A 56,288-nucleotide genomic window follows, 5' to 3' on the forward strand; every position below is an offset into this window, starting at 1 on the left:
GTGCTGCCGTCTGCCGAGACCGCTGCGATGTTGTTCTGGGCGCTGCTGGCTTCCGGGCAGATCAGCATGCGCAAAGTCGACGGCTGGCAGACCCTCGCCAGCAAGCCCATTGCTCAGCCGGTTGATCTTGCCGCCTGAGCAGATATCATCCGTTCACCGGAGACTCGCGACGGACAAATTCCAACCAAGTTCGCGACGGCACCGGGTGGGGGTCTCTCCACGATTCGCGCTGTCGCGAGCGGAGAGAGCCCTCACCCGCTGCGCTTCGCGCAGCGACCTCTCCCGCAAGCGGGAGAGGTGAAACAACGCGCGTCGCTCCGTCGCCATGACCGCGCTCCTCCCCGCCTATGATTACATCGTGGTCGGCGGCGGATCCGGCGGCGCGGTGGTGGCGCGGCGGCTGGCCGAGCGCAGCGATGTCAGCGTGCTGCTGCTCGAAGCCGGGCCGTCGGATGCCGGCATTGCCGCGATCGAGGATGCGGCGCACTGGACCGCGCTGCTCGGTGGCCGCTACGATTGGGGCTACCGCTATGCGCCACAGCGCGAGCTGAACGGACGCAGCATCGCGATTCCGCGCGGCCGCGTGCTCGGGGGATCGTCGAGCCTCAACGCGATGCTGTGGTACCGTGGCCATCCGTCCGACTACGACGCCTGGGAGGCGGCGGGCGCGACGGGATGGAATTTCCGTTCCGTGTTGCCGTACTTCAAGCGCAGCGAGGACTGGGAGGGCGGCGCCTCCGACTATCGCGGCGCCGGCGGTCCCTTGCGTATCGAGCGCCCGCGCGATCCTCACCCGATTGCGCGCGCGATGATCGCGGGCGCCGCCGAGCTCGGCATCCCCGTGATCGACGATCCGAACGGCGCGACCAATGAGGGCGCCGGCCTCGCCAATCTCAACGTCAGCGAAGGCAAGCGCTGGAGCGCGGCGCGCGGTTATCTGCGGCCGGTGATGGACCGGAATAATCTCACCATCCACACCAATGCGCTCGCTATCGGCCTTTCCTTCGAGGGCCGCCGCGCCCGCGCGGTACGCTCGATCATCGACGGCGCCGTTGTTGAGACGCGCGCGGACTCCGAGATCATCCTGGCGCTCGGCGCGATCGACACGCCGCGGCTGCTCTTGATGAGCGGCATCGGGCCGGCGGAAGAATTGGCGCGGCTCGGCATATCAGTCACGGCCGATCTCGAAGGCGTCGGTGAGAATCTGCAGGACCATCCGCTGCTGATGGGCATGAACTTTCGCGCCAAGACTCCGCTCGGGCCGGTGCGCGACAATGGCGGCGGCAGCATGATGAACTGGAAGAGCGCTGCCGCGCTCGCCGCGCCCGATCTCCACGCTTTTGTCGTGCAGGGCCGCAACGCCAACGATGAGGTCGCCTCGGCTTACGATCTCTCCGGCGACATCTTCGCGATGTCGCCGGGATTGATGCGCTCGACCAGCGTCGGCCGCATGCGGCTTGAGAGTGCCGAGCCGGGCGCGGCGATCGATCTGCAGCCGAACTTCCTCGCCGAGGCCGCCGACCTCGAAGCGCTGATCGCCGGGATCGATACCATCATGGAACTGTCCGCCACCAGGGCCTTCGCCGACCTCATCGCTGCGCCGGCCGCGCCGGACCGTCTGCTATCCCGTAGCGAGAAGATCGAGTTCATCCGCATGAGCTGCTCGACCTTCTTCCACACCTGCGGCACCTGCGCGATGGGCACAGGCGAGCGCGCCGTGGTCGATCCACAGTTGCGCGTGCGCGGCGTCGAGGGCCTGCGAATCGCGGATGCCTCGGTGATCCCGATCATCCCGTCCTGCAATACCCATGCGCCCGTGGTGATGATCGGCGAGCGCGCCGCCGATTTCATCACCGGCATGAAACCTGCAGAGCGGCTGCCATGAACGCAGAGAAGGACCAGATCATCGCCGCTGATTTCGTCCTGACCATGGACGAAGCCAACCGCGTCATCCCTGACGGCGCGGTGCTGGTGCGCGGCGGCCGCATTGCCTCGGTCGGCAAGAGCGCCGCGCTCTGCGCCGCCGAGCCTGCGGCCGAGGTCACCTACCTCAGGAATTGCCTGGTCATGCCGGGGCTGGTGAACTGCCACATGCATTCCGGTTTCCTGCGCGGAACGGCAGAGCACCTGCCGGTGTGGGACTGGCTGCGGCTGCACATCAACCCGATGCACCGCGTGCTGCGGCCGCACGAAGCGGAGGCCGCATCCTATCTCTGCTATGCAGAAAGCGTGCTCTCCGGCACCACGACGACTGTCGACATGTGGCGCTTCATGGACGGCAGCGCGCGGGCGGCTCGTGCCATCGGCAATCGTCTCGTTGCCGTTCCCTATGTCGGCGAGCATCCCGACTACAATTATTTCGATACGCTCGACGACAACGAACTGTTAATCGAGGCCTGGAACGGCAAGGAGGACGGCCGCATCTCCGTCTGGGTCGGGCTCGAACATCTCTTCTATTCCGACGAAGCCGCGCAACGCCGCGCCGTCGAGATGGCCAAACGCCACCGCACCGGTTTCCACACCCATTGCAGCGAGGCCTCGATCGAGGTCGCCGAGTTCGAGAAGCGTTACGGCAAGCGGCCCATGTTCGTGCTCGACGATCTCGGCTTGTTCGAGACGCCGCGGGCGATGATCGCGCATGCGGTCTGGCTCGACGATGCCGAGATCGCGCTGCTGGCCCGCCGCGGCGTCTCGGTGGCGCACAACCCCGTCAGCAACATGAAGCTCGCCAGCGGCATCGCCCCCGTGGAGGCCATGCTGCGGGCCGGGCTTGCGGTCGGCCTCGGCACCGACGGCGAGAAGGAGAACAACAATCTCGACATGTTCGAGGAGATGAAGGCGGCCTCGCTGCTCGGCAAGCTGAAATCGCTCAATGCGGCTGCACTGGATTCCTGGACCGCGCTGCGGATGGGTACGATCATGGGCGCGCGTGCCATCGGTCTCGACCATGAGATCGGCTCGCTCGAAATCGGCAAGAAGGCCGACCTGATCGCGGTGCGCACCGACACGCCGCGGATGACGCCGCTGTTCGGCGAAGGACCCTATTTCAACCTGCAGCACAATCTGGTGCATGCGGTGCGCGGCGGCGACGTCGCGCTGACCATGGTCGATGGCCGGATCGTCGTCGAGGACGGCCAGTTGACGACGGCCGATCTGCGCGCGTTGATCGATCATGTTCACGAAGTGGCGCCGGGATTGTTCGCGCGCCGCGCCGCCTGGCTCGCCGAGCACGTCCACGGCTCGGTGCAGTGGACCGGCGCGGTTTGACGGGCAGGCAATGGCGAAAACCAGTGATCCCGTCGCGCTGAACGAATGGTACGCGATCGAGACGCTGTCCGAGGTGGCGTCAACGCCGCGCCTCACGCGCCTGCTCGGCCAGGATCTGATCGTCGACCGCGCCGCCGATGGCGCGCCGCGCGTACGGGAGCTCGTCGCGGGCACACCGACCGCGCCGCTCCCGACCCGCGAGCGCTACGGCTGCCTCTGGACCACGCTCGGCGAGCCGCGGCGCGAGATCTTCGACATCGCTGAGGCCGCGGAGGAGGACCGCCGCTTCGTGATTTGCGGCTGGGTCAAGCTGCGCACCTCCGCGCCGCGCGTGATCGAGAATTTCCTCGACATGGCGCATTTCCCTTTCGTCCATCACGACATTCTCGGCGCCGAGCCGCACACGGAGGTGCCGACTTATGAGAGCGAGATCCGCCGCGACGTTGACGAGGTCTGGGCGACCAATTGCCGGTTCTTCCAGCCGCGCATCGCCGTGACGGAATCTGCCGGCGATTTCGTGCAGCTCACCTACCGCGTGCCGTCGCCGTTTACGGTGATGCTCTACCGCGTATGCCCTTCCGCTCCCTCGCGGCTTGATGCGATCGCGCTGTTCATCCAGCCGATCGAGGAGGAACTGTGCCGCGCCCAGCCGGTGATGTTCCTGGTCGACGCGCAGTCGGCCTACAACGACATGCTGAAGTTCGAGCAGGTGATCTTTTCCCAGGACCGCATCATCGTCGAGAACCAGCGTCCCTTGCGGCTGCCGCTCGAACCACGCGCGGAGATCCCGACCCGCGCCGACAGCTCCTCCGTCGCCTATCGCCGCTGGCTCAAGGAAAAGGGCCTCCGCTACGGCACCATCGCCGGCTCGCGATGACCTCTGCCCCGTAGCCCGGGTGAAGCGGAAGCGCAACCCGGGACGGCGGCATCAGCGTTGGCCAGTGGTCCCCGGGTTACGCTGACGCTCCACCCGGGCTACGGCGCTGCGCCACTGATTCGGCGTGCCCCGTCATGCTGTTGCCCTCCGGCGCCGCATGATGGGCCTTTTTTACCTTTTTCCGTGGAATTTCAGTCTCGTTAACGGATGATTAACCATGGCTACCGATCATTAACCATTCGAAAAGGAGCTGAGTCGGCCGCGATGGACGCACCTGTGCAGTCAAACCGTCAACTGGTCCGCATGCGGGGCCGATCCTACGTTGCGTTCGTGTTTACCCCCGTTGTCCCGATCGTGGGCTGGCTCGGGGAAATCGACGCGACACTCGCCCGCTCGCCCGGATTTTTCGTCGGCAAGCCCGTGGTGCTTGACCTCTCGGCGCTGGACCTCAGCCAGAGCGCCATCCAGCATCTCGTCGCCAACCTCGAGCAGCGCAATATCCGCGTGCTCGGCATCGAGGGCGTCAGCCCCGACCATCTCACCAACAGCCTGCCGCCGCTGCTCACGGGCGGCCGGCCCTGCGGGCTCCCGCAGTCTGAGCCGCCAAAGCCGCAAGCCAAGGCAGCGAAGCCGAAACAGACATCGCTGCTGCTCGACCAGCCGGTGCGTTCCGGCCAGTCGATCGTGTTCGCCGACGGCGATGTCACCGTGCTGGGCTCGGTCGGCTCGGGCGCCGAAATCGTCGCCGGCGGTTCCATCCACGTCTATGGAACGCTGCGCGGCCGCGCGATGGCCGGCATCAACGGCAATTCATCGGCGCGGATCTTCTGCCAGAGGATCGAAGCCGAACTACTGGCCATCGATGGCTACTACCAGACCGCAGAGGACATCGGCGAAAGCCTGCGCAGCCGGCCGGCCCAGGCGTGGCTCGAAGACGATGCCCTCAAAATCACAGCGCTGAATTGATCGACCAAAGGAGGAGAGAAAATGGCCAAGGTTTTGGTCGTGACGTCTGGGAAGGGAGGCGTCGGCAAGACGACGTCCACGGCTGCGCTCGGTGCGGCTCTCGCGCAAGCCGGACAAAGCGTTGTCGTGATCGACTTCGATGTCGGCTTGCGCAACCTCGACCTCGTCATGGGTGCGGAACGGCGGGTCGTGTTCGACCTCATCAACGTGGTGCAGGGCGTCGCCAAGCTCTCGCAGGCGCTGATCCGCGACAAGCGCCTGGAGAATCTGTGGCTGATTCCAGCATCGCAGACCCGCGACAAGGACGCGCTCACGGATGAGGGCGTGCGGCGGGTCATCAACGAGCTCAGGACCAAGTTCGACTGGATCCTGTGCGACAGCCCGGCGGGCATCGAACGCGGCGCGACGCTGGCGATGCGCTATGCAGACGAGGCGGTCATCGTCACCAATCCCGAAGTCTCCTCGGTGCGCGATTCCGACCGCATCATCGGCATGCTGGATTCGAAGACCGCGAAAGCGGAGCGGGGCGAGCGGGTCGAGAAGCACTTGCTCGTCACCCGATACGACGCCTCGCGCGCCTCGCGCGGCGAGATGCTCTCGATCGACGACATCCTGGAAATCCTTGCGACGCCGCTGCTCGGGATCATCCCCGAGAGTCAGGACGTGCTGCGCGCATCCAATGTCGGTTGCCCGGTCACGCTGAACAGCACCACCAGCGCGCCCGCCCGCGCCTATATGGATGCGGTGCGCCGCCTGATGGGCGAGACGGTGCCGATGACGGTGCCGGTCGAACGCAAGGGACTGATGAACAGGCTATTACGACGGAGGGCGGCATGATGAATCTCCTGCGGCTTATCGGCGGCCGCTCTGGCTCCGCGCCTGTCGCGCGGGAACGGCTGCAGATCCTGCTCGCGCATGAACGCGGGGTTGGCGGCAGCGGCGCGCCCGAACTGTTGGAAATGCTGCGATCCGAAATCCTCGCCGTGGTTTCCAAGCATGTCGATCTCGATCCGGAGAAAGTCGTGGTCAAGATGGATCGGGGCAAGTTTGTCTCGATGCTCGAGGTCGATATCGAAGTGCCCAATGCTACGCAACGATCCAAGCTGGTGGCTGCGACATGACGGCGGACAGCGATAGCCATATTGCCTGGCAACGGGCGCAGGTCAGGAAGCAGCGCGCTGCGCTCAAGGAATTGGAGATCGCCCGGTTCGGGGGCGCCCCTATCCCGACTTTCAACCGGAAGACCGAGCAGGCGATCAGCGAGCTGAAGCGAAAGATCCTGGAAGCGGAGCGCTGCATCGCCGATTACGAGCGGCGAACCAAGCGGCCGCTGGCCACCGACGGGCGAAGCCTCGCCAGCGTAAGCTGGAGCAACTGGGACGCCAACGTCGGCGGTACCCCGCAGCGCCGCCGCGCCTGATACTTTCGTAGCCCGGGTGAAGCGCAACGCGCAACCCGGGACGTCTGTATCTACGTTTGCGAGCGGTCCCGGGTTACGCGTTCGCTTCACCCGGGCGACGATTGCGTGCGGCGTGATGCCGCGAAAGCGCACACGCGTGTGTGAACTGCCTCCGAACCGCTATGACAGAGCCAGCGCTTTGGCATAGGCTGCCTCCACTCTGACCTGAACGGCAGAGAAGATGCGCATGCGATCGAGGATCGTCATCGCATAGGCTCCGGAGGTCGCATGCGGCTCATCGTCGACGGCAGGACGCATGAGGTTGAGGTCGAAGACGAGATGCCCCTGCTGTGGGTCTTGCGCGACGTGCTCGGCATCACCGGTCCCAAATATGGCTGCGGAATTGCGATGTGCGGGGCCTGCACAGTGCATGTCGGCGGCGAGCCGGTGCGTTCCTGCTCACTGCCGGTCGGCGATGTCAAAGCCGACGTCATCACGATCGAAGGATTGGGCACACCGGCGGCGCTGCATGCGGTCCAAAAGGCGTGGGTCGAGCACCAGGTCGCGCAATGCGGCTACTGCCAGTCCGGCCAGATCATGTCGGCCGCCGCGCTGCTCCGCGCCAACGGCAATCCGAGCGACGACGACATTGATGAGGCGATGTCCGGCAATCTCTGCCGCTGCGGCACCTATCCGCGCATCCGCGCCGCGATCAAGACCGCGGCGCGTGAACTCAAGGGCCGCCCGACATGAGCAGGGCCGGCACCATCGCGCGGCGCACCTTCCTGATCGGCACTGCCGTGATCACGGGTGGCGTCGCGTTCGGCGTCTATGCCTATAAGCGCGAGCCGATCAATCCGCTGCTGAAGGAGCTTGGCGATGGGCAGGCGGCGCTGACGCCTTATGTGCGCATCGACCAGACCGGCGTCACCATCATCACGCCGCGCGCCGATCTCGGACAGGGTGTCGCGTCAGTGCTTGCGGCCTTGGTCGCCGAGGAGCTCGATATTGCCTGGAACGACATCAGGATCGATTTCGGGCCGCCGAGCAATGCTTATTATAATGGCATCGCCGCCGCCGAGGGCCTTCCCGTTCCGGCAACCGACACCAGCATCAAGGCGCGCTCTGCGCGCGTCGTGGGCGATGCGGTGAGCAAGTTCCTGGGACTGCAGATCACCGGCGGGTCGTCGTCGGTCGCCGATGCCTATGAGAAGATGCGCATTGCGGGGGCGGCCGCCCGCGAAGTCCTGTTGCATGCGGCGGCGATGCGGACCGGAATTCCAAAGCACCAATTGAAGACCAGGGACGGCAGCGTGATCACGCCGCGCGGCGAGATGCTGAGTTACGCGTCGCTGGCAGCGGAAGCCGCCAAGATCGAGCCGCCGCGCAAGGTCCGGCTCAAGCCGGAGTCGGAGTGGCGCTATCTCGGCAAGCCGATGCAGCGCATCGACATCGTCGCGAAGTCGACCGGCACTGCGACCTTCGGCATCGATATCAGGATGCCCGGCATGGTCTATGCGACGGTTCGCGCCAATCCCGGCATCGGCGGCGGCATCAGGGGATATGACGCGAGTGCGGCGGAGAAGGCGAGGGGAGTTATTGCGGTCGTGCCGATCACCGGCGGGGTCGGCGTGATCGCCGACAACACCTGGCGCGCCTTCAAGGCGGCGGAACTGATCAAATGCGATTGGGGACCGGCGCCCTATCCTCCATCCAGTGCGGCGATGTTCGAGACCGTCGCGGCCTCCTTCACCGGCGAGCGCCAGGACAGCCGGCTCAAGGATGAGGGCGATATCGAGGCGGCGCTGCAGGGCGATGGCGTGATCGAGGCCGAATACAAGGTGCCATATCTCGCGCATGCGCCGCTCGAGCCGATGAACGCCGTGGTCCAGCTCAAGGACGGACGGCTCGATATCTGGACGGCCACGCAGATGCCGCTGTTCTTGGTGGCGGCGGCGGCCGAAGTCAGCGGGCTTGCGCCTGACAAGATCCACCTTCATTCATTGATGTCAGGCGGCAGCTTTGGCCGGCGCCTCGAGGATGACTATGTCCGCCAGGCGGTCGAGCTCGCAAAGGCGCATCCCGGGTCTCCGATCAAGATGACCTGGAGGCGCGAAGAGGACATGACCCACGACTTCCCGCGCCCGCTCGGCATGGCGCGCATGCGTGGCGCGGTCAGGGATGGCAAGCTTGAAGCCTACGACCTCAAGGTCGCCTGTCCGTCGGTGACAGCCTCTCAGATCGGCCGGCTGCACATGCCGACCTTCGGGCCGGATATCGCGATCGTGGCGGGCGCCTGGGACCAGCCGTTGCGGATTCCGCATTATCGCGTCACCGGCTATCGCGTGCCGGAGCTGGTGCCGGTGAGCTCCTGGCGCTCGGTTGGCGCGTCGGCAAACGGTTTCCTGCACAATGGCTTCCTCGATGAGTTGATCCACACGGCGGGCGCCGATCCGCTCCAGGAACTGATCCGGCTGTGCTGGCACGAGCCGTCGCGCAGGGTGCTTGAAGCGGTGGGCGAGATGTCGAAATGGGGCAGCGATCTCGGCAAGAATCGCGGCCGCGGCATCGCGTTCACGCTGTCATTCGGCGTGCCGGTGGCCGAGGTCGTGGAAGTCTCGAACACGCCGCGCGGCATCCGGATTGACAATGTGTTCGTCGCCGCCGATGTCGGCAAGGTGCTCGATCCCCTGAACTTCGAGAACCAGGTTCAGGGCGCAGTGATCTGGGGATTGGGCCACGCCGTCAATTGCGAACTGACGTTCAAGGACGGCGTCGCCGAGCAGACGAACTTCGACGCCTACCAAGGCTTGCGCCTCAATCAGGCGCCGGCGATCGAAGTACGCGCCGTCGACAACGGCAGCCCGATCCGCGGCATCGGCGAGCCCCCGGTTCCTCCCGCCGCTCCCGCACTCGCCAACGCCATCTTCGCCGCCACCGGCAAGCGCATCCGCGAGTTGCCGTTGAACAAGCACATCGATTTCGTTTGAGCCTCTACATTCGCTGATCCGTTCCCGCGTCAATCGGCCTTGGCCTTCTCTCGCATCGCCGCCTGCAGGGTCTTGATGTCTGCGGGCGAGAGTTGTGGGCGATCGACCCTGATCGTCAGCCTGTTGAGCTTGGCCGTCAGCGGGAACGGCGGCTTGTAGTCGGCATCGTTCACGCCGGTGAGCGTGTCGGAGCCGATGTCAAAGCTCTCGTCCCACTGCAGAATCATCGGCAGCGTCTTCGCCATCCGTTTTGTGGCGACCTCCTTGCCGTCGACCTTCAGCGTGCCGGTGCCGGGCTGTCCGAGACCGCTGAAGCTGTTGTACTCGAGCGTGGCGACGCCAATGCCGTCATACTTGAAGTCGAACTCGACCGCATGCCGGCCCGCCGATAGCGCATCGGGGCCTTCCCACTTGATGCGTTCGAGGTCGACCAGGTTCCACAAGAACACCGGCTTGCCCCGCAGCAAGTAGAAGCCATAGCCGGCGAACCGCCCTCCCGAGGTCAGGATCATGCCCTCCGCGCCGCCCTGCGGCACGTCGATGTCGGCGGCGATCGTGTAGGACGCATTGAGCAGCAGCGGCGAATCTCCCTGCGGCAATCCCGTCATTGGTCGCGTGTACACGAACTCCGTGCGTCCAGCGGTGATGTTTGGTCGCGGCGCGATGATGCGCGCCGCGACCGATGCGTCGAGCGGGAAGACCTGGTGCTTCCTGGCCTCGGCGATGAACATCTCCTTCATCTCCTTGGCCTTCTGCGGGTTCGTGGCCGCGATGTCGTCGGACTGGCTGAAGTCCTTGCTCAGGTCATAGAGCTGCAGCACCTGATTGTTCAGCGGATCGGGGTTGGCCGGGCCGAACGCCTGCCAGGGCGCGCGATTGACCTTGGTGCTGAGCATCCAGCCGTCGTGGTAGAGCGCCCACTGGCCCATCATCTCGAAGTATTGCGTCTGGTGCCGCGATGGCACCTTGGCGTTCGGTCCATCGAACGTGTAGGCAAAGCTCGTGCCCTCGATCGGCGCCTGCTTGATGCCGTCCACATAATCAGGGGCCTGAATGCCGGCGGCCTCGAGGATCGTCGGCACGACGTCGATCACGTGGACGAACTGCTCGCGCAAGGAACCCTTGTCCTTGATGCGCGCCGGCCACGACACGACCATATTCTGGTTGATGCCGCCGAGCCTGGATGCGTTCTGCTTGAACCAGTCGAACGGCGTGTCAAACGCCCACGACCAGCCAGCCGACATGTGGTTGTACGTCTGCTCGGTGCCCCAGACGTCGTAGAACTTCATCTGCACATCGACAGGCAGCTCACTCAGACCATTGAAGAACGCGACCTCGTTAGGCGTGCCGAGCGGTCCGCCCTCAGCGCTGGTGCCGTTGTCGCCGTTGATGTAGATGATAAGCGTGTTATCAAGCTTTCCGAGGTCTTCGAAATGCTTGATCACGCGACCGATCTCGTAGTCGTTGTAGGCAGCGTAGGCCGCAAACACTTCGACCTGACGGATGAAGAGTTTCTTCTCCTCCGCCGTAAGCTGGTCCCACGGCTTTAGGATATCGCTGGGCCATGGCGCGAGTTTGGTGTCACTCGGGATCACGCCGAGCCGCTTCTGGTTCTCGAATATGCGCTCGCGAAGCTTTTCGTAACCGTCGTCGAACAGGTGCATCGCGCCGATCTTGTCCACCCATTCCTTGGTCGGGTGGTGCGGCGCGTGCGTCGCGCCGGGCGCATACTTGATGAAGAGCGGTTTGGACGGATCGGTCTGGTGGACGCGCGTCATCCAATCGATGGCGTCGTCGGCCATTGCGGTGACGAGATTCCAGGTGCCCGGGGCCTTGCCCAGGAATGGGTAGATTTGCGTCGTGTTGCGGAAGAGGTTCGGCTGCCACTGGTTGGCGTCACCGCCCACAAAGCCGTAGAAGTATTCGAAGCCCATGCCGGTTGGCCACTGATTGAACGGGCCGATCTGGCTGGCCTCGAAGGCTGGCGTATTGTGATCCTTGCCGAACCATGACGTCGCGTAGCCGTTGCCGAGCAGGATCCGCCCGATCGTCGCCTTGTCCTTGCCGATGATGCTGTCATAGCCGGGGAAGCCGGTCGACTGTTCCGAGATCACGCCGAAGCCGGCCGAGTGGTGGTTGCGCCCGGTGATCAGCGCCGCGCGGGTCGGCGAACACAGCGCGGTGGAGAAGACGCGATTGTAGCGCAGGCCCTCATTGGCGATGCGATCCATCGTCGGAGTCGGGATGACTCCCCCGAAGGTGCTCGGCACGCCGAAGCCGGCGTCATCAGTGATGATCAGCAGCACGTTCGGCGCGCCCTGCGGCGGGACCATGCGCGGCGCCCACCACGGCTTGGATTGCAGGGCGTCGTCCCGGATTACGCCGCCAAACGTCGGATCTGGCGGCGGGAGTTGCCTGCCGTCGATCGTGGTCGTGGCGCTGGGCGAACCCGCAGCGCCAGTCGTCTGCTGTGCCATCGCGGGCACAATCGTGAGCATGGTCAACGTAGCAGCGCAGGACAACAGCGCGGACATTTTCATGACCGATCCTCCCTACTGGGTCTCTGCCATGGGCCAAAAGTGCACACCAACTGCATGGAAGTAGGGCCGGACACCTTGGTGTTGACGTAGATCAACGGATGGGTCGTGGAGGTTCGGGCAAGCCGCGCGGCATCAGGATCCTAACGTTTATGTGATCGGGCCGTTTGGCAGTCCCTTGCCTTTGCAATCACTGCGCTTTCCGAGATCTGCGCGTCGCCGCTCCAGAATCTCGAAGGCTCGATGGAATAAGACGCGCCCGCACGCGTCACACCCGCACAACGCATCAAATATGGAGGCCAGAATGCGTAGGCCATCGTTTCACGGCGCCGTGACGGCGCTGTCAGGCATGCTTCCGAGACCAGGTCTAGGCACTGTGGTTCTTGGCGCGCGCCTTCTCATCGCGTTTGCTCTTCCGTCGCATGTGCTTGCGCAGGAAGCCCACCCGCCTGTCCCGCCGGCCGTTGCCGCCGACGAGGCTCCGTTCTGGAAAGAGAACGAGGCCGCGATGATCAAGATGATGAACGACATGGAGATCAAGCCGACCGGCGACGTCGACCGCGACTTTGTGGCGATGATGTCCCCTCATCATCAAGGCGCGATCGACATGGCGATCAGCGAACTGCGCTACGGCAAGAACGAACAGTTACGGCGCATCGCGCAAGAGATCATCGTCGATCAGATGCAGGAAATCGCAGCCATGAAGCTTGCGATCGGCCAGCCGGTGACGGATGCCGCGCCTGCCCCCACACAACAGCAACCAGCTTCGACTCCGGTCGAACATCACCACTCAGGCATGTCGATGGACATGTCATCGGGAATGAAGAAGTAGGAGCAAACCATGACGATCTGGAAGAGCCTTCTCCTTGCAGGCACGATGCTTGCAACCAGTTCCGGCGCCTGGGCAGGACAAGCGCCCGGCGCGCTGTCCGCGCCTGACGTGCCGATCAGCCATCACGACCGCGTTTACGCAGCGGAGCAATTCTCGAATACGGTCTCGGTGACGGACCCTGTCGATAACAAGCTCCTCGGCGTCATCAGGTTGGGCGATCCACAACCCGTTAACTTCAGCCCGCTCTACAAGGGGCAGGTTCTCGTCCACGGGATGGGCTATTCGCCCGATCATCGGACCCTGGCGGTGGTCTCGATCGGATCGAACTCGGTGACCTTCATCGACACCGCGACCAATGCCGTCAAGCATGTGACCTATGTCGGCCGATCGCCGCATGAAGCATTCTTCACGCCCGATGGCCGGGAGGTCTGGGTCACCGTGCGGGGCGAGAACTATATCTCTGTGATCGATAGCAAGACGTTCGCAGAGAAGACCCGTATCACCACGCCCAGCGGTCCGGGCATGCAGATCTTCTCGCCCGACGGAAAATATGGCTACATCTGCTCGTCCTTCAACCCGGAGACAGACGTCGTCTCCGTTGCCGATCACAAGATCATCGCGAAGGTCAAGCAGGAGAGTCCGTTCTGCCCGAACATCGCCGCGACGCCAGACGGAAACCAGGTGTGGTTCACGCTCAAGGACACCGGCACGACGCAGGTGTTCAATGCCAGGCCGCCGTTCAATCTGATCAAGACGATCGACAGCGGCCCGATCACCAACCACGTTAACTTCGCCCATACGGCGAAGGGGACTTTCGCCTACGTTACGATCGGCGGCTTGAACCAGGTCAAGGTGTTCCGCACGGATGATTTTTCGGAGGTCGCGACCATCCCTGTCGGGAATCTTCCGCACGGTGTGTGGCCGTCGGGCGATGGCAGCCGGATCTATGTCGGGCTTGAGAATGCCGACGCGCTCGCAGCGATCGACACGGCGACCAATACGGTGATCGCCAACATCCCGATCGGACAAGCGCCTCAGGCCATCGCCTATGTTCCGAACGCCGCCCCGGATCCGGACGACCGCCAGAACCTGCAGGCGCTCGGTGTCGCGGGCCAGGCCGCGCACCTCTCGCTCGGACCGAAGGATGGGTCAAAGGACGAGAAAGCTCCGACGAGCGTTTCGCTGTTCGATCAGGGCCTGATCCAGGTGCTGCAGGCGTCGGTGACCGGTCTGACGCCAAAGCAGAAATACGTGCTTGCGCTGGCAGACCACGCTGACGGAAGCGGTTCTCTGCAACCGCTGGCGGCCTTCATGACCAATCCGGCCGGATCGGCCATCGTCAATGCCGTTGGGCCGATCCGACAGATCGTCCAGGATCCGGCAACTCCGGAACGGCGATATCTGGTCATTGCCCCCGGAGATGCGACGACGTCCGGAGAGGCGGTACAGGTGCAAACGCGGTGATGGTAGAGTGAGGGCAAGCTAGAGCATGATCCGGGAAAAGTGGAAACCGGTTTTCCCTCGCGACAAACGCGAAGCGTTTGCGCGGAGATCATGCTCAAACAAAGAGATGAGATCATGATCCGATTGCGTCCAATCGGATCATGATCGAGGCGGAGTGCGCCATGGAAGACATGCTGAGGCAGGTCGAACCGTTGATACCCGCGCTCCGCCGCTATGCACGCGCACTGGTTCGCAACCGCGCGAATGCCGACGACCTGGTGCAGGATTGCCTGGAGCGTGCCGTCAGCCGCTGGTACCAGCGGCGCGACGGCGATGTCCGCGCCTGGCTCTTCACGATCCTGCATAACCTGGCGATCAATCAGTTTCGCCAGTCAGCGACACGCGGCAGGCATGTCCCGATCGACAACACCAATGAGAATGATTTGGGCGAGGCCGCAGCGCAGGAACAAAAATTGATGTATCAGGACGTTCTGAACAAGCTCGCGAAACTTCCCGAAGACCAGCGTGCCGTACTGCTGCTTGTTGGCGTCGAAGACCTCTCCTATGCGGATGCCGCGAAGGTGCTCGATATTCCCGTGGGCACGGTGATGTCGCGGCTCTCTCGGGCGCGCGAAAGGCTGCGGCAGGAGATCGAAGGCACTGCGATCGATGCGCCAACCAACATTGTGTCAATACGGAGCGTGAAGAATGAGCCATCGACCGATCACGGAGGATGATCTCCACGCCTATGTGGACCGTGTCCTCGAACCGGAGCGGCAGGCAGAAGTCGCCGCTTATCTGGGTGATCATCCGGATGTCGCCAGACGCGTCGCCTCCTTCAGCGATCAGCGCGATCGGTTGCGCGCGGCGTTCGCGCCGATCGCCGAGGAACCCTTGCCGGCAGAGCTCAATCTGTCGCGCATCATCGAGCAGCGTTCGCGACGACCGTCGCCGGTTCGGTGGGCGATGGCGGCGATGCTGCTGTTGAGCATCGGTGGTCTCGGCGGCTGGTTCGTACGCGGCGCGCTGCAGGCGTCGCCGAGCGGACTGGTTGCGCTCGCGCAGGAGGCCGCCATCTCGTATAGCGTCTATGCACCGGATCGTGTCCGACCTGTCGAGGTTCGTGCGTCCGAGAGCGCTCAACTCGTGCAGTGGCTCTCCGACCGGCTGCATCGGCCGGTGAAGGTGCCGGATCTGACCACGTCGGGCTACCGGCTGATGGGAGGGCGCCTTGTCGCCAGTTCGCACGGTCCCGCCGCAATGTTCATGTATGACGATGACCACGGCAGTCGGATCGTCGTGCTGACCCGACCGATGAGCAGCGCGGACCAGAACGCGCCAATGACGCCCCAATCGCAGGGCGGTGTTGGAGGCTTCGCCTGGGCTGACGACGGCGTTGGCTACAGTCTGATCGGCCCCGCCGCTCCGGAGTCCTTGAGGCCGATTGCAAATGAGGTTCGGAGACAGGCTCGTTCGATCTGAACGCGACGGTTGTTCTGCGCCGCAATGACGATGTGGATGCAGAGGGTGCGACATAACAACCCGTCGGGCAAATCAGCAAAAGTCTGTCCAGCCCTCGCGTAAAAAACATTCTGCTTTCACCGTCGGGCAAATCAGTGATTTAACTCCGCGCGTCTCAGCGCGAATGAGGGGCGGGTCGCGATCGTCACGAACGTTGCGGTGAGATGCGGTGGACGCGGCTGTTGCGACAGACGAACGCAACATCAGCGGACGGCGAAGTCGTGTGGTCTTGGCGCCCCGACGCTGGCGCTAAGTTCGCAGAGATGATCTGTGAGTGATGGTGGCAAGAAAGCCCGGTCACCAAGGAGAGCACGAAGTAAGCCGTAAACCATCGCGCAGGGAAAGCCGGAATGCTTCGGTTGAACCTGTGGTCCTACCCCCGTGCTTTTTGTTGCACGGGACCCACGGGTGCAACCAGCACCCGGCTTTCCCTGCGCCCTCTGATATCGAGGAGGGTGGAACGAGACGCAAAGCTCGGACGCAAAGCGTCGCGAGAACGCGGACACATATCCTCACGCTGTTTGAATCAAACGTAGGATGGGTAGAGCGAAGCGAAACCCATCGCGATGAAGCAAGCGGCGTGAATGATGGGTTTCGCTCCCGCTCTACCCATCCTACGATCCTGCGACGGCGTCGTAGGGTGGGCAAAGCGAAGCGTGCCCACCATTACGAGCGGAGTGCTGATGGTGGGCACGCTGCGCTTTGCCCACCCTACGGCTGATTGACAACTGAATCGGAATTTCCCCTCGCGCCGGGCACGAGCGAGGATGTGTTAGCGGGCTATTACAATTGGCGCTGTCATCTGCACGCGCTGCACACTTTGCTTGGCGTGCCGCACAAATTCAGGAACGTCCAAGCTGACGCGCAATTCATCATTGACGCATTGCTGCTCGCGCGTGATGTGATGAGAGCTTGAGCATCGCGGCTGCTGCCAACAACGAGCAGCGAGAGAAAGAATGACTCGCTTCGACGGAGTCGTGGATTGCCTTCTTTTCGGCAGAGTTCCGGCGCTCATTTGCACCGGGTCTGAATTCAAGCTCGGTGTTACACCTCAACCCAAGATGGAACTCGAGATGCACCATCCAGACCAGACACGTCGTTCGCTTCTGAAGGTTCTTGCCACCGGCGCCTGCGTTGCGGCCACCGGGCCTGCTGCGGCGCAAGAGGATCAGCCCGGCAGCAGCGAGCGGCCGAAGAAAGGCGATCTCCTCGTTCTCTCCGAAGGAGACCGCGCCGGCCAAGTCATCAAGTCCGACGATCTCAAGCCAGGCGGCCCGCCGGTACGCGCCTGGCCGAAGGATCCCGCCACCTCGGTGGTCCGCAAAGGTTCGCGTTTGAATGAAGTGCTTGTCATCAGGCTAAATCCCGATGAACTCGATGATGACACGCGCGCGCGTTCGGCCGACGGCATCGTCGCCTATTCAGTGATCTGCGCGCATGCCGGATGTCCGATCACCGGCTGGGTGAAGGCGGCCGAAAGCGACGAGAAGGTCCTCAAGTGTTTTTGCCACAATTCCGAATATGACCCGCGGCACAGCGCGGACGTCGTGTTCGGGCCGGCAACCCGTCGTCTGGCGGCGCTTCCGCTGGCTCTCACTGACGGTTCGCTCACCGTGTCTGCGGTGTTCGTAGGAAAGGTAGGTGTTTGAGGCAAAGGATCAGGCAACGCTGTTGAATTGGAATTTTACAACCGAAGGTTGTGATCGCAAATGAAAAACAGAGCAGGGAGGTAGCATCTAATGACCAGGAAACAATGGCTTCTCACGAGTGCAGCGGCGTTCGCGTGCCTTGTCTCAACCGCCGCAGTGGCCGGCCCGATCGAGAATTACAGCCCGGTGACCTCGGCGCGTCTCGAAAATCCCGAGCCGGGCAACTGGATGCTGTATCGGCGGACCTATGACGGGCAGGGCTATAGCCCGCTCGAGCAGATCAACGCCTCGAACGTCAAGAGCCTGACCCCGGTATGGACCTTCTCCACCGGCGTGATCGAAGGCCACGAGGCGCCGCCGATCGTCAACAACGGCGTAATGTTCGTTGCAACCCCGATGGGGCAGGTGATCGCGCTCAACGCCAAGACCGGCGATGAATATTGGCGCTACAAGCGGCAGCTTCCGGAAGACCTGTTCCAGTTGCATCCGACCAGCCGCGGCGTCGGCCTGTGGCAGGACAAGCTCTATCTCGCCACGACGGATGACCATGTGGTCGCGCTCGATGCCAAGAGCGGCAAGGTGGTCTGGGATACGAAGGTGCAGGACTACAAGAAGGGCCAGTACATGACCCTGATGCCGTTGGTCGTCGACGGTAAGGTTATCGTCGGCGGTTCTGGCGGCGAGTTCGGCGTTCGCGGTTATGTCGTCGCCTACGACGCCAACAACGGCAAGGAACTGTGGCGCACCTTCACCATTCCCGCGCCCGGCGAGCCCGGCAGCGAGACGTGGAGCGGCGACGACTGGAAGACCGGCGGCGGATCGGCCTGGATGACGGGCAATTACGACGCGGATACCAAGACGGTCTATTGGGGCGTCGGCAACGCCGCACCATGGCCCGGCTCGGCGCATGCCGGCGACAATCTCTACACCAGCTCCGTGCTGGCGCTCGATCCGGACACCGGCAAGATCAAGACGCACTTCCAGTATCACCAGAACGATTCCTGGGACTGGGACGAGGTCGAGGCGCCGATCCTGGTCAACCTGGAACGGGAAGGCCGTCCGTTCAAGGCGCTCATCCATCCGGGGCGCGATGCGATCTTCTGGGTTCTGGAAGCGAAGCCCGATCGCATCAACTATGTGACCGGCTGGCCGTTCGTGTACACGAATGTCTGGAAGGGCATCGAGAAGGAGACCGGCAGGCCGATCGTCGATCCCGAGCACAAGCCGGTGCTCGGCAAGCGTGTCGAATTCTGTCCGTCGCTGTGGGGCGGCAAGGATTGGCCGTCGGCGGCCTATAGCCAGAAGACCAAGCTCGTCTACGTTCCCGCCAACGAGAACTTCTGCGGCGGCTTCTCCGGCGAGAAAACACCGCTGGTTCCCGGCCAGCTCTGGCTCGGCACCAAGCCGGAGGACATCGGTCTGACGGTGCGCCCGGGCGCCACTCACATGGGCGAGTTGCAGGCCTGGGATCCGGCCACCGGCAAGAAGGCCTGGTCGCACACCTTCCCGAAATCGCAACTGTTCGGTTCGGTGTTGGCGACCGCGGGCGATCTGGTCTTTGCCGGCGGCACCAACGATCGTAACTTCCGCGCCTTCGATGCCAAGAGCGGCGAACTGCTGTGGGAGCAGAAGACCAATTCCGGCATCATGGGCATGCCGATGTCCTATGAGGTCGACGGCACGCAATATATCGCGATCCAGTCGGGCTGGGGCGTCGATGCGCAGCGCATCCAGGATGCCTTGGCCACCCAGAATGTCGGCGTGGAGAACAACGTGCCCCAGGGCGGCGTCGTCTGGGTGTTTGCGGTCAAGAAATAGCGACGCGCAGGACAGCCAGCAAAAAAGAGCGGCGGACCGAAAGGTCCGCCGCTCTTCTTTAGGGATCAGTTGATCGATGAACTGCTTGCGTTCGGCCTTACGCCTCCAGTTGCTTGCCGATCGGCATCGCGCGGATGCGTTTTCCGGTCGCGGCGAAGATCGCGTTGATCAGCGCCGGCGCGAATGGCGGCACGCCGGGTTCACCGACGCCGCTCGGCGGCGTATCGGGGCTGGCGGGCGGCACGATGTAGACATTGGTCACGGCAGGGGATTCGTCGATCCGGATCACCGGGTAATCGTCGAAATTGCCCTGCTGCACCTTGCCGTCCTTGAAGGTGACCTCGCCGTACTTGGCGAGGCTCAGGCCCATGATCGCCGCGCCCTCGATCTGCGACTGGATGCGCTCGGGGTTGACGTAGGTGCCGCAGTCGATCGCGGTGTCGACCCGCGGCACCGTCAGCTTGCCCTTGTCGTCGACAGCCACCTCGACGATGGTCGCGATGTAGCTGACGAAGCTCCTGTGCACCGCGATGCCGAGGCCATGGCCCTTGGGCACCGAGCGTCCCCAGCCGCCCTTGTCGGCAACCAGTTCGACCACCTTGCGCAGCCGCGCGGTGTCGATCGGGTAGCTGTCATAGGGCTCGCCATAGTTCCAGGGATCCTTCACCGAGGAAAGATTGACGATCCGCGGCGAACCGATCAGCTCCAGCAGCATATCCTTCGGATCGCGGTTGGTGGCTTGGGCAATTTCGGCGACCATGGACTGCACCGCGAAGGCGCGCGGGATGTTCGACACCGACCGGAACCAGCCGATGCGGGTATGCGCGGCCGCTTCCGGGTTCTCGCACTGCAGGTTGGCGATCTCGAACGGGTTGTCGATCAATCCCATGCCGAGCTCGAACGGCGCCTGGTGGACGGTCCCGGCGGCGAACGTGGAGGCGATGGACGGGGCCACGCTGCGATGGCGCCAGGCGATCACCTTGCCACTCTTGTCGAGGCCCGCCTCGATCCGCTCGACGGACACCGTGTGCAGGAAGTCGTGGCGCACGTCGTCTTCGCGCGTCCACTGCACCTTCACGGGCACCCCGAGCTCTTTCGAGAGCAGCGCGGCCTCAAGCGCGAAGTCGCATTTCGACTTCCGCCCGAAACCGCCGCCGAGCAGCGTGACGTTGACGGTCACGTTCTCCTCGGGGATGCCGAGCGTCTTGGCGACGTCCTCGCGCGTTCCGCCCGGGCTCTGCACGGGAGCCCAGACCTCCGCCTTGTCACCTTTGACGTTGGCGACCGCGACCGGCGGCTCCATGCTGGCATGGGCGAAATGCGGCAGGTAGTACTCGCCGACGATGACCTTGTCGGCGCTCTTCAACGCCGCCTCGACATCGCCCTCCTTGCGCACGATGAGGCCTGGCTTGCGCGCGGCCGCCTCGAGCTCGGCGCGATAGGCGACCGAGTCGTATTTGGCATTGGCGCCGTCGTCCCAGGTCACCTTCAGCGCGTTGCAGCCCTTGATCGCCGCGCCGGTGTTGCGTGCGATCACGGCCACGCCGCCGAGCGGCTGGAATTTCGACGGCCACGGCCATCCCTTCACTTCCATCACCTTCTCGACGCCGGAGACCTTCAGCGCGTCGGCGGGATCGAAGGAGACGAGCTTGCCGCCGGTCACCGGCGGACGCGCTATGATCGCATATTTCATGCCGGGCAGCCGTACGTCGCCGCCATAATGAGCGGCACCGGTCGTGATGTCGTGGAGGTCGACGATGCCAATCTCGCCCTTGCCGAGATAGCGGAAGTCCTTCGGGTTCTTCAGCTTCAAGCCTTCAACGCTCGGTACCGACTCCTTTGCGGCATCGGCCGCCAATTCGCCAAAGCCGAGCTTGCGTCCGCTCGCGCTGTGGACGACTTCGTGATTGACGGCCTTTACCTCGGCTGCCGGCACGCCCCAGCGTTTTGCGGCGGCCTGCTCGAGCATGGTGCGAGCCGAGGCGCCGATCTGGCGCATCGGGATCAAATAGTGGCGCGTGCTGCGCGAGCCGTCGGTGTCCTGGTTGCCGAACTTGACCTCATCGCCATGCGCCTGCTGGACGCGGACGCGCGACCAGTCGGCTTCCAGCTCTTCGGCCACGATCAGCGGCAGGCTGGTGCGCACACCGGTTCCCATCTCGGAGCGGTGCGCGATGATCGTGACAATGCCGTCCGGCGCGATCGACACGAAGACGCGCGGGTCGACCACGACGCCGTGCGGCATCTTCCCCGCGCCGGTCTCGTAGGCAAAGCTCGGACGTATCATCACGGGCGCAGCGAGCACGAACCCGCCGGCCAGCCCCAAGGTCTTCAGGATGCTGCGGCGCGAAACGTTCTCGATCTTGATGTGCTTCTCGAAACCGCGAAGCTTGTTGGGATTGGTGAGGATATTCATGTCACACCCCCGTCGATGCGAGATGAACCGCGTTCTCGATCCGCTGGTAGCAGCCGCAGCGGCAGATGTTGCCGGACATGGCCTCGCGGATCTGGTCGTGCGACGGTTTTGGATTGTCCGTCAACAGCGCGGCGGCCTGCATGATCTGGCCGGCCTGGCAATAGCCGCATTGCGGCACGTTGACCTGGCGCCAAGCCTTCTGCACCGGGTGATCACCGGTCGGATGCAGGCCCTCGATGGTGGTGACCTCGCGTCCGGCCGCATCCGAAACCGAGGTGATGCAGGCGCGCACCGCCTGCTTATCGATGATCACGGTGCAGGAGCCGCACAGCGCCTGACCACAACCGAATTTGGTGCCGGTGAGCCCTATTTCGTCACGGATGAACCAGAGTAGCGGAAGATCGGGATCGCCATCCCAATTCTGTTCCTGACCATTAATCTTCAACTTGACCATGATCGTCCCTCGCTCTTCTTAAGCTGTTGATGTTTGCAGGCCACGAGCGAGAACATATTTCTCCCTACGCTCGCGACCACTCCTGGGTCTCGTACGGCGGGCTGGTCCTTTGGAGATGCTTAAGGGGAGCCCGTTGCACGCTCGGTAGTCCGTGTCCGGCTGCTCCTTTGCTATGTTCAAATGAAATGCGCCGCCCGCGCGCATCGGGAAAAACAAATGCTACCAGAAACCGATGCGACAGTGACTTCACAGCCCGGTGTTCTGCATTTGCCGTTTGTCAAAAGCGGGGCCGACAGTCGATGATATGAGATCGTCAGGATATTTTTGCAAACGCGGCCGGCGAAAATGCACCGCCGCCGGGCAGGCGCGGATCGGGAAAAGGCGGAATTGACCTATTCACGGAAGCAATATGAAGGATAGGCGCGTGCGGCTAAATGCTGCGGTGCGGGCGCGAATGGCGCCGCTGGCGGTCGAGCACCGCCAGCGGGAGCGCGGGCAAATCAGGCAGCCTTGTTAAGCGGCCTTGGATTTCGCCACGTGGGTCGCGATCGCATCCATCAATGCCGGCGACAGGCAGTCATAGGGCTCGAGTCCCAATTCCTTTAGCCGGCCGCGGATCGCCGGCATGTCCTCCGGCTTGGCGCCGGACTCGATCACCGACGAGACGAACGCAGCAAATCCCGGCGCCGCCGAGCCGCTTTCCTCGAACAGCTCGGGATGGATGAAGTCGAGGCCATAGAACGGATGCGCCTTGTTTTCGATCCGCCCGTACATATGCGTGCCGCAGTCCTTGCAGGCATAGCGCTGGATCACGGCCGCGGGGTCGACGACCTGCAGCTTGTCGCCATTTTCCAGGACCGTCAGGTTCTGTCTCGGCACCACCGCAACGACCGAGAACATCGCTCCTTCCGGCTTCCAGCATTTGGTGCAGCCACAGGCGTGGTTATGGGCGACGTCGCCCTTGATCGCCACTTTCACCGGTCGGTCCGTGCACTCGCAGACCAGCGTGCCGCCGGCAAAGCTGCCGGAGCCCTTCTGGACGCCGTTGTCAATCGACGGGTGGAGATGAACAGTCATGGGTCAATCCTCCTAGTGTTTGACACGTTGATTCTGGAACGGGACATCGTGATCCCGTTCCACCTTTTGCTGGAGCATAACCCTTCCGGGGAGCCGGGTCCGCTTCCGCCGACGCGGCCCTCCGGATTCGGATCACGCCCTAGTAGACGACGACCGAACGGATCGACTTGCCCTCGTGCATCAAGTCGAATCCCTTGTTGATTTCCTCGAGCTTGAGCACGTGGGTGATCATTGGATCGATCTGGATCTTTCCGTTCATGTACCAGTCGACGACTTTCGGCGTGTCGGTGCGGCCGCGCGCGCCGCCGAAGGCCGTGCCCTTCCACACCCGTCCCGTCACGAGCTGGAACGGCCGGGTGGCGATCTCCTTGCCGGATTCCGCAACGCCGATGATCACGGAGACGCCCCAGCCGCGGTGGCAGGCTTCCAGCGCCTGGCGCATCACATTGGTGTTGCCGGTGCAGTCGAAGGTGTAGTCGGCGCCGCCTTCGGTGAGTCCGACCAGGTGCTGGACGATATCGCCGCCGACTTTCGTCGGATTGACGAAATGCGTCATGCCGAAGCGGCGGCCCCAATCTTCCTTGGAGTCGTTGATGTCGACGCCGATGATCTTGTCCGCGCCGACCATCTTGGCGCCCTGGATCACATTGAGCCCGATGCCGCCGAGGCCGAACACCACGACGTTGGAGCCTGGCGTGACCTTGGCGGTGTTGACCACGGCGCCGACGCCCGTGGTCACGCCGCAGCCGACATAGCAGCTCTTGTCGAACGGGGCGTCCTCGCGGATCTTCGCCACCGCGATCTCCGGCAGCACCGTGTAGTTCGAGAAGGTCGAGCAGCCCATATAGTGGTAGATGGTCTTGCCCTTGTAGCTGAAGCGCGAGGTGCCGTCCGGCATCACGCCCTTGCCTTGGGTGGCGCGGATCGCGGTGCAGAGGTTGGTCTTCTGGCTCAGGCAGCTTTTGCACTGCCGGCACTCGGGCGTGTAGAGCGGGATCACGTGATCGCCCGGCTTCACCGAGGTCACGCCCGCACCGACCTCGCGGACGATGCCGGCGCCCTCATGGCCGAGGATGGAAGGGAAGATTCCCTCACTGTCGAAGCCGTCAAGCGTGTAGGCATCGGTATGACAGATGCCGGTCGCCTTGATCTCGACCAGGACTTCACCGGCCTTCGGGCCTTCCAGGTCGAGCTCGACGATCTCAAGCGGCTTCTTGGCTTCGAATGCGACGGCAGCGCGTGTCTTCATGTTGATCTCTCCGTAAAGCGTGTTGTCGCCCGCGCTCCGCAGCTTCAGTTCTTGCCCATGCAGGACTCTTCCGCCTGCTTATAGGCGGCGGGCTTCTCTTCATGCTTTGCGGGGCGTACGCGCCCCACCGCGTCATTCGCGCGGGCGCGCAGGTAGACATAGAGGTCGTCCATGTAGCAGGCGACGTTTGGATTGTCACCGAACGCCGGCATGACATTTTCCTGTGCGGTACTGATGTTCTTGCGGCCGCTGGCGACGACGCCGAGGAAATCGGCATAACTCATGGTCTTCAGCGAACCCGCCAGTGCCGGTGCATAGGTCGAACCCATGCCGTCCGGGCCATGGCAGACATGGCACTCCGAATGATAGCGCCGGTATCCGGAGTAGGTGTACCAATCTACCGCTCCGTCGGCTGCGACCTTGAAGGTCGGGTTACCTTCCTTGTCCAGATATTTGCCGTTCTCTTCCTTCACGGCGGTCGGATCGACCGCATCGTCGGCAAAGGCGAATCCTCCAGATACGGCGATGATCATCGCCGCAACTACAAACCAGCTTTTACGCAAGAGCATGTCCTCAAGATCAGATACAGGCAAAACCGGCGCGTGGATGGTCCACGCGCCGGAACGACGTTCGGCTCACTGCGGGAGGGAGAACACGGTGAGCGTTCCGCCGAGGGCGGTATAGTTGCTCAGCGCCGCGTAGCCGCCGACTGCGCCCAGACCGGCAGTCGGATCGGTCAGGCCGGCAGCAAGGCCGATGCCCGCCCAGCCGCCAACACCGGACAGCACGGCCACGTACTGCTTGCCACCCTGCTCATAGGTCGTGACGTTGCCGATGATGCCGGAGGGAGTCTTGAACTTGTAGAGCTCCTTTCCGGTCTTGGCGTCGACCGCCTTGAGATAGCCTTCGAGCGTGCCGTAGAACACCACGCCGCCGGCGGTCGCAAGCGCGCCTGACCAGACCGAGAACTGCTCCTTGTTCGACCAGACGATCTTTCCGGTCTTGTTGTCCCAGGCGATGAAGTTGCCCATGTGGGACTCGCCGGGAGGCGGATACATCGAGAGCGTCGCGCCGACATAGGGCTGACCCGCGGTGTAGCTCACCTTGAACGGCTCATAGTCCATGCAGACGTGGTTGGTCGGCACGTAGAACAGTTGCGTCTCCGGCGAGTAGGCTGCCGGCTGCTCGTCCTTGGTGCCGAGCGCGGCCGGGCAGATGCCCTTGACGTTGACATCCTCGCCCTGCTTGTCGGTCGAATATTGGTCGAGGACCTTCGGCCGGCCATAGGTCGGCGAGCTCTTGTTCATATCGACGCCGCTGGTCCAGTTGACCTTCGGGTCGAACTTCTCGGCGACGAGCAATTCGCCGTTGGTGCGATCGAGCGTATAACCAATGCCGTTACGATCGAAATGCGTCAACAGCTTGCGCTCCTGGCCGTTGAAGGGCTGGTCGGTCAGGATCATCTCGTTGACGCCGTCATAGTCCCATTCGTCATGAGGGGTCATCTGATAGACCCATTTGGCCGTGCCGTTATCCGGGTTGCGCGCGAAGATGGTCATTGACCATTTGTTGTCGCCGGGACGCTGCTTCGGGTTCCAGGTCGATGGATTGCCCGAGCCGTAATAAACGAGGTCGAGCGACGGATCGTAGGCTAGCCAGCCCCAGGTGCAGCCGCCGCCGACTTTCCACTGGTCGCCCTGCCAGGTCTTGAGGCTCGAGTCCTTGCCGACCGGCTTGCCGAGAGCGGTGGTCTTCTCGGGATCGACCATGATCTGGTCGTCAGGTCCTTCGGAGAAGGCACGCCAGACTTGCTTGCCGCTCTTGGTGTCGTAGGCGGTGAGGTGGCACTGCACGCCGAACTCGCCGCCGGAGATGCCGACCAGGACCTTGTCCTTCACGACCATTGGGGCGGAGGTGCCCGTCTGACCCTTGCCGGGATCGCCGTTCTTGGCGGTCCAGTCCACCTTGCCGGTCTTGGCGTCGAGCGCCACCAGCGTGGTGTCGGCCTGGTGCAGGAAGATCTTGCCGTCGCCATAGGCCAGGCCGCGATTCACCGTATCGCAGCACATGACCGGGATCACGTTCGGATCCTGCTTCGGCTCGTACCTCCAGACGATCTTGTTGTCCTGCGACAGGTCAAGCGCGTAGACCTTGTTCGGGAAGGGCGTGTGCACGTACATCATGTTGCCGATGATCAGCGGCCCGCCCTCGTGGCCACGCAGCACGCCGGTCGAAAATGTCCAGGCGACCTGCAACTTTCCGACGTTCGAGGCGTTGATTTGATTCAGCTTCGAGTAGCGCGTATTGGCATAGTCGCCCGTCGGCATAACCCAGTCCTTCGGGTTTTGCGCCATCTTGCTGAGTTCTTCATTGGCACTGGCAATACCTCCGCCTAACGCCGCCACGGCGCCGAGAGAGGTCGCGATTAGCACCTTGCGCATAGTGATTTCCTCCCAATGATGACCTTCCGCTTTCCATCGAAACGGCCCATTTTTTTGGTTCCTCCTCCTATCCCCTTCGTTGACGCGCGACTTGCCCAAGAGAGAAGGGCGGCTTGCTCAGAAGTGAAACTCGAAGAACTTTTTTGCTTGCAGTGCAGTGCGGTGGCGCGCCGGCGTGACGCCGGCCGCGGGCGCACGAGACTGATTTTCCTTGACGGCACTTGAAGTAAAGTCGAGGATTAACCCTCTAGGTTGTCAGGAGGAACGCTGCTCAGGGGTCAAAGACCGCATTAAGATTGAGGTAACGGTACTTCACGGTGACCAAAGCCTCTTGCGGCGAGCAGTCACGCTTTCATCTCGAATCGGTGGCTGGATATGCCCGATACCGTCCGTTCGCTCACTACCTCCGGATTGACGCCGAAGAAGCAGGTTCAATGTTGGACAGACGCACTGACCGATCTATGCGGCCGGTTTGATGTCGATCCGATGGACGCCTCGTCGCTCGAGGCACGGGTCAACTACACCACAGTCTCGCGGCTGAAACTCTGCCAGATCGAGGTGAGTCAGCACCGTATCGCACATGTGAACGCGCGCTCGAAACTGAGCGACCATCCCTATATCAAGATCCTGTTCCAGACCCACGGCATCTCCTATTTCGAGCAGGATGGCCGCCATTTCGAGCTCGTTCCCGGCGATTGCCTCGCCTACGACGTTTCCAGCCCACACACCATCATCAGCCCGTCGCTGACGCGGCATGAGGTCGTGATCGTGCCGAAGGCGCTGTTGCAGGAGCGCGGTTTCCGTTCGGCGCGGATGCCGGCCTGCAAGCTCTCGGCCCGCAGCGGCACCGGCCGCATCGCCTACGATTTCGTGCATGCGGCTTTTTCCGAGGCGAGTCGATTGTCGCCCTACAATGCGATGGGCGTCGCCGATTCGTTGATCGATCTGTTGCTGTTGCCGCTGCGTGAAGCCGAGACGACGTTCAATCATGGCGGTGCGGAGGCGACCTATATCCGTGCGCAGTTCTTCATCCGCGAACACCTGCGCGATCCGGATCTCTCCATCGACCAGATCTCGACCGCGCTAGGTTGCACCAAACGCTACCTGCACATGCTGTTCAGCGAGCGCGGCATGACCGTGAGCGACTATATCTGGCGTGCCCGGCTGCAGCATTGCCGCGAGGAACTGGAAGCGCAGCCCGGCAAGACGATCACGGACGTCGCATTCTCCTGGGGCTTTTCCAGCTCCTCGCATTTCAGCCGCGTGTTCCGGAAGTATTTCGGCATCGTGCCATCAGCCGTCCACCGGCAGCAGCAGGTCGGCTCCACCGCGGAATTTTCCGCAACCTCGGACTAGATCGTAAAGCGCGCTGTGGGCGGCCGGCGTGCGCTCCGCTATATATGCAAGCTTCTCTGCCGCCCTTGCCGTGCAGGCTCTGCCAAGGGAGATGAGAGATGAAATTGCGTGGTCTTGTAGTCTTGATGTTGGCCGCTGCAGTGTTTTCGGCGCCGGCCCTGGCCGCGCCGAAACGCGCCGATCCGATCAAGATGTTCGACACCGATAACGATGGCACCCTCGATCTGGCCGAGGTGAAGAAGGCGGCATCGGCGCTGTTTGCCAAACTGGACCGGGATCATGACGGCACGCTCGATGCGCGAGAACTGCGCGGCCGCTTAAGCGCCAAGGAGCTGGCGGCTGCCGATCCTGACCACGACGGAACGCTGACGCTTGATGAATATCTTGCGGTCGTGGAGCAGCGCTTCAACGCGGCGAATCCGGACAAGGATGGAACACTTGACGCCAAGGAATTGCAGTCGCCCGCCGGTCGCGCTCTGCTACAGCTATTGCGATAAGGCTTTACTAGCTGGCAGGCCCGTGCGCGCAGGCTAGAGGCCGCGGCCTGGAGCCACGCTTGTCGGGCGGAACGTTGCAATTATCGATCCGCTGCTCGTCCATCCATTTCCTGCCTAGCCGTTCCTTGCCGGTCAGCGTTGCCGGCACCTGCGTCCGCCCGGACTGAGGCCGTTTTTCGGCGGCGGCTGGCGACGCAACAGCGATCATGATGAATGGAACGAGCAAAACGCGGAACAATGTTCTCATGCGAGGCCTCAAAAAGCGCTTGCAACTAATGCGGCGTGAACGGCGGCATTGAACAGCATCGGATTTCACCTCGCCACCCGGAACCTGGGACGCGTGCTTCGGTTCTTCCGTGATACCGGCGCGCAGGGGCGCGCGCCGATTCGAGAAGGAGATGAGACATGAGCACAAGACGCATCATTTTCGCGGGTTGCTCCGTCCTGGTGTTGAGCGCCGGCGCCGCGCTGGCAGGTCCCTGCAATACCCAAGGCCAAAGCGCCAATAAGGATGCAGGTTCTGGCCCGGCATCGACCAGCAGCCAGACCACAACAGGCATGGCGAGCGACAAGGAGCATCCGCCGACCAGCACGATGAATAGGGCCACCGGAGATGTGGCCACGTCCTCGCAGGACGTGCAACGGCAGATGCAGGGCGAGCCGACGGCAGCACAACAAGCTGAAGGTAAGAAGCCCGAAGGCCAAATGGCGAGCAAGGACAACGATTGCTGAACGCGGGGCCCTTGAAAAGCGTCACGCCTCACGCTTCAACGTGCGATTGAGCGCGGAGGCGTCCGTGTGTGAGTGTGTGCCCAACTGACAGACTTGGCCCAAGAGGGAACTGGTTTGCCCAGGAGGGAACTATCGGCGCTCAACTGCGGCGCAGATGCGCTCGCTGGTCGATCTTGTCCACTTGCGCCACGCGCGAGCTAGCCATAGGTTCGACCTTGGCGTGAAACTCGCGCCAAGCCATTTGGGAGGATCGAATGAGCTGGAAGACTCCGAAGATCGTCGAAGTGCAGGTCGGCATGGAAATCAACATGTACGCCTGCGCATCGCGCAAGTAAGTGTCGAGCGCCTGCCCGGCTCGCGCAGCGATATCTGCGCAAGCCGCGGCAGGCGAATTCGTTGGGCTCACATTCGTTTGGCTCTATGTGAGACGCCCTCAAACTTCCTTCGTATCGAAAATGTAGAGATCGGCGCCGCCATCGGCAAAGTTGGCGAGGTCCGCGCCTGCGGCCTTTCCTTCCGCTGATCCCATGCCTGCCTTCAGCGCGTCGAGCGAGTCGAAATACAGCGTTGCAGCAAGGTGGACGTTGCTCTCGCCCGCTGGCGTCCTGAGCGGAGCCGTGCTGATGTCGTATTTCTTCAGTCCCGGGATATTCTTGGCCAGCGGAATGTGCACCGATGCATAATATTTGTCGAATGCCTCGGCGCTTTTCGGCGTCTTATAAAGTACCAGAACTCGTGCCATTCGGTTTATTCTCCCTGAAGCGATTGTTCTTCCGCGGGCCCTTCCCGGGTCTTGCATTGCAGCCGAAATGGTCCATGCAATCAAGCTTCCAATCGCTGCCGCTCGACTGGACGTTGTGGTAGGGGTTTTCTTGTCAGCGCTGCTGACGCTTTCGATTCGCTCTCGGGACTGGAATGTCTTTTCGCGCAACGATGCTCCGGGCGGCTGCCGTGTGCTTTTTCACACTGCTTGCTGCCGTCGTCGCGCGTGCCGAGGAAATCGATACCGAGCATCTGTTCGGCTTCCTGATCGGCACCGACATCGGGCATGTCGGCGAGCGCGAATTCCAGACCGAGACCACGGGACGCTTTTCCAGGAATGGCGGCGGCTATCGTGCGGTTGCCCAGGAGTTCGAAGTGGAATTCGTGCCGGCCCGCGACATCCGCATCGAGCTCGGCGGTGCCTTTGTGGCGCACCAGATCTACGGCATTCCCGGCCTTGAAGATCGGCGCCAATTGACCTGGCAGGGTCTCTCGTTGGACGTCCGTTACCGATTTCTCGACCGTGAGACGGCGCCGTTCGGCCTGACCTTCGCAGTGGAAAGCCACTCTGACCGGATCGACGAGACCACGGCCGATCGCATCCGCAATTTCGGCACTGAATTGCGGTTGGCCTTCGATCGCGAGTTGGTACCGAACTTCCTGATCGCGGCACTCAATTTCATCTACCAGCCTGAATGGACGCGTTTTCTTGCCTCGCGCGCCGCGGAGCAGGAGGCGACAGTGGGCGCGGCCGTCGGCCTGATGGCGCAGATCAAGCCCGGCGTTTTCGTTGGCGGCGAGGCGCGCTATTTCCGCCGCTATGATGGGATCGGGCTGAACGAGTTCGAGGGGCAGGCCCTGTTCATCGGTCCGGTCGCCTATCTCCAGCTCTCGGAGCGTTCGCGGCTGACCGCGGCCTGGAGCGTGCAGGCCTGGGGCCGTCCGTCCGGATCGGCTGCGGCGCTCGATCTGGTCAATTTCGAGCGTCATCAGGCCCGGCTTGTATTTGGCATGAATTTCTAGGAATCTCCGGCGGTGGTTCTGGCTTTCACCGTGAGGCGAAACCTGGCCTTGCCGCCGACGTAGCTCGTAGTGCTATTGCTTTACCCGAGCACCAGGGATTTGAGGCATGAATCCGATTGATCTCATCGTGACCGTCTGTGCCGTGCTGTCGCCCGCCACCTGCGAGGAGACCCATCTCGTGTTCTCCTTCAACGGTTCGCCGCAGCAATGCGCGATGGCAGCGCCGCCCTATATTGCGCAATGGGTCGGCGAGCATCCGAAATGGACTGCCGTCAAATGGCGCTGCGAATATCCGCACAGCCATGATCGAGCGGAGAAGGGGGCGGCCCCGATCGCGGGCTGACCCTATTTGTTGCAGTCCTTCAGATCCTTGTCAGAGATCGAGAACACCGCGTCGGCCTTGATCTCGATGTCGCGGACGAAGCACTGCCTGGCGCCGGCATAACTCACCTTGGCGTCGTAACGTCCGGGCTCGACGCCGACGATGCGCAGCCGTTCGTCGTGGTCGACCTCCTTGTCCTTGTCATTCAAGGTCTGGTTGGGACCCCAATCGTTCTTGCCGGCCGGCGAAAGCTGGAAGCCGGAGATGGTCGACGTCGTGAGATTCCAGAACCTGATGCCTTTACCTTTGCCCTGCGCGCTGAGTTCGCTGGGCAGTGCGACCAGCAGAATGGCGACAGCAATCAATCGGCGCGGCATCGTGACCTCCCAAGTTTTTCTCAATATGAAGACCACGTCTCATATCTTTGCAAGCCGCCGCCGCACCAGGTCGGCCTTGATGTGGTTGATCTCGGCAGCGCTCCGTCCCGCGCGCGGTGTCGGGATCGGCACTTCCTGCAGAATCCTGGCCGGCCGTGCCGACAGCAGGAACAGCCGGTCGCCAAGGTAAACGGCATCGTCGAGATTATGCGTCACCAGCAGCGTTATCATCACACGGCTTTCCACCAGCGTTGCGATCTGCTCGCGCAGGTGGGCGGCGAGGGCGTCGTCGAGCGAAGCCAGGGGCTCGTCGAGAACGAGGAAATCCGGCTCGATCGCGAAGGCCCGCGCGAGCGCGACGCGGCGCGCAAGGCCAAGCGAGAGCTCGCCGGGGAAATGGCTGCGATGCTCTGTCAATTCCAGGACGGAGAAGAGTTCTGAGAGCCGCTTCTCGTCAATGTGTGGCGCGGCAAGCCGGATATTGTCCTCGACCGATCGCCACGGCAGAAGCCGCGGCTCCTGGAATACCATCCCGAGCCTTGCTGTGGCCGGCCGCGAGACCTTTCCCTGATAATCGTGGTCGAGGCCAGTCAGGATCTTGAGCATAGTGCTCTTGCCGCATCCGGAAGGGCCGACGAACACGCCGACTTCGCCGGCCGGAAGCGAGAACTTGATGCCGGCGAGCACGTGGTGCCGCTCGCCCGCCGCATTCTCGAAATGCTTACCGGTGATATCGACCTCAAGCTGCACGGGGCCGCCACCGGGATGAGCGTACTTCGAATGGTTGCACCAGCACCGTCTCGATCACCAGCACGACCGCGGCAAAGGTCAGCGAATAGGCGAGCAGGAGCGGAATGTCGAACAATTGGAAGGCGACGCCGATCTCGAAGCCGACGCCGTTCGGACGTCCGAGATATTCCGCAACCAGCACGATCTTCCATACCAGCGAGAGCCCCGATCGCGCGGCGGCTGCGATATAGGGGCTAAGCTGCGGCAGGATCACATGCCGGAACGCTCTCCCGCGCGGGATCGCGAACACGCTTGCCATCTCGTCCAGCGAGCGGTCCAGCGCCCGCGCGCCCTCGCGCAGCGTGACGACCGCGGTCGGCAGCTTGTTGACGGCGATGGCCGCGATCGCGGCGACCTCGGTGAGCCCCGCCCAGATATAGGCGAGCACGATGACGACGAGCGCGGGCAGATTGAGCAGCAGGATCAGCCAAGGATCGCCGATCCGGTCGGCGAGCTTGACCCGGCCCATCAGGTAGCCGATGGCGGCGCCCAGCGCCATCGCGAGCGTGAAGGACAGTGCCACCCGCGCCAGGGTCACGCCGAGATTGATGAACAGCGCGCCGGATGCTGCTTCTCTCAGCATCACCGCCAGCACTGCCGGCGGCGCCGGCAGCTTCACGTCACCGATCAGGAGCGCCGCAATCCACCACGTCGCAAGGAACAGGAGGAAGGACAGAAGGCGCACCACGGCTCAATCTCCTGATATCGCGTGATAGAACGTGCCGGGATCAAGCTCCGTTGCCGATCCCACCAGTTCGCGGCCGCCGATCTTGGCGAGCACCCGGTGGAGCACCTGTGCGTCGGCCTCTTCGTCCGCGATCGGGCGGCGTGGAATTCCTTCACGATAGCGGTCGCGATAGGCATGCAGCGTTGCAGCGTCCGCCGCGCCGGTCAACGGCGCGATCCTCTCCCATTCGTCGTCGGACTTCGTAAGGATCTCCTTGGCCGCGCGGGTCATCGTGATGAAGCGCTCGACCGCGTCGCGGTTCGCATTGGCCCAGCCTTCGTCGAAGACATAGCCGACCATCGCGATGCGGCCCTTGGCGCCGAGTTTCGGCAGGATATCCTCGATGCCGGCAAGGCGGCGAAAGCCCTTGGCTTCCAGCGCGGCGCAGAAATTCCAGTAATTGACGACGGCGTCGACCTCACCGCCTACGGCCTTGGCCGCGAGCAGCGGCGGCGCGCCATAGACGATGGTCGCCGCCGACTTCAGGTCGAGGCCTTCCTGCTTCAAGGATGCCTGCAGCAGGAGCCAGCTCTTGTCGATCGGCCCGCCGGCAACGGCGAGCTTGCGACCCCGGAGATCGGTGAGCGAACGGATCGGCGATGAGGTCGGCACCATCACCGCGCCGAGCGCACTCGAATAGGGATAGAAAGCGAGCTTGGCGCCGAGCATGCGCTCGCGCGACACCCACAGCCAGTCGGAGACCATGACGTCGGCATTGCCGGCGCGGAGCGCGATCTTGCCCGCCTCGGGGCTTGCGAGCTCGGTGGCCTCGATCGTGAGATTGGCCTTCTTGTCGAGGCCGTGCGCGCGGATGACCGCCAGTTCCCAGGCAAAGGTGCCGGTTTTCTGCACTGCAACGCGGATCGTGTCTGCGCCGAAGCAGGCGGCGAGCGGCGTCACCGCAAGAACCGCGGCAACCAGCAGCGTGCGAATGATGGCACTCATTTTGTTGAGCCGTTTCCTCGAACGTGTTCTTTTCTATCGCGTAGTCATAGCATAGCTTGCGCCATTGAAAGCGGGAGGATGGCTATGACGCGTGCGGGACCGGTACGACCTATTGTCGCCGCTTTGATCGTATTCGCGGCAACCGCGGCGATCGCGCGCGGCGAGGAGGTCAACGATTATCCGACGGCCGCCCGCGCGGAATACGTGTTCGGCTGCCTGAAGGCGAATGGTGAGACACGGCACGCCATCGAGCAATGCTCGTGCTCGATCGACGTGGTCGCGTCGCTGATACCCTATGACCGCTATGTCACCGCCGAGACGGTGCTGAGCCTGTCCCAGGTGAGGGGCGACATGGGTTCGCCGTTCCGCACGTCCGAACAGGCGACCAATGCCCTCAACGATCTCCGCCGCGCCCAGGCCGAAGCAGAAGTCAGGTGCTTCTGAGAAGAGCGTTTTCGAGCGAAGCATGCCCTCGGACTTGATCCGTGGGTGGGTACCGGTTCGCGTAAAGAAGACGCGTCAAAACAAAAATCCAGGCGCCGGCCGTTCAACTATCCGAATCGATCTTCCATTCGTGCTCGAACACGTGGCCGTCGGTGTCCTTGGCCTCGGCGCGGAAACGCTTGGCGCCATTCGAGACATAGGTGAAGCGGATATTGGGATCCTCGGAGATCGAGATTCCGCCTTCCATCTTCAGCACCAGGCTGTCGTCCTGCCAGAGCTGCAGCCGGTCGACATAGAAGGCGGGAATATAGAGCTGGGTCACCTGGTCCATCTGCAGGCCGGAATTGTTGGGATGGCCGATCATGACCTGCGCCTCCCGAGCTCCGCTCGTGGAACCTTCACCAGGTTTCGAAAGCTGCCGGTATCGTATCTGGCCGAGCCTGGCCTTGGCCTCCTCGGCGTTCTTCAGTGCAGGCGCAGCGCAGCCACCCGACGCCTTCACGTAAGTCTTCACCATATAAAGCTTGCCGTCGGTGAGTTCGGCCACGGCATGGACGTCGGTGTAGTTGTTGATGCGCACGCGGGTCGAGATTTCCGTGACGTTGGCGTCCGGCCCAAGCTCGAACTTGGCCGCCATTGGCGCCGGATTCTGGTCGATGACGAGGGTGATCGCCCGCACGCGGCGGGTGTCGTCGGGCGCGAGCTTGCTGCGCAGCGTCACCGGCACGATTGCGGCATCTTCCGCACGGGCCGGCATCTCGATCGCGATCACGTTGCTGCCGTCGCTCATCGGGCGATTGTAGAAGATGTCCTGGACCAGGCCCGGCCAGGGATCATAGGCCTCGGCGCTCACCGCGGGCGCAAGGCGTGCGCCAAACGCGATGCTGCTGAGCAGGCCGGCGACGCAGAGCAGACGGAAAGGTGCTCCGAACATGGTCGTTCTCCCCGCGGCGACGATGGAAGCAACGCCTCCACTATACGGCCTCGCCAAACCTATTCCCACTCCAATTGCGAAAATGCTGCAGTTGCGTTGCGGGCGTTGTAGTCGTCGAACAGTTTCCAGCGCGGCCGCTCCGATGCCGCGGCGGTTTCGGCGGCAGCGGTGATCGGCTTGCCCTTGGCGATCAGCGCGCGCACGTCGGCTGCCAGCGTCTCGAGGTAGCGACGTTCATCGGCCAGCCCCGCGGGCCATTCGCTCACAGGCCCGTGACCGGGAACCACGCGCTGCGCGGGCAGGGCGGCAAGCTCGCCGAGGATGGCGAGCCAGCCCTTGATGCTGCCGTCCACGACCGGGATGTGCGTGACGAATACGACGTCGCCGGCGAACAAGGTCCGGGTCTTCTCATCGAACACGGTGAGATCGTTATCGCTATGCGCAGTCGGCCATGCTCGCAGCGTGAGCGATCGTCCACCGAGATCGAGGGCGAGGCTGCCGTCGACCAGTATCGTTGGCGGCACGATGCGCACGTCATCCATCAGTTCCGCGCCCATCGTCCGGCGGAAGGCGTCGAGATAGAACTGGCCTCGTGCGGTCAGCGCGTCGGGAAGCTTCTTGTGGCCTACGAAAACTGTTCCATCACCCGCAAACGCGGCGTCGCCGAAGGCATGATCGGGATGGGCGTGGGTGTTGATGACATAGCGGATCGGCTTGTCGCTGCGGGCGCGGATGGCGGCCAATAGGCGCCGTCCCTCGCGGACGCTGCCGCCGGTATCGATCACGGCAACGGCGCTGTCGCCGACGACAAATCCGATGTTGGCAATGGCGCCATCATTCTCGCCGGTCATCAGGGCGATCTCGCCGATATGCACGAATATTCCGGGCGCGACTTCGCTCACAGGCAATTCTTGTTCCTGCGCCCGCGCTAGGGTCGATAGGCAGACTGCAGCGATGAGCGTGATCAGCGAGACGATACGAGCCATGTTTCCGCCCAAGTCCATGCGCGAAGCGGCATCGGCCGTTTCGCATTCACATCGCGCCTGTTTGCGCTGCAGCACGCCGGGCGAGATCATCACGAAGCTGTTGCACGCCGTGACGTGCCGGGCAATCTATGGCTACAGCATGATCCGGAAAAGTGGACACCGGTTTTCCGAAAAAGATCATGCTCAAACAAAGAGCTAGAGCGGGATGACGATTCGAAGAAAAGTCATCACGCTCTAGCCCCAAGCAAGAAAGAGGAGGAAACGCGATGGCGGGTGCCGGACGATATCGCCGCTGGTTGCCGGCGCTGCTTGCGATTGCCGCGATGGCGATCGGGCATGGTGCCGCTCGCGCGCAGACCAACGAAAGCGGCGATCTCTCGATCGAATTGATCGATCCCAAGGTCCTGCGCGTCTGTGCCGACCCGCGGAATCTGCCGTTCTCCAACGACAAGGGCGAAGGCTTTGAGAACAAGCTCGCCGAACTCTTTGCCCAGAAGCTGCAAAAGAAGCTTGAGTTCACCTATTTTCCGCAGGCGACCGGCTTCGTGCGCATGACGCTCGGCTCGCACCGCTGCGACGTCATCATGGGCTTTCCCCAGGGCGACGAGCTGGCCCAGGGCACCAATCCTTATTATCGCACGGCCTACGCATTGATCGCGAAGCAAGGCAGCGGCCTCGACGATGTGACTACGCTCGAGGACGAGCGGCTGAAGGGCAAGCATATCGGCGTGGTCGCCGGTACACCGCCCGGCACCAATATGGCCGCGGCCGGCCTGATGGCGAGTGCAAAACCCTATCCATTGATGATCGACACGCGCATCGATTCCTCGGCGGAGGCGATGATCAGTGATCTTGCCAAGGGCGAGATCGATGCCGGCGTGCTGTGGGGGCCCATGGCCGGCTTCTATGCCAAAAAAGCCAATCCGCCGCTGCACGTCACGCCGCTGGTGAAGGAAACGACGGGCCCGAAGCTCGTCTATCGCATCGGCATGGGCGTGCGCCCGGCGGACCAGAACTGGAAACGGCAGCTCAATCGCCTGATCCAGGAGAATCAGGGCGAGATCAACAAGATCCTGCTCGACTTCGGCGTGCCGCTTCTGGACGAGAACGACCGACCAATCGGCCCGGACACGGCGGCGAAATCGCCATGAGGCGCTGGCTCACGAGCCTGGTCGTTGTCGCAGCGTCGCTCGCCGTAGCGGCCCATGCGCAGCAGGAGGTCCCCGAGCCGCAAGAATACCGCACCGAGAATTACCGCGCGCTGGTGCCGGCAACGCTTGCCGGCGCCCGCGTGCTCTCGACCGCGGAAGCCGAGGCGATCTGGCGCGACAAGACCGGCGCCTTCGTCGACGTGCTGCCGCGTCCACCTAAGCCCGCCAACCTGCCGGAAGGCACGGTGTGGCGCGACAAGCCGCGACACAACATCCCCGGCAGCATCTGGCTGCCCGACACCGGCTATGGAAAAATCGCCGATGTCACTGAAGACTATCTTCGCCGCGGCCTTGAGCGTGCCTCTGATGGCAACAAGGCGGCGCTGCTCGTGATCTATTGTCAGGAAAATTGCTGGATGTCGTGGAACGCAGCCAAGCGCGCGCTGACCTACGGCTATTCCAACATCGCCTGGTATCCCCTGGGGTCCGATGGATGGGAGCACGCAGGCTTACCACTCGTCGAAGCCAAGCCGGAGCCGCGGACGGGTGAAGAGAAATAAGCCCTGCGACTACTTCACTCAGACGAAGCTGAACCTCGGCCGCGGGGGCCGAGGTTCAGTGTGATCACATTATTGCTTCTTCAGATCGGTGATGGTCTTGGTGCTGCCGCCTTCGGAGGCGGAGAAGTTCACCTTGTCGCCGGCGTGGAAGGGTTCAAGCTTGTTGGTGTCAGTCACCTTGAACTCCTGGATTGCGCCGCTGCCTGCGCCGACCGTGCCACTCTGCGTTTGCTGGATCGAGATGGTGCCATTCAGCCGGTCGATCTTGGTGATGGTTCCCGTCATGTTTTGTTGAGCCGAAGCCGCGGTTGCAAAGATTCCGAGGGCCGTCGCGCCCACCAAGATGATCGTCGTTGTTCTCATCAAAACTCTCCGGATTTCGAGATGGCTTGAGCGACAAGACGCTGGAATCACGTTTGGTTCCGGAATCAAGTCGGCGGAACCGGACATAAAGGTGAGCTATACTGACCTTTTTGCGCCGGAACCGGCGGCGCTACTCCATCTCTTGCTGGATCGTGCGGCCAAGCGCGAACAGGCGCTGGTCGATCGTTGTCGGTACTTCGCAGACAAATCTGACCACACGTTGGCGGTCCTCGAAGATCCGAGTTTCCCACAGGAGGGTGTTGCTGAGTTCGTCGACCTTGGCCTGATCGGGCGAGGACGCGTTCTGCAGCGCTTGCAGCGCGAGCGTGTCGGCGCGAATCTTCTCGGCGGCCTCGCGTTGCTTGCGCGTCACTCGCTCGATGCCGCTCATGACCGAGGAACGCTGAGCATTAAGCGAATCGAACAAGCCGGCGAACAGCAGCTTTCCGGCGGTGGTCTTGTCGGCCGCGGAAGCCGCGAGGAAATCCGTGATCGCTTTTTGGGCGTCATCAAGCGGCGTGCGCCGCGCCGCTAATTTCTCCACCAGTGCGCTGATCTTGGGGTCTTCCTTCCATTTGTCCTGGATGTCGTCGAGCGGCGGTCCCGCCCACACCGCCGCGAGCGAAATCTCCGGCACCTTGGCCTGCGCGCAGGGCCAGTTCGGATAGCGCGGATCGGCGGCGCGACCGACCCCGGTCGATGCCGCGATGACAAGCAATGCTCCGATCGCAATCCGCCCGATCATGTCTCCCCTCCGGCAGGCCCACGCCGCGCCAATCCGCGCGAGGGATCGTAGGCCAGGATCGCGCCGATCATGAAGACCGCCGTGCAGCCGACGACGACGAAAAACGAAATCCAGTTGATCTGGCCATACAGCGCGAAGCGGATCAATTCGACCGCGTGGGTGAATGGATTGAACTGGCAGACATAGTAAAGCATCGGGCTGCCCTCCTGCACCCGCCACAGCGGATAGAGCGCGGATGAGGCAAAGAACATCGGAAAGATCACGAAGTTCATGACGCCGGCAAAATTCTCGAGCTGCTTGATCCCTGAGGAGATCAGCATGCCGAGCGACCCCAACATCAGCCCTGACAGCACCAGCGCCGGCAGCGCGGTGAGATAGCCGATCGGCGGCGGCGTGATGTCCCAGAGCCATGCGATGACGAGGAAGGCATAGACCTGCAACAGCGAGACCGCGGTGCCCGCCAGCAGTTTGCAAAACAGCAGGTAGCCGCGCGGCAGCGGGCTCACCAACAGCGTGCGCATATTGCCCATCTCGCGGTCATAGACCATCGAGAGCGAGGATTGCATGCCGTTGAAAAGCTGGATCATCGCCATCAGTCCCGGCGCGATATAGACCTCGTAGAGGATGTAGGTCTCGTAGGGTGGGATGATCGAGATGCCGAGCACCTGGCGGAAGCCGGCAGCGAAGATGAACAGCCACACCAGCGGCCTGACCAGTGCCGAGACGAAGCGTTCGCGCTGATGCAGGAAGCGCAGCGCCTCGCGCCATACGATGCCGTTGAGGCAGGTGATGTATTCGCCGAAGGAAAAGCCGCGTCGCGACGGCGTGACGGTGGTGGAGCTCATGATGCCTCGCTCCCGGCTTTGCCCACGGCCCCGGTCAGGCGCATGAAGGCGGTGTTGATGTCCTGCGCGCCGGTGTCCGCGATTACGCGCGAGACCTGGCCGCGCGCCAGCACCTTGCCCTGATGCAGCACCACGAGGTCATCGCTTGCCGTGATCTCGTCGAACAAATGCGTGGCCCAGAGCACGCCGATGCCTTGTTCGGCGACGAGCTGCCGGACGTGGTTAAGGATATCTGAACGCGCCTTGACGTCGAGGCCGACCGTCGCCTCGTCCAGCAGCAACAGGCGCGGCCGGTGCAGCAGCGCACGCGCGATCTCCAGCCGGCGCATCTGGCCGCCGGAGAGGTCGCGCACCTTGCTGCCGGCGCGGTCGGAAAGCGCGATGCGCGCCAGCACCTCGCCGCTGCGCAGCCGCGCCTCGCGCCGGCCGATGCCGTGCAGGGCGGCGTGATAGAGCAGGTTCTGCGTCACCGAGAGATCGAGGTCGAGCGTGCGCGGCTGGAACACGACACCGAGCAGCCGCAGCGCCTCGCCCGGCGCGCGGGTGATATCGTGGCCGAAAATGCCGATGCGACCAGCCTGGATGCCGAACAATCGCGTGATCAGCGAGAATAGCGTGCTCTTGCCGGCGCCGTTCAGGCCGAGCAGCGCCGTAAAGCTCGCCGGCGCGACGTCAAAACTCACATCGATCAACGCACGGCGTGCGCCATAGGAATGGCTGACGCTTTCGATCGACAAGGCGGCCACGCCGGCGGGATCATGGCGCATCAAGATGTCAGGCGATGGTTTGTCAGCGATGGGTTTTTGGGTTGCTGTCATTGCGGTGCAATCGTAACGCCCCAGGGAAGTTCGCCAACCTGGATGGTCTTGATCACTTTTTGCGCGGCGACGTCGATGACGGAGACATCGTTGGACACGCCATTGGTCACCAGCAGGTATTTCTCGTCCGGCGTGAACGCCATGTGCCAGACGCGCTGCCCGACCAGGAGATATTTGGTCACCTTGTGATTGACGGCGTCGACTACCGCGACGCGGTTGGCGGGGCCGAGTGCGACGAAGGCGGTCTTGTCATCCTTGGTCATGCCGATGCCGACCGGCTGGATCGCCTCGCTGCGCAGGCCGGGAATGCTGAAGGTGACCTTGCCGGTCACGACGTGCTTGACGGGATCGATGATCGACACCGTGCCGCCGATCTCGGAGGATACCCACAACTCGGAGCCGTCATGCTTGAACTCGGCGAAGCGCGGCCGGGCGTCGACCAGCACGTTGGCCACGATCTGGCGCGTCGACGTGTCGATGAAATGCGCCATGTTGGTGGTCTCGGAGGTGTTGATCAGGGTCTTGCCGTCCGGGCTGATCGTCATGCCCTCCGGCTCGACGCCGACCTGGACGTCGCCGATGCGGGCGCGTTTTTCGAGATCGATCACGGTCACCGTGTTGTCGTTCTCGTTGGCAACGTACATGATCTTGCCCGCGGCATCCTGGGTGAACAGTTCCGGATCGGGCCCGGAGGGCATGGTGTCCACCACCTCCTGCTTCTTGGCATCGATCACCTGGATGGTGTCGTCGTCGCCGACCGCGACCATCACGAACTTGCCGTCGCGGCTGAACTCGATGCCGCGCGGCCGCTGGCCGACCTTGATGGTTTTTGTCACCGTCCAACTATCGGTGTCGATCACGGAGACTGTGTTGCCCTTCTCGTTCGAGACATAAGCCATGAAGGCGGAAGCGGGGGCGGCGGCCGCGAGCCAAAGGACCGTTCCGGAAAACAGACAGCGGCGCCACATGCGCGATCTCTCCCTCATTGCAGCTTGCATTTTGTCTCGGGGCGGTCGACGCCGAGCGTGTCGAGCTCGGAGACCTGGTGCAGGAAGCCTTCCTGCGGCGACACCGAGACGACCATGCGCCCGTCGACCAGAAGAATCGGCTGGCGAAGCTGCAGGTTCCAGTCTCGCAGCGTCAGCCGCGTGCCCTTGAACGCCGCCACCGAGAAATCCGGTCCCTTGAGGAAAGCAAAGAGCTTCTTCGGGTCACCGGAGTTCGTGCGCGAGGCGGCTTCGCCGATCATGCGCGCGGCGGTCCAGGCCTGCATGTCGAGTGCGGTCATCCGCCGCGAATTCAGCTTCATGAAGCGGTTCTGGATCTGGACCGCGCCCCATTGATCCTGCGCTGCGTCCCAGCTCGTCGGTACGAGCCCGGCCGAGCCCGCAACCGGCCGCGGGTCCCAGGTGCGGTAAGGCAGATAGGACGCGAAGACCTCGCTTTCATCAGCGGCAACCAGCACGTCATAGGCCGGGATCTGCTGAGTGAAGACCGGCATTTGCCGCTGGATGAGCGTCACGCCGCTGTCGGTGCGGCGGGCGCCGCCGGTGTCTTCGAAAGTCTTCTCCTGCACGACCTTGGCGCCGAATCGCGTCGCGGCGCGTCGCAGGGCATCGGCATAGAGCTTGTCCTTGTCATGTGAGCCGACCACCAGGAACCAGCGCTTCCATTGCTTCCACACCAGATATTGCGCCAGCGCATCCGCCAGCATCGAACGCGTCGGCGCGACGTGGATCACGTTGGCGCGGCAGTCCTGCTCGCGCAACCGGTCGTCGATCGCGCCGGCGTTCAACAGCACCGTACCGCGATCGCGCAACGCATCCGCCGCCTGCAGCAGCACATCCGGTGGAAGATCGGCGATGATGAAGCCATTGCGATCGGCAAGCGCAGTCGCGGCCTTCGCCACGTCCTCGCCTTCCTTGAGACGGACCTCTTCCAGGTTAAAGCGCTGGTTGAGGAATTTTCCCGTGGTGTTGTTGTCCTCGACCGCAAGCCGTACACCGGCGATGCCGTCATTCTCGGCGGGCTGCTCGACCAGCGACAGCCTCTGCTGAACGCCGGCGCGGCCGAGATAGCCGATGCCGATCTCGATCGGCTCGGCGGCACGCACGGGCGTCGCCATCGCGATCAGACCGATTGCGGCGACCAGCCATCGGACCATGTTTCCTCCCGACGCCTCCTCGCCTTGACCGGCGATGGAGCTGCTCTTGGATTGCAAGATGACTGAATTGTCCTGGCTTGCAACCCCGCATTTTGTCGTTGCGACGCTCTCGATTCCGCCCGATCACGATCATGAGAGCGCGGTTTTCCGTCGCGGCAATGATGTCGAATGCCGGCGTACCCGCAAGCGCAATGGAAATGGTTCAGGCCGTCAGCCGTGCGGCGTGCCAGCGCAAGTGATCGCCCATGAAGGTAGAGATGAAATAATAACTATGGTCGTAGCCTTCCTGGCGTCGGAGCAGGAGTGGGATCTGCGCCTGCGCGCAGGCCTGTTGCAGTAGTTCCGGGCGAAGCTGTTCAGCCAGGAACGAGTCGGCATCGCCAACGTCCACCAGCAGGTCGGAAAACCGCGCGCCGTCCTCGATCAGCGCCACTGTATCGTGCTTGCGCCATGCGTTTCTGTCGTCGCCGAGATAGCCGCCGAGGGCCTTGATGCCCCAGGGCACCTGTGACGGCGCCACGATCGGCGCAAAAGCGCTCGCGGCGCGATAGCGGTTGGGATGGCGCAGCGCCACCGTCAGCGCACCGTGACCGCCCATGGAATGGCCCATGATCGACTGCCGCACGGGATCGATCGGGAAATTCGCGGCGACGAGCTGCGGCAATTCCTGGGTCACATAGCTCCACATCCGGTAGTTCTCGGCAAACGGCTCCTGCGTGGCGTCGACATAGAAGCCGGCGCCAAGCCCGAAGTCGTAGGCGCCGGCAGGATCGCCGGGCACGCCCTCGCCGCGCGGGCTGGTGTCGGGCGCGACGAAGATCAGGCCGAGATCGGCGCAGGTGTCGCGGTATTCGCCTTTCTCGGTAACATTGGCATGGGTGCAAGTCAGGCCGGAGAGATAGTACACGACCGGCAGCTTCGCGCCCGCCGGATGCGGGGGAACATAGACCGAAAAGGTCATGTCGGTCTTGGTTTCGCGGCTGGCATGCTTGTACACGCCCTGGATGCCGCCATGGGATTTGTTGGTTGAAACGGTTTGAATCGTCATCTCTTGAACTCCGGCGCTGTGCTTTGTTGGCGCATGATCTTTTCGGAAAACCGCTGCCTACATGTCCGGATCATGCGTGCGCGATCTTCAGGCGACGCCGCTCTCGATCGCCAACCGCACCAGTTCGGCCGAGGTGCGCACACCAAGTTTCTGGCGCATGATCGAGGAGGTGTTGGCGACGGTCTTGTAGGAAGAATGAACCAGCCAGGCGATCTCGGAGAGCGTCTTGCCGGCGCTGAGCAGGCGCAGGATCTCCATCTCGCGCGGATTGAGCTTCGACAGCGGGTTCTGGGCCGCAGCGGGGCCGGCAAAGGCGACACGGCGCGCGATCGCGGGCGGCAGATAGACGCCGCCATTGCCGACTTCGCGGATCGCCTCGACGAGATCGTTGGGATCACCGGTCTTCGCCACATAACCCTTGGCGCCGATCTCGATAGCGCGGGCGGCGAACACGGGATCGTCGTTCATGCTGAACATGATGATGCGTGCCGAATCGTCCCGCGCCAGCATCCGCCGTGCCAGTTCGAAGCCGGAAACGGTCGGCAAGTTGATGTCGACCACGGAGATATCGGGACGTTCGGCGACAAAGACGCGTTCGCCGCTTTCGGCGTCGCATGCTTCAAGCAATTCGATCTCCGGTTCGTCGGCGAACACGGTGCGGCAGCCGGAAGCGACGATCGGATGGTCGTCAACGATCAGCACGCGCATACTTGAAGTCCCGGATAGCTGCGTCAGTCCGTTGCTGCACCGCATCAGAATACACGAGCGCGGCTCGCCCGCGGGCTCGCTCATGCATCTCCAGCGCGATTGCTGCACCCTTCGATTAGACAGACGCGGTATTTGTCTGTCAACGCTCCTCTTGATTGAGGAACCGAACGCGGATGATCGTGGGCAAAGGCGATGTGGCAGAAACTTTCCTTGCGCGGCCGGATCAACCTGCTGCTGGCGCTCGTTCTCGCGCTCGGTCTCGCCATCAACATCGCCCGACTTGTCGTCGAGGCCGGGCCCCGGGTCCGGGCCGAAGACCAGAGCGTCATTCGCCTGGCGCAGGAATTCGTCACCACGATCGTTGCCGGGCTGAACGAGGCGCCGGATCCTGACGCCCGCCTCGACCAGATCGTTCGAGATCTGAGCCGGCTGCGTCACGTCAGCATCGCGCGGCAGGATGGCGCGACCGTAAAGTCCGGGCAGGACGCGGCGATCGACAGCCGCGAGGAAGCGCGATCGCCGCCGGCCTGGTTCGTCGCGCTCGTCCATCCGGAGACAACTTCCGTTAGTGTGCCGATCTCGATCCGCGGCAAATCGGAATCGCTCGTGATCACCTCGCATCCGAATGACGAGATGGCGGAAATCTGGGACGGCATCATCACCCAGCTCGCGGTCGGTTCCGCGATTGTCGTCGCGCTCTTCCTGATCATCAGGAGCGTTGTCGGCCGCGCGCTGGCGCCGCTCGAGTCGCTCTCGCAAGCCATGGCGAAGATCGAGGCCGGACAATACGATGTTCGGGTGACGGCGGGCGGCGCGCCGGAGCTGGCTGCGATCTGTGGCCAGCTCAACCACCTCGCGGCCACGCTCGGCGAGGCGATCGAGGACAAGCGGCAGCTCGCCGAACGCGCGTTTTCGCTGCAGGACCGGGAGCGCAAGGAGATCGCGCGCGAACTGCACGACGAGCTCGGCCCGCATTTGTTCGCATTACGGGCTCATGCGAGTGCGTTGATGCGGCTACCTGATGCACGCGAGGCAAGTCCGGACCAGGTGCGGAAGCACGGCGGGGCGATGCTGGAGCAGGTCAATGCACTGCAGCAGTTCACCCGCCGGTTACTGGAGAAGCTACGGCCGGTCGGACTCGCCGAGCTCGGACTTCATGAGGCGCTTTCTGCCCTGTTCCGCCTGTGGAAGGAATCGGATCCGGAGGTGGTGATCGAAACCAGCATTTCGCCTGCACTTGGCGAGACCGGGGAGACCGCCGATCTCACGATCTACCGGGTCGTCCAGGAGGCGCTGACCAATGCCTTCCGCCATGCCGGCGCGACCGCGGTCAAGGTTAGCGTCGAGCCGGCGGAGCAGCCGGACAGCGTGCGAGGAGATCGCGGCTGCGCGCGGGTGCGGGTCCGCGACAACGGACGCGGCTTGAGCGCCGATCACCAGTTCGGCTTCGGCCTCACCGGCATGCGCGAACGCCTGTTGGCACTGGGCGGCTCGCTGACGGTTTCGTCCGCCGACGGCGTGACGGTGGAGGCGCTGGTTCCTACGGGCGCGCGCTCCTAGCTCTTGCGCTCGAATTTGCGCCGCCTACACGACGTGAAAGTTGGACACTGAATCGTTTTCGAGCTGGGCAACAAGGTGCAGCTCCCAATCGATATAGGCTTGCATTGCGGGCGCCGCATTGTCCGTTCCCTCGTACGGGCGCTTGTAGACATCATCAGGGTGCGAGATCCAGGAATGCCGGTCCCGCTCCAGCGGCTGATTGCTGCCGGTCCAGGCGCGCGTTCCGCCTTTCAGCACGGCCACGTTGCGCTGTGTCGCGGCGGTCGCATCCGCAAGTGCGAACAGGGCTTCGTCGCCGTCGGCGCCGGTGAGAACGATCGCTCCCTCGCCGGGCAGCCGCGGCAAATCCTCGGTGAAGCGCGAGGCTAGTACGAAATGTGCGCCAGGGATATGGCCCGTGGCATAGGCGGGGCTGCGCGCCAGATCAATGACGGTCCAGTTGTCGCGGTTTGCGATCAGCTCCGCCACGTCGATCGCGCCGCCGGAGGCTGGCGGCACTGGACGGCGCGGTGGCCGAGTGCCGGCCTCGGTCGCCTCAATCACTTCCGGCCCGACGACGTGAGCCTCCCAGCCCATCTGGATCAACCAGGATGCGGCCATGCGGGCGCGAACGCCGTCGTCATCGAACAGCACCAGCCGCGATCCGCGTACGGCAATCCATTCATCCGTGGCCTGTACGAGCTGCCCTCCAGGTGCCGAGGCGAAGCCGGGCGGATGTCCGCGCTCGTATTCCTCCGGTGTCCGCACATCGAGCAGGTAGAGCGTGCGTTCGTTCGCTTGCGCGACAAAGCGATCGAATGTGCTGCGGTCAAGCGCTGGAACGCCGACGCGCTCGGCCCATTGCGCCGCGCTGGCCAGTGCCGCGGAATAAGTCGCTTCGGGGCGCCGCAGGAACCGGTCAGTCCGGCCCCGATCGACCTGATGTCCGGCCAAGGTCCAGCCGATCGTGCCGTTTCGCAGCGCGAAAATCCTGTTCGGAAGCCCGGCATTGATCAGCGACTGCGTGCCGATGATGCTGCGCGTCCGGCCGGCGCAATTGACGATGATGGTGGTGCCCGGCGCGGGCGCGATTTCCCTTGCGCGAAACGCGAGCTCACCGCCGGGAACGCTGACGCCGCGCGGAATGCTCATGGTTCGGTATTCCTCGAACCGGCGGGCGTCGAGCACGACCAGATCGGGCTCCGTCTCGATCAGGGCCTTGACCTCGTTCGCCGACAGGGAAGGTGTGTGGCGGATCGCCTCGACCAGCTCGCCGAACGCCTTGCTCGGCACATTGACGTCGCGAAAGACCTCGCCGACCGCCCGGTAGGCTCCGAGGCCACCGTCGAGGATCGAGACATCCGTATAGCCGAGGGCTGAAATACGTTTCGCCGCTCGTTCGGCATATCGTTCGCCGTCGTCGTACACGACAATGGGGGCGCTAAGCCGTGGGATCAGATCGAGAACGCGCAGTTCGATCTGCGAAAGCGGCAGCGAGACGGCGAAGAAGGGATGCGCCAGCGAGTAGGGGCCTTCCTCGCGCACATCGAGCAGCGCCACCTCCTCGCCGGCCCGCCAGCGGCGGCGCAATTCCGTGGGCGTAATGAGTGGCGCGGCATCGGACGGCTTCGGCTGGGTGCCGGGGATTGGCTTCATTGGTGCATCCAGAGAGGACTTCGAGAGGATCGGCATATAGCAGATATTGCCGATGGCCGATGGCGCCGGCCGAAGCGGGTCGGGAATTTTCCCGGAACTTTCGGGAACACTTGCAGGTAGCGGACTGCTCGTCCTGCACTCTAGTATCGCTCGAACCGGCGACAACGGCCGGACGGTGGGTGGAACGGGTGGACAAATGGGCGTGCGGGTGCTGCTTGTCGCATCGATTGCGGCAGGTGTTGTCGTTGTCGTCGGGAACGAAACGGGATTCGCCCAGAGCGGGGGGCAGCAAGTCGAGACATTGCCGCCGGTGGAGGTGACGCCTGCGGACCGCGCCAGGCGCGGCCGTCCCACGGCGGCTCCTGTACGCGCGCGGGCAAGATCGCCAAGAGTTGTGTATGTCCCGACCGCGCCGACGCCGACCTCGGATTCGGCCGCTGCGGTCGAAGCGGACAAGATTCCTGCGGCGGTCAATGTCGTCGACACTAAGGAAATCCAGCGAACCGATTCGCTCAATATCACAACTGCGCTCGACCAGCGCGTGCCGGGCATCATCGTCAACGAGGTCGCCGGCAATCCCTTCCAGCCGGACGTCCAGTTCCGCGGCTTCGTGGCGTCTCCGGTGGCAGGCACGCCGCAGGGTCTTGCGGTCTACCAGAACGGGGTACGGGTCAATGAAGCCTTCGGTGACACGGTCAACTGGGACCTGATCCCGACCAGCGCGGTCAGGTCCATCGATGTCGTGACCAACAATCCGGCCTTCGGTCTCAACGCGCTGGGCGGCGCGGTCGTCGTCCAGATGAAGGACGGTTTTTCCTATCAGGGCGCCGAGATCAACACCATGGGTGGCTCGTTCGGCCGTATCCAGGGGGCGGCGCAATGGGGCAAGCAGATCGACAATTTTGCCGTCTATGGCGCGCTGGAAGGTCTGCACGACAACGGCTTTCGCAACTTCTCCCCTTCCGACGTCCGCCGCTTCTACGGCGATGTCGCCCACAAGAACGACGTCAGCGAATTCCATCTCAATATCGGCCTCGCTGACAACAAGTTCGGCGCGGCGGCGACGGTGCCGGTCGAACTGCTGCAGCGATATTGGGGCGCGACCTACACGACACCGCAAACGTCCACCAACAAGGTCGGCTATTTCAACCTAACCGGAAAGGTGGAGGCCACGCCGACGTGGACCATCGAAGGCGCCGCGCATCTGCGGTTCTACAAACAGAAGACGCAAGACGGCAACCCCACAGCGACAGAGCCCTGCGAGGCCGATGCCGGGCTACTGTGCTTCAACAGCGATGATGTCCCCGCGAACGGCCTGAATGGCGTCCAGCTCGCCAATCCATTTCCGGCGGGTGCGGTGCTTGGCGAGAACGACCGCACCACGACGAAATCGACCACCGCCGGCATGCAACTGGCGGCGACGAATACGGATCAGCTCTTCGGCCATGACAACCGCTTCACGATCGGCGCCAGCTTCGACACCAGTGTCACGAACTTCACCGCGAGTGCGGAGCTCGGCACCATCGGCCCGAACTACGTCGTCAGCGGCAGCGGCATCTTTCTCGGCCAGTCCGGCGATCCCGTCTCGATCGGCCCGGTCTCGCTGCGCACCACCAATCAATATACCGGCATCTATGCGCTCGACACCTTCGACGTGACGAAAGCATTCTCGATCACGGCGGGCGGCCGCTTCAACGATGCGCGCATCAGGCTTGAGGACCAGATCGGCACCGCGCTGAACGGCTACAGCACCTATGACCGCTTCAATCCGCTCATCGGCGGCACCTACAAGATCACGCCGGAGCTGACCGCCTATGCCGGCTATTCCGAAGCCAACCGCGCACCGACGCCGCTGGAGCTGGGCTGCGCCGATCCCGCGCGCCCCTGCATCGTTGGCGCCTTCCTGGTCTCCGATCCGCCACTGCAGCAGGTGGTGTCGCGCACCGTCGAGGCCGGCCTGCGCGGCACCAAGGAATTGAACATTGGCACGCTGTCCTGGAAGGTCGGCGGCTTCCGCACCACCAACAACAACGACATTCTCGCCATCCCGAGTCCCGTGCTGCAGGGCTTCGGCTATTTCCAGAATGTCGGCTCGACGCGGCGACAGGGCGTCGAAGCAGAGATCCAGGTGAAATCATCCGCGCTGCAGATGTACGCGAGCTATGCCTTTGTCGACGCGCGGTTCCTGGATGCGCTGCAGGTCGGCTCCAACAGCCCGTTCGCCGATGAAAACGGCAATGTGCAGATCCTGCCCGGCAACCAGGTTCCCGCCGTTCCCCGCCATCGCATCAAGGCCGGCTTCGACTATGCGCTCACCGATCAGTTCAAGGTCGGCGCCGACGCGATCTACGTCAGCGGCCAGTATTTTGTCGGCGACGATTCCAACCAGGCGCCGAAGCTCGCCTCCTACGCCGTGTTCAATGCCCACGCCTCCTACCAGCTCACCAAGAACGTCCAGATCTACGGCCGCGTCGATAATCTGCTCGACAGCCGCTATGCGACCTACGGTACCTTCTTCGAGACGGACCAGGTGCCCAATTTCCCCGCCGGCGGGGTGGCGTTTACGGATCCGCGCTCGGTCAGCCCGGCGCGGCCGCGCGCCTTCTATGCGGGAGTGCGGGCGACGTTCTAACCCCAATACCTGTGGGCCACCCAACCAAGGGCAAGCGCCGCACCGATCCAGACGAGGATGATGACGGCCATCGCGGTACGGCTGGCTGGAGGCGAGGCTTCGCTCGCCTTGGCGCGGCACTCGACCATGATCTCCTTCGGAACCAGCGAGATCACGAGCCAGATGCCGAGCGGCACCAGCACGAGATCGTCGAGATAGCCGATCACCGGAATGAAGTCGGGAATGAGGTCGATGGGCGAGAGCGCATATCCGGCGACCGCAACGGCAAGCAGCTTCGCATACCACGGCACCCGCGGATCGCGGGCGGCGAGGTAGACGGCGCGGCTGTCGCGCTTGAGCGCGCACGCCCAAGTCTTGATAGTGTCGAGCATCGGGGTTCTGCGTTGCGACGTTCGCCGGCATCACTAGCATCGACTTCATCGCTTAGCGATGCGGCACAGAACCTCGCTTTCCCTAGAGATGGATCACCCCGCGCCGCGCCGCATGCGCCACCGCATCGGTGCGGCCGGTGGCATCGAGCTTGTCGAGCAGCGAGCTGACGTGGAATTTGGCGGTGTGCACGGAGATCCCGAGCTGCCGCGCAATCGCCTTGTTCGAGGCGCCCTCGGCCATCAGCGCCAGCACGTCGCGCTCGCGCGGCGTCAGCTCGATCTCGGATCGTTCGCTCGCAGGCTGATCCCGCGAGACCAGCGCGAGGCTCGCCGCTTCGCCCGGCGCGGCAAGGCGCAAGCCTGCGACGCCGCCGAGCAGCGAAGCGAGCCGGTCCGCCAGCGCGGGATCGCCGACGTCGATGGCGATGACGAGGGGAGGCGAGGTCTGTTCGCTCACGTCTCCGGCCTTTCCCCGACCGTCAGTTTGACCCGCACCGGCTCGCCGCCACGCTGCACCGCGACGTCGACGGTGGCGCCGACGCTGTCGGGCCCGAGCGCCCTGAGCAGCGCCCGCACGCCGGAAATCTTCTCGTCGTTCCAGCCGACGATCACGTCGCCTTGCCGGATGCCGGCGGCCGCCGAGGGACCGCTTTTGTCGACGCTCATCACCATCGCGCCGATGCCGTCGTCGAGCTTGACCGGCTGCAGGCCGAGCCCGAGATAGCCGCGCGCGATCCGGCCATGGGTCTCCAGCCGGCTCGCCACGCGCTCGATGGTCGCGGCCGGAATGACAAGGACGCGCCGCGCGCCGAGCACGGCCATGCCGATGGCATCGCCGGAGGCATTGAGCGCAAGCCCACCCTCGTGACTGGGCCTCAGGCGAACGTCGAGCTCGATGCGCGCATCGAAGTCGCCGCCGCGCAGGCTGCGCCAGGTGCCGCCGACCAGCGATATCAGGCCCAGCGCCGCCGCGGGCACGCCACGCTCAGCGGCGACGACCAACGCCAGCGATCCGAGCGCCGGCACCGCCGATGAAAGCTTGATCGGCGCGACGTTGGAGGTCTCGACCCGCAACAGCGCGACATCGGTGGTGTGATCGCGTCCCGCGATGGTCGCAGACCGCTCCGTTCCGTCGGCAAAGCGGACGATGACCTCGCCCTCTTCGGCCAGCGCCTCATCGGCGGTGACGACCAGACCCGCTTTCCAGACAAAGCCCGAGGCGCGCGAGCGGTGCGAGTGCACGGAGACGACTGCAGGTGCGGCGCGTGCGACGACGTCGGCCATCGCGCCGGAGAATGTGGCAAGCACTGAGGGATCGGACATGGAAAACTCCGTTGGCAAAACTCCGTTGGATTGTCTCCAATCTGGGCACGCTCCCGCGCCGTTGGAAACTGCCCGGGTGGGCAGGCGTGAACGGCCGCGCCAGAACGGTATCCTTCTTGCATCAGATGTGCATTGCGGCCCTCGAAACGAGGCCTGGCTTCCCGATTCTCCTTTCTGACTGGAATTCCCGATATGACTGACCTGCTGATCCGAAATGCCCGCTTGCTGGGCGAGGGCGATGCGCTTGCAGACATCGCGATTTCGGACGGTGTCATTGCCGAGATAGCGCCGAGCCTCGGCAGCGATGCCCGCCTAACGCTGGATGCCGGTGGAAACCTGGTCACGCCGCCTTACGTCAACGCGCATCTGCATCTTTGCAAGGTGTGGACGCTGCCGATGATGTCGGAAGCGGCGCTTGAGGCCTATCACGGCGGCGGCATGAGCGAGGCGGCGAAGGCGATCGATCTCGCCGCCGCGGTGAAGGAGAAATACGACGCGTCCTGGATCATTCCGAACGCCAGGCGCGCAGTCGCGCTCGCGGCGCTGCATGGCAATTTGCATATCCGTGCCTTTGCCGATGTCGACACCAAAGCGCGGCTCGAGGGCGTCAAGGCGCTCTTGGCGGTGCGCGAGGAATTCCGCGGCATCGTCGATCTCCAGGTCGTGGCGTTCGCGCAGGACGGGCTTGCGCGCGAGCCGGGTGCCGACCGATTGATGCGGGAGGCGATGGCGATGGGCGCCGACGTCGTCGGCGGCATTCCCTGGATCGAATCCAGCGCCGACGACATGCAGGCCCACATCGATTTCTGTTTCGATCTCGCCGCCGAGTTCAACGCTGATATTTCGATGTTGCTGGACGATGTCGGCGATCCCAACATGAAGACGCTGGAAGCGATGGCGCGCCAGGCGATCGCGCGCGGCTATCAGGGACGCGCGCTGGCGCATCATTGCCGGGCGATGGCGCTCTATCCAGAATCCTATTTCGGCGAATTGACTGAGCTGTTGCGGCAGGCGCGCGTCAGTATCGTTAGCGATCCCCACACCGGTCCATTGCACGCGCGGGTCAAGGAACTCTTGCAACAGGGCGTCAACGTCTGCCTCGGGCAGGACGATATCTCCGATGCCTACTATCCATTCGGCCGGAACAACATGCCCGAAGTGGCGTTCCTCGCCGCGCATCTCCTGTGGATGACGAAGGAACAGGACATCGATACGCTCCATGACATGATCACGTCGCGCCCGGCAGAGGCGGTCAATCTGGCCAAGTATGGCATCGAGGCGGGCTACCCCGCCAACCTCGTCGTGCTTGATCATCCCGATGTCACGAATGTGCTTCGCTTTCACGCGCCTCCGGCCGCAGTCGTCAGCCACGGACGCATGATCGATCTCGCGTACATGCGCGATGTCGCACAGCTCAGGAGATGATGTTTCTCGATGCAATCGATGCTTGCATTTTAAGAATCATTCTTGGAACGATTCTTGAAAGTTATAGAGGTGTTCTATTGGCGGCGGCCTCCACTCCTCGCCTAAGCGTGATCGCGCTGGCGCGCCGTGCTCATTGCGGCGCGTAGGGGTCAAGCTGCAGTCGGGGTAGTGGATTGAAGGTTCTTCGTGGGTTGGCTGTCGCCGCGTCGGCGACGGTATCGTCTCTTGCATTGGTGCCCCAGGTAACGTTCGCGCAGTCGAGTTCTTCGCAAACTACCCAGCCGCTACCGCCGGTCGAAGTTCGGGCGCCAGAAACGCGCCGCCGCGCGGCGCCCGTGGCGCAGCGCCGTGTTCAGCGCGCCACGCAGATCACGCCGCCGCGCCAGGTGCAGCCGCCACGTCGCAATGCGACCGTGGTCGAGAATCCGCGCGGGCCGATCGAGGGCTATGTTGCCGGGCGCAGCATGACCGGCACCAAGACCAACACCCCGATCATGCAGACGCCGCAGGCGATCTCGGTGATCGGCAGCGAGCAGATCCGCGACCAGAAGCCGGGCAAGCTCGACGAGATTCTGCGTTACGCGCCGGGAGTTGTGGCCAGTACCTTCGGCGCGGATAACCGCAACGACTGGTTCCTGATCCGCGGCTTCAAGTCCGACGATATCGGCCTGTTCCTCGATGGCTTGCAACTGTTCTACACATCTTACGCGAGCTGGAAGCTGCAGCCGTTCAACCTGGAGCGGGTCGAAGTCCTGCGCGGGCCTTCGGCGGTGCTTTACGGCGGCTCAAGTCCGAGTGGCATCGTGAATGCCGTCAGCAAGATGCCGCCAGCCGAACCGATCCGCTATCTTGAAACCGGCGTCAACAATTTCGGCAACGCCTATGTTGCTTTCGACTTCGGTGGGCCGGTGCAAACGCAGGCCAGTAACGGCCAATTACTCTATCGCGTGGTAGGCCAGGTCCAAAATGGCGGTACGCGGTCGACTTCACCCCAACAACAATTACTTCATTGCGCCGTCCGTGACGTGGAGGCCCGATGCCGACACCAGTTTCACCGTGCTCGCATCAGCCTCGTATAACCAGACGCGCAGCCAGAACTTTCTGCCTTACGTCGGCACCGTCGTCGACGCGCCGTTCGGCCGCATTCCGACACAACTGTTCGCTAGCGATCCCAGCATGGATACCTTCAAGCGGGAACAGGAAATGCTCGGCTATCAGTTCGAGCGCAATCTCTCCGACAGCGTCACGTTCCGGCAGAATGCACGCTTCGCCCATGTCGACGTCACTCTGGCGACGCTATACGGCCTCGGCTATGCCACCACGCCTGCCGCAGCCAATCTCGCGCGCGGCAACTTTGTGACCCGGGGCATCGCCAACCAGGCTGATCTCGACAGCCAGCTCGAATATCGTTTCGCCACCGGGCCGCTTCGCCATACTATGCTGTTCGGGCTCGACCTGAAGCATTACAGCCTGGATGATTGGCAGGGCTTTGGCGCCGCGATGCCGCTCAACCTGGTCAACCCGGTCTACACGCCGACTGCACCCTTCAACGGAGCTCCTTACCAGGATGCGGCGCTGACTCAGAAGCAGCTTGGCACCTATATACAGGATCAGATCAAGCTCGACAGCTTTACGCTTGTGCTGAGCGGCCGCAACGATTGGGTTGCAACCAACAACGACAATCATATTGGCCTGGCTCAGAACCGTGACGACAGCCGGTTCAGCGGCCGTGTCGGCTTGATCTATAATTTCGACAGCGGCTTCGCACCCTATGTCGCTTATGCGACCAGCTACAATCCGATTGTCGGCCTCAACGCCGCGAACCAGTTGCTCTTGCCCGAAACGGGCGAGCAGACCGAGATCGGCTTGAAGGTCCAGCCTCTCGGCTTCAACGGCCATTTCGGCGTCGCCTTGTTCGATCTGAAACGCCAGAATGCGCTGACGACAGATCCGAACAACACTCGACTGCAGACCCAGAATGGTGAGGTCACCTCGCGCGGCGTCGAAGCCGAAGTCGTCGCCAATGTCATGCCGGGCCTCAAGGTGACCGGCTCCTTCACCACCTACAATCTATTCATCAGCAAGGACCTGAACCCCGCTTTGATCGGCA

56 protein-coding genes and 1 pseudogene (1 of these 57 running past the window's edge) are annotated in these 56,288 nt (G+C 63.2%); 31 read left to right on the top strand and 26 right to left on the bottom strand.

Annotated elements, in window-relative coordinates; genetic code table 11:
• From ACZYOF_RS05740 to ACZYOF_RS05785, 10 genes and pseudogenes are all read left to right on the top strand, one after another.
• A pseudogene (locus ACZYOF_RS05740) lies at positions 1-138 on the top strand (IS256 family transposase); the annotation flags it as partial.
• Positions 139-325: 187 nt separating this feature from the next.
• Positions 326-1,885, top strand: a complete 1,560-nt coding sequence (locus ACZYOF_RS05745; RefSeq protein ID WP_463715114.1) for a GMC family oxidoreductase — start codon at positions 326-328, stop codon at positions 1,883-1,885.
• A complete protein-coding gene (locus ACZYOF_RS05750) occupies positions 1,882-3,267 on the top strand; it encodes an amidohydrolase family protein (RefSeq protein ID WP_463715115.1) in 1,386 nt (461 codons plus the stop codon). The genes ACZYOF_RS05745 and ACZYOF_RS05750 overlap by 4 nt, the downstream gene beginning before the upstream one ends.
• 10 nt (positions 3,268-3,277) lie before the next feature.
• Entirely contained in the window at positions 3,278-4,144 is an 867-nt protein-coding gene (locus ACZYOF_RS05755; RefSeq protein ID WP_394570114.1) for an aromatic ring-hydroxylating dioxygenase subunit alpha, read from the top strand.
• A 264-nt stretch (positions 4,145-4,408) separates the two neighbouring features.
• Complete coding sequence (gene minC / locus ACZYOF_RS05760) at positions 4,409-5,110, top strand: septum site-determining protein MinC (RefSeq protein WP_130578242.1); 702 nt, start codon at positions 4,409-4,411, stop codon at positions 5,108-5,110.
• Positions 5,111-5,131: 21 nt separating this feature from the next.
• Entirely contained in the window at positions 5,132-5,947 is an 816-nt protein-coding gene (minD, locus tag ACZYOF_RS05765) for a septum site-determining protein MinD (RefSeq protein ID WP_130578241.1), read from the top strand.
• Positions 5,947-6,231: a cell division topological specificity factor MinE gene (minE, locus tag ACZYOF_RS05770; RefSeq protein ID WP_130578266.1), complete on the top strand. Its 285-nt coding sequence runs from the start codon at positions 5,947-5,949 to the stop codon at positions 6,229-6,231. Before minD ends, minE begins: the two co-directional genes overlap by 1 nt.
• Positions 6,228-6,530: a hypothetical protein gene (locus tag ACZYOF_RS05775; RefSeq protein WP_130578240.1), complete on the top strand. Its 303-nt coding sequence runs from the start codon at positions 6,228-6,230 to the stop codon at positions 6,528-6,530. The genes minE and ACZYOF_RS05775 overlap by 4 nt, the downstream gene beginning before the upstream one ends.
• Before the next feature lie 267 nt (positions 6,531-6,797).
• Positions 6,798-7,262 (top strand): (2Fe-2S)-binding protein, encoded by a 465-nt coding sequence (locus ACZYOF_RS05780; protein WP_130578239.1) that lies wholly within the window; start codon positions 6,798-6,800, stop codon positions 7,260-7,262.
• Positions 7,259-9,499, top strand: coding sequence for a xanthine dehydrogenase family protein molybdopterin-binding subunit (locus ACZYOF_RS05785; protein ID WP_463715116.1), 2,241 nt, complete (start codon positions 7,259-7,261; stop codon positions 9,497-9,499). The genes ACZYOF_RS05780 and ACZYOF_RS05785 overlap by 4 nt, the downstream gene beginning before the upstream one ends.
• Positions 9,500-9,528: 29 nt before the next feature.
• On the opposite strand, the gene ACZYOF_RS05790 is transcribed toward ACZYOF_RS05785, so the two are convergent.
• Entirely contained in the window at positions 9,529-12,039 is a 2,511-nt protein-coding gene (locus ACZYOF_RS05790) for an arylsulfatase (protein ID WP_463715117.1), read from the bottom strand.
• 301 nt (positions 12,040-12,340) lie between these two features.
• On the opposite strand from ACZYOF_RS05790, the gene ACZYOF_RS05795 reads away from it, so the two are divergent.
• From ACZYOF_RS05795 to ACZYOF_RS05820, 6 genes are all read left to right on the top strand, one after another.
• Positions 12,341-12,868, top strand: a complete 528-nt coding sequence (locus tag ACZYOF_RS05795) for a DUF305 domain-containing protein (RefSeq protein WP_463715118.1) — start codon at positions 12,341-12,343, stop codon at positions 12,866-12,868.
• 9 nt (positions 12,869-12,877) lie between these two features.
• The gene (locus tag ACZYOF_RS05800; protein ID WP_463715119.1) at positions 12,878-14,332 is read left to right on the top strand and encodes a YncE family protein; all 1,455 of its coding nucleotides are present in this window, start codon (positions 12,878-12,880) and stop codon (positions 14,330-14,332) included.
• 161 nt (positions 14,333-14,493) lie between these two features.
• Entirely contained in the window at positions 14,494-15,048 is a 555-nt protein-coding gene (locus tag ACZYOF_RS05805) for an RNA polymerase sigma factor (protein ID WP_463715120.1), read from the top strand.
• Positions 15,020-15,793, top strand: coding sequence for an anti-sigma factor family protein (locus ACZYOF_RS05810; protein WP_394569256.1), 774 nt, complete (start codon positions 15,020-15,022; stop codon positions 15,791-15,793). The genes ACZYOF_RS05805 and ACZYOF_RS05810 overlap by 29 nt, the downstream gene beginning before the upstream one ends.
• 1,112 nt (positions 15,794-16,905) lie before the next feature.
• Complete coding sequence (locus ACZYOF_RS05815; RefSeq protein WP_349017031.1) at positions 16,906-17,481, top strand: QcrA and Rieske domain-containing protein; 576 nt, start codon at positions 16,906-16,908, stop codon at positions 17,479-17,481.
• A gap of 90 nt (positions 17,482-17,571) precedes the next feature.
• The gene (locus ACZYOF_RS05820; RefSeq protein WP_463715121.1) at positions 17,572-19,299 is read left to right on the top strand and encodes a methanol/ethanol family PQQ-dependent dehydrogenase; all 1,728 of its coding nucleotides are present in this window, start codon (positions 17,572-17,574) and stop codon (positions 19,297-19,299) included.
• A 97-nt stretch (positions 19,300-19,396) separates the two neighbouring features.
• On the opposite strand, the gene ACZYOF_RS05825 is transcribed toward ACZYOF_RS05820, so the two are convergent.
• From ACZYOF_RS05825 to xoxF5, 6 genes are all read right to left on the bottom strand, one after another.
• On the bottom strand, positions 19,397-21,715 hold the full coding sequence (locus ACZYOF_RS05825) for a xanthine dehydrogenase family protein molybdopterin-binding subunit (protein WP_463715122.1): 2,319 nt from the start codon (positions 21,713-21,715) through the stop codon (positions 19,397-19,399).
• A gap of 1 nt (position 21,716) precedes the next feature.
• Positions 21,717-22,169, bottom strand: coding sequence for a (2Fe-2S)-binding protein (locus ACZYOF_RS05830; RefSeq protein ID WP_130580673.1), 453 nt, complete (start codon positions 22,167-22,169; stop codon positions 21,717-21,719).
• Positions 22,170-22,682: 513 nt separating this feature from the next.
• Positions 22,683-23,246, bottom strand: a complete 564-nt coding sequence (gene gfa / locus ACZYOF_RS05835; protein WP_130580674.1) for an S-(hydroxymethyl)glutathione synthase — start codon at positions 23,244-23,246, stop codon at positions 22,683-22,685.
• A gap of 139 nt (positions 23,247-23,385) precedes the next feature.
• Positions 23,386-24,495: an S-(hydroxymethyl)glutathione dehydrogenase/class III alcohol dehydrogenase gene (locus ACZYOF_RS05840; RefSeq protein WP_130580675.1), complete on the bottom strand. Its 1,110-nt coding sequence runs from the start codon at positions 24,493-24,495 to the stop codon at positions 23,386-23,388.
• A 44-nt stretch (positions 24,496-24,539) separates the two neighbouring features.
• Positions 24,540-25,028, bottom strand: coding sequence for a c-type cytochrome, methanol metabolism-related (locus ACZYOF_RS05845; protein ID WP_463715169.1), 489 nt, complete (start codon positions 25,026-25,028; stop codon positions 24,540-24,542).
• A 102-nt stretch (positions 25,029-25,130) separates the two neighbouring features.
• On the bottom strand, positions 25,131-26,936 hold the full coding sequence (xoxF5, locus tag ACZYOF_RS05850) for a lanthanide-dependent methanol dehydrogenase XoxF5 (protein WP_282529947.1): 1,806 nt from the start codon (positions 26,934-26,936) through the stop codon (positions 25,131-25,133).
• A gap of 375 nt (positions 26,937-27,311) precedes the next feature.
• On the opposite strand from xoxF5, the gene ACZYOF_RS05855 reads away from it, so the two are divergent.
• The 4 genes from ACZYOF_RS05855 to pqqA all read left to right on the top strand — a co-directional run bounded on the left by ACZYOF_RS05855 (position 27,312) and on the right by pqqA (position 29,856).
• Complete coding sequence (locus ACZYOF_RS05855) at positions 27,312-28,292, top strand: helix-turn-helix domain-containing protein (protein WP_463698702.1); 981 nt, start codon at positions 27,312-27,314, stop codon at positions 28,290-28,292.
• A 98-nt stretch (positions 28,293-28,390) separates the two neighbouring features.
• Positions 28,391-28,789 (top strand): EF-hand domain-containing protein, encoded by a 399-nt coding sequence (locus ACZYOF_RS05860; RefSeq protein WP_394566402.1) that lies wholly within the window; start codon positions 28,391-28,393, stop codon positions 28,787-28,789.
• Between the two features lie 405 nt (positions 28,790-29,194).
• The gene (locus ACZYOF_RS05865; protein WP_130580680.1) at positions 29,195-29,521 is read left to right on the top strand and encodes a hypothetical protein; all 327 of its coding nucleotides are present in this window, start codon (positions 29,195-29,197) and stop codon (positions 29,519-29,521) included.
• A 254-nt stretch (positions 29,522-29,775) separates the two neighbouring features.
• Positions 29,776-29,856, top strand: coding sequence for a pyrroloquinoline quinone precursor peptide PqqA (gene pqqA / locus ACZYOF_RS05870; RefSeq protein WP_035689484.1), 81 nt, complete (start codon positions 29,776-29,778; stop codon positions 29,854-29,856).
• Between the two features lie 98 nt (positions 29,857-29,954).
• Here pqqA and ACZYOF_RS05875 read toward each other — a convergent pair whose 3' ends face one another.
• Positions 29,955-30,263: an EthD family reductase gene (locus ACZYOF_RS05875; RefSeq protein ID WP_394566405.1), complete on the bottom strand. Its 309-nt coding sequence runs from the start codon at positions 30,261-30,263 to the stop codon at positions 29,955-29,957.
• Positions 30,264-30,472: 209 nt separating this feature from the next.
• Here ACZYOF_RS05875 and ACZYOF_RS05880 point away from each other — a divergent pair, with 209 nt between their 5' ends.
• Positions 30,473-31,306, top strand: coding sequence for a hypothetical protein (locus ACZYOF_RS05880; protein ID WP_394566406.1), 834 nt, complete (start codon positions 30,473-30,475; stop codon positions 31,304-31,306).
• A gap of 106 nt (positions 31,307-31,412) precedes the next feature.
• Positions 31,413-31,649: a hypothetical protein gene (locus ACZYOF_RS05885; protein ID WP_130580682.1), complete on the top strand. Its 237-nt coding sequence runs from the start codon at positions 31,413-31,415 to the stop codon at positions 31,647-31,649.
• 2 nt (positions 31,650-31,651) lie between these two features.
• Here the strand turns inward: ACZYOF_RS05885 and ACZYOF_RS05890 are convergent, their stop codons facing one another.
• The 4 genes from ACZYOF_RS05890 to ACZYOF_RS05905 are packed head-to-tail and all read right to left on the bottom strand — an operon-like array spanning position 31,652 to position 34,466.
• On the bottom strand, positions 31,652-32,005 hold the full coding sequence (locus ACZYOF_RS05890) for a hypothetical protein (protein WP_463715123.1): 354 nt from the start codon (positions 32,003-32,005) through the stop codon (positions 31,652-31,654).
• A gap of 39 nt (positions 32,006-32,044) precedes the next feature.
• Positions 32,045-32,755 (bottom strand): ABC transporter ATP-binding protein, encoded by a 711-nt coding sequence (locus tag ACZYOF_RS05895; protein ID WP_394566407.1) that lies wholly within the window; start codon positions 32,753-32,755, stop codon positions 32,045-32,047.
• Positions 32,745-33,482, bottom strand: coding sequence for an ABC transporter permease (locus ACZYOF_RS05900; protein WP_130580685.1), 738 nt, complete (start codon positions 33,480-33,482; stop codon positions 32,745-32,747). Before ACZYOF_RS05900 ends, ACZYOF_RS05895 begins: the two co-directional genes overlap by 11 nt.
• Before the next feature lie 3 nt (positions 33,483-33,485).
• The gene (locus tag ACZYOF_RS05905) at positions 33,486-34,466 is read right to left on the bottom strand and encodes an ABC transporter substrate-binding protein (protein ID WP_463715124.1); all 981 of its coding nucleotides are present in this window, start codon (positions 34,464-34,466) and stop codon (positions 33,486-33,488) included.
• A gap of 84 nt (positions 34,467-34,550) precedes the next feature.
• On the opposite strand from ACZYOF_RS05905, the gene ACZYOF_RS05910 reads away from it, so the two are divergent.
• Positions 34,551-34,910 carry a hypothetical protein gene (locus ACZYOF_RS05910; protein ID WP_394566410.1) on the top strand — a complete coding sequence of 120 codons (360 nt, stop codon included), beginning with the start codon at positions 34,551-34,553 and terminating at the stop codon, positions 34,908-34,910.
• A 103-nt stretch (positions 34,911-35,013) separates the two neighbouring features.
• Here the strand turns inward: ACZYOF_RS05910 and ACZYOF_RS05915 are convergent, their stop codons facing one another.
• Entirely contained in the window at positions 35,014-35,844 is an 831-nt protein-coding gene (locus tag ACZYOF_RS05915; protein WP_463715125.1) for a quinoprotein dehydrogenase-associated SoxYZ-like carrier, read from the bottom strand.
• Between the two features lie 59 nt (positions 35,845-35,903).
• A complete protein-coding gene (locus ACZYOF_RS05920; RefSeq protein ID WP_463715126.1) occupies positions 35,904-36,830 on the bottom strand; it encodes a quinoprotein relay system zinc metallohydrolase 2 in 927 nt (308 codons plus the stop codon).
• On the opposite strand from ACZYOF_RS05920, the gene ACZYOF_RS05925 reads away from it, so the two are divergent.
• The 3 genes from ACZYOF_RS05925 (at position 36,829) to ACZYOF_RS05935 (ending at position 38,541) form a co-directional block, all read left to right on the top strand.
• Positions 36,829-37,029, top strand: a complete 201-nt coding sequence (locus ACZYOF_RS05925; protein WP_130580690.1) for a hypothetical protein — start codon at positions 36,829-36,831, stop codon at positions 37,027-37,029. The genes ACZYOF_RS05920 and ACZYOF_RS05925 overlap by 2 nt on opposite strands.
• A gap of 67 nt (positions 37,030-37,096) precedes the next feature.
• A complete protein-coding gene (locus tag ACZYOF_RS05930; RefSeq protein ID WP_463715127.1) occupies positions 37,097-37,981 on the top strand; it encodes a substrate-binding domain-containing protein in 885 nt (294 codons plus the stop codon).
• Positions 37,978-38,541: a PQQ-dependent catabolism-associated CXXCW motif protein gene (locus tag ACZYOF_RS05935; protein WP_463715128.1), complete on the top strand. Its 564-nt coding sequence runs from the start codon at positions 37,978-37,980 to the stop codon at positions 38,539-38,541. The genes ACZYOF_RS05930 and ACZYOF_RS05935 overlap by 4 nt, the downstream gene beginning before the upstream one ends.
• 69 nt (positions 38,542-38,610) lie before the next feature.
• Here the strand turns inward: ACZYOF_RS05935 and ACZYOF_RS05940 are convergent, their stop codons facing one another.
• From ACZYOF_RS05940 to ACZYOF_RS05975, 8 genes are all read right to left on the bottom strand, one after another.
• Positions 38,611-38,904 carry a copper-binding protein gene (locus ACZYOF_RS05940; protein WP_463715129.1) on the bottom strand — a complete coding sequence of 98 codons (294 nt, stop codon included), beginning with the start codon at positions 38,902-38,904 and terminating at the stop codon, positions 38,611-38,613.
• 130 nt (positions 38,905-39,034) lie between these two features.
• On the bottom strand, positions 39,035-39,649 hold the full coding sequence (locus ACZYOF_RS05945) for a hypothetical protein (protein WP_463715130.1): 615 nt from the start codon (positions 39,647-39,649) through the stop codon (positions 39,035-39,037).
• Positions 39,646-40,494, bottom strand: coding sequence for an ABC transporter permease (locus ACZYOF_RS05950; protein WP_130576782.1), 849 nt, complete (start codon positions 40,492-40,494; stop codon positions 39,646-39,648). Before ACZYOF_RS05950 ends, ACZYOF_RS05945 begins: the two co-directional genes overlap by 4 nt.
• The gene (locus tag ACZYOF_RS05955; protein WP_394566414.1) at positions 40,491-41,261 is read right to left on the bottom strand and encodes an ABC transporter ATP-binding protein; all 771 of its coding nucleotides are present in this window, start codon (positions 41,259-41,261) and stop codon (positions 40,491-40,493) included. The genes ACZYOF_RS05950 and ACZYOF_RS05955 overlap by 4 nt, the downstream gene beginning before the upstream one ends.
• Before the next feature lie 47 nt (positions 41,262-41,308).
• Positions 41,309-42,280, bottom strand: coding sequence for a YVTN family beta-propeller repeat protein (locus ACZYOF_RS05960; RefSeq protein ID WP_394566415.1), 972 nt, complete (start codon positions 42,278-42,280; stop codon positions 41,309-41,311).
• Between the two features lie 14 nt (positions 42,281-42,294).
• On the bottom strand, positions 42,295-43,476 hold the full coding sequence (locus tag ACZYOF_RS05965) for an ABC transporter substrate-binding protein (protein ID WP_463715131.1): 1,182 nt from the start codon (positions 43,474-43,476) through the stop codon (positions 42,295-42,297).
• 202 nt (positions 43,477-43,678) lie between these two features.
• On the bottom strand, positions 43,679-44,524 hold the full coding sequence (fghA, locus tag ACZYOF_RS05970) for an S-formylglutathione hydrolase (RefSeq protein WP_463715132.1): 846 nt from the start codon (positions 44,522-44,524) through the stop codon (positions 43,679-43,681).
• 87 nt (positions 44,525-44,611) lie between these two features.
• A complete protein-coding gene (locus tag ACZYOF_RS05975; protein WP_463715133.1) occupies positions 44,612-45,232 on the bottom strand; it encodes a response regulator in 621 nt (206 codons plus the stop codon).
• A gap of 192 nt (positions 45,233-45,424) precedes the next feature.
• On the opposite strand from ACZYOF_RS05975, the gene ACZYOF_RS05980 reads away from it, so the two are divergent.
• Entirely contained in the window at positions 45,425-46,792 is a 1,368-nt protein-coding gene (locus ACZYOF_RS05980; RefSeq protein WP_463715134.1) for a histidine kinase, read from the top strand.
• A 24-nt stretch (positions 46,793-46,816) separates the two neighbouring features.
• On the opposite strand, the gene ACZYOF_RS05985 is transcribed toward ACZYOF_RS05980, so the two are convergent.
• Complete coding sequence (locus ACZYOF_RS05985) at positions 46,817-48,427, bottom strand: rhodanese-like domain-containing protein (protein ID WP_463715135.1); 1,611 nt, start codon at positions 48,425-48,427, stop codon at positions 46,817-46,819.
• 196 nt (positions 48,428-48,623) lie between these two features.
• On the opposite strand from ACZYOF_RS05985, the gene ACZYOF_RS05990 reads away from it, so the two are divergent.
• Complete coding sequence (locus ACZYOF_RS05990; RefSeq protein WP_463715136.1) at positions 48,624-51,059, top strand: TonB-dependent receptor; 2,436 nt, start codon at positions 48,624-48,626, stop codon at positions 51,057-51,059.
• Here ACZYOF_RS05990 and ACZYOF_RS05995 read toward each other — a convergent pair.
• The 3 genes from ACZYOF_RS05995 to ACZYOF_RS06005 all read right to left on the bottom strand — a co-directional run bounded on the left by ACZYOF_RS05995 (position 51,056) and on the right by ACZYOF_RS06005 (position 52,753).
• On the bottom strand, positions 51,056-51,430 hold the full coding sequence (locus ACZYOF_RS05995; RefSeq protein ID WP_463715137.1) for a YkvA family protein: 375 nt from the start codon (positions 51,428-51,430) through the stop codon (positions 51,056-51,058). The genes ACZYOF_RS05990 and ACZYOF_RS05995 overlap by 4 nt on opposite strands.
• Positions 51,431-51,512: 82 nt before the next feature.
• A complete protein-coding gene (locus ACZYOF_RS06000; RefSeq protein ID WP_130576791.1) occupies positions 51,513-51,887 on the bottom strand; it encodes a response regulator transcription factor in 375 nt (124 codons plus the stop codon).
• Positions 51,884-52,753, bottom strand: a complete 870-nt coding sequence (locus ACZYOF_RS06005; protein WP_463715138.1) for a S1C family serine protease — start codon at positions 52,751-52,753, stop codon at positions 51,884-51,886. Before ACZYOF_RS06005 ends, ACZYOF_RS06000 begins: the two co-directional genes overlap by 4 nt.
• Before the next feature lie 192 nt (positions 52,754-52,945).
• Between ACZYOF_RS06005 and ACZYOF_RS06010 the strand changes: the two genes are divergently transcribed.
• The 3 genes from ACZYOF_RS06010 to ACZYOF_RS06020 form a co-directional block, all read left to right on the top strand.
• Positions 52,946-54,178, top strand: coding sequence for an amidohydrolase family protein (locus ACZYOF_RS06010; RefSeq protein ID WP_463715139.1), 1,233 nt, complete (start codon positions 52,946-52,948; stop codon positions 54,176-54,178).
• A gap of 191 nt (positions 54,179-54,369) precedes the next feature.
• A complete protein-coding gene (locus ACZYOF_RS06015; RefSeq protein WP_463715140.1) occupies positions 54,370-55,257 on the top strand; it encodes a TonB-dependent receptor plug domain-containing protein in 888 nt (295 codons plus the stop codon).
• Positions 55,199-56,288, top strand: partial view of a TonB-dependent siderophore receptor gene (locus tag ACZYOF_RS06020; protein WP_463715141.1) — the 5' portion only. The gene runs 320 nt beyond the window's last position; 1,090 of the gene's 1,410 nt are visible here — the first part of the coding sequence; the start codon lies at positions 55,199-55,201; the stop codon falls past the right edge of the window. Before ACZYOF_RS06015 ends, ACZYOF_RS06020 begins: the two co-directional genes overlap by 59 nt.

The sequence above is a fragment of the Bradyrhizobium sp. LeoA1Lang genome (genome assembly GCF_055413685.1).

Coding starts and splice junctions, on each gene's coding strand:
- ACZYOF_RS05745 (WP_463715114.1), top strand. CDS start 326: ATGACCGCGCTCCTCCCCGCCTATGATTACATCGTGGTCGGCGGCGGA.
- ACZYOF_RS05750 (WP_463715115.1), top strand. CDS start 1,882: ATGAACGCAGAGAAGGACCAGATCATCGCCGCTGATTTCGTCCTGACC.
- ACZYOF_RS05755 (WP_394570114.1), top strand. CDS start 3,278: ATGGCGAAAACCAGTGATCCCGTCGCGCTGAACGAATGGTACGCGATC.
- minC (WP_130578242.1), top strand. CDS start 4,409: ATGGACGCACCTGTGCAGTCAAACCGTCAACTGGTCCGCATGCGGGGC.
- minD (WP_130578241.1), top strand. CDS start 5,132: ATGGCCAAGGTTTTGGTCGTGACGTCTGGGAAGGGAGGCGTCGGCAAG.
- minE (WP_130578266.1), top strand. CDS start 5,947: ATGAATCTCCTGCGGCTTATCGGCGGCCGCTCTGGCTCCGCGCCTGTC.
- ACZYOF_RS05775 (WP_130578240.1), top strand. CDS start 6,228: ATGACGGCGGACAGCGATAGCCATATTGCCTGGCAACGGGCGCAGGTC.
- ACZYOF_RS05780 (WP_130578239.1), top strand. CDS start 6,798: ATGCGGCTCATCGTCGACGGCAGGACGCATGAGGTTGAGGTCGAAGAC.
- ACZYOF_RS05785 (WP_463715116.1), top strand. CDS start 7,259: ATGAGCAGGGCCGGCACCATCGCGCGGCGCACCTTCCTGATCGGCACT.
- ACZYOF_RS05790 (WP_463715117.1), bottom strand. CDS start 12,039: ATGAAAATGTCCGCGCTGTTGTCCTGCGCTGCTACGTTGACCATGCTC.
- ACZYOF_RS05795 (WP_463715118.1), top strand. CDS start 12,341: ATGCGTAGGCCATCGTTTCACGGCGCCGTGACGGCGCTGTCAGGCATG.
- ACZYOF_RS05800 (WP_463715119.1), top strand. CDS start 12,878: ATGACGATCTGGAAGAGCCTTCTCCTTGCAGGCACGATGCTTGCAACC.
- ACZYOF_RS05805 (WP_463715120.1), top strand. CDS start 14,494: ATGGAAGACATGCTGAGGCAGGTCGAACCGTTGATACCCGCGCTCCGC.
- ACZYOF_RS05810 (WP_394569256.1), top strand. CDS start 15,020: ATGAGCCATCGACCGATCACGGAGGATGATCTCCACGCCTATGTGGAC.
- ACZYOF_RS05815 (WP_349017031.1), top strand. CDS start 16,906: ATGCACCATCCAGACCAGACACGTCGTTCGCTTCTGAAGGTTCTTGCC.
- ACZYOF_RS05820 (WP_463715121.1), top strand. CDS start 17,572: ATGACCAGGAAACAATGGCTTCTCACGAGTGCAGCGGCGTTCGCGTGC.
- ACZYOF_RS05825 (WP_463715122.1), bottom strand. CDS start 21,715: ATGAATATCCTCACCAATCCCAACAAGCTTCGCGGTTTCGAGAAGCAC.
- ACZYOF_RS05830 (WP_130580673.1), bottom strand. CDS start 22,169: ATGGTCAAGTTGAAGATTAATGGTCAGGAACAGAATTGGGATGGCGAT.
- gfa (WP_130580674.1), bottom strand. CDS start 23,246: ATGACTGTTCATCTCCACCCGTCGATTGACAACGGCGTCCAGAAGGGC.
- ACZYOF_RS05840 (WP_130580675.1), bottom strand. CDS start 24,495: ATGAAGACACGCGCTGCCGTCGCATTCGAAGCCAAGAAGCCGCTTGAG.
- ACZYOF_RS05845 (WP_463715169.1), bottom strand. CDS start 25,028: ATGATCATCGCCGTATCTGGAGGATTCGCCTTTGCCGACGATGCGGTC.
- xoxF5 (WP_282529947.1), bottom strand. CDS start 26,936: ATGCGCAAGGTGCTAATCGCGACCTCTCTCGGCGCCGTGGCGGCGTTA.
- ACZYOF_RS05855 (WP_463698702.1), top strand. CDS start 27,312: ATGCCCGATACCGTCCGTTCGCTCACTACCTCCGGATTGACGCCGAAG.
- ACZYOF_RS05860 (WP_394566402.1), top strand. CDS start 28,391: ATGAAATTGCGTGGTCTTGTAGTCTTGATGTTGGCCGCTGCAGTGTTT.
- ACZYOF_RS05865 (WP_130580680.1), top strand. CDS start 29,195: ATGAGCACAAGACGCATCATTTTCGCGGGTTGCTCCGTCCTGGTGTTG.
- pqqA (WP_035689484.1), top strand. CDS start 29,776: ATGAGCTGGAAGACTCCGAAGATCGTCGAAGTGCAGGTCGGCATGGAA.
- ACZYOF_RS05875 (WP_394566405.1), bottom strand. CDS start 30,263: ATGGCACGAGTTCTGGTACTTTATAAGACGCCGAAAAGCGCCGAGGCA.
- ACZYOF_RS05885 (WP_130580682.1), top strand. CDS start 31,413: ATGAATCCGATTGATCTCATCGTGACCGTCTGTGCCGTGCTGTCGCCC.
- ACZYOF_RS05890 (WP_463715123.1), bottom strand. CDS start 32,005: ATGCCGCGCCGATTGATTGCTGTCGCCATTCTGCTGGTCGCACTGCCC.
- ACZYOF_RS05905 (WP_463715124.1), bottom strand. CDS start 34,466: ATGAGTGCCATCATTCGCACGCTGCTGGTTGCCGCGGTTCTTGCGGTG.
- ACZYOF_RS05910 (WP_394566410.1), top strand. CDS start 34,551: ATGACGCGTGCGGGACCGGTACGACCTATTGTCGCCGCTTTGATCGTA.
- ACZYOF_RS05915 (WP_463715125.1), bottom strand. CDS start 35,844: ATGTTCGGAGCACCTTTCCGTCTGCTCTGCGTCGCCGGCCTGCTCAGC.
- ACZYOF_RS05925 (WP_130580690.1), top strand. CDS start 36,829: ATGTTTCCGCCCAAGTCCATGCGCGAAGCGGCATCGGCCGTTTCGCAT.
- ACZYOF_RS05920 (WP_463715126.1), bottom strand. CDS start 36,830: ATGGCTCGTATCGTCTCGCTGATCACGCTCATCGCTGCAGTCTGCCTA.
- ACZYOF_RS05930 (WP_463715127.1), top strand. CDS start 37,097: ATGGCGGGTGCCGGACGATATCGCCGCTGGTTGCCGGCGCTGCTTGCG.
- ACZYOF_RS05935 (WP_463715128.1), top strand. CDS start 37,978: ATGAGGCGCTGGCTCACGAGCCTGGTCGTTGTCGCAGCGTCGCTCGCC.
- ACZYOF_RS05940 (WP_463715129.1), bottom strand. CDS start 38,904: ATGAGAACAACGACGATCATCTTGGTGGGCGCGACGGCCCTCGGAATC.
- ACZYOF_RS05945 (WP_463715130.1), bottom strand. CDS start 39,649: ATGATCGGGCGGATTGCGATCGGAGCATTGCTTGTCATCGCGGCATCG.
- ACZYOF_RS05950 (WP_130576782.1), bottom strand. CDS start 40,494: ATGAGCTCCACCACCGTCACGCCGTCGCGACGCGGCTTTTCCTTCGGC.
- ACZYOF_RS05955 (WP_394566414.1), bottom strand. CDS start 41,261: ATGCGCCATGATCCCGCCGGCGTGGCCGCCTTGTCGATCGAAAGCGTC.
- ACZYOF_RS05960 (WP_394566415.1), bottom strand. CDS start 42,280: ATGTGGCGCCGCTGTCTGTTTTCCGGAACGGTCCTTTGGCTCGCGGCC.
- ACZYOF_RS05965 (WP_463715131.1), bottom strand. CDS start 43,476: ATGGTCCGATGGCTGGTCGCCGCAATCGGTCTGATCGCGATGGCGACG.
- fghA (WP_463715132.1), bottom strand. CDS start 44,524: ATGACGATTCAAACCGTTTCAACCAACAAATCCCATGGCGGCATCCAG.
- ACZYOF_RS05975 (WP_463715133.1), bottom strand. CDS start 45,232: ATGCGCGTGCTGATCGTTGACGACCATCCGATCGTCGCTTCCGGCTGC.
- ACZYOF_RS05980 (WP_463715134.1), top strand. CDS start 45,425: ATGTGGCAGAAACTTTCCTTGCGCGGCCGGATCAACCTGCTGCTGGCG.
- ACZYOF_RS05985 (WP_463715135.1), bottom strand. CDS start 48,427: ATGAAGCCAATCCCCGGCACCCAGCCGAAGCCGTCCGATGCCGCGCCA.
- ACZYOF_RS05990 (WP_463715136.1), top strand. CDS start 48,624: ATGGGCGTGCGGGTGCTGCTTGTCGCATCGATTGCGGCAGGTGTTGTC.
- ACZYOF_RS05995 (WP_463715137.1), bottom strand. CDS start 51,430: ATGCTCGACACTATCAAGACTTGGGCGTGCGCGCTCAAGCGCGACAGC.
- ACZYOF_RS06005 (WP_463715138.1), bottom strand. CDS start 52,753: ATGTCCGATCCCTCAGTGCTTGCCACATTCTCCGGCGCGATGGCCGAC.
- ACZYOF_RS06010 (WP_463715139.1), top strand. CDS start 52,946: ATGACTGACCTGCTGATCCGAAATGCCCGCTTGCTGGGCGAGGGCGAT.